The sequence below is a fragment of the Saccharopolyspora sp. NPDC003752 genome, from assembly GCF_053605825.1.
This window is the reverse complement of record NZ_JBSGJZ010000045.1, coordinates 1-57,192: the sequence shown is the minus strand read 5'-3', so window position 1 is coordinate 57,192 and position 57,192 is coordinate 1. Positions and strand designations below refer to the sequence as shown.

Sequence of the window (57,192 nt, the reverse complement as noted above, 5' to 3'; positions counted from 1 at the left end):
GCCATCGTGGAGCGCTGGTCGCACCTTTCGGAGTGGCCGCAGGCCCTGCTGCGGGCCCTGCTGTTCCGGCTCTCGGTGCACGCGCTGCACCCGCGCTCGTCGTCGCAGACCCTGACGGGCCTGGAACGCGCATCCCAGATGGTCCTCGAAGTCCTCTGACCGGTTGCCCTGCCCGGCGCCGGGGTTGTGTGACGATTGGGCGGTGCAGGGAGTGTTGAGCGGCTTCACCGTCGGCGTGACGGCGGAGCGCAAGGCCGCCGAGATCGGGTCGTTGTTCAGCCGCCGCGGTGCTCGCGTGCTCTTCGGGGCGGCGATGCACACGGTGCCGCTGCCCGAGGACGGCGAGCTGGCCGCGGCGACCGGGGAAGTCCTCGCGGCGCCGGTCGACTACGCGGTGGCGGTCACCGGTGTCGGGTTCCGGGGCTGGATCGAGGCGGCGCAGCACACCGGCGTCGGTGACCGGCTGCTGGCGCACCTGCGTTCGGCCGAGGTCCTGGCGCGGGGTGCGAAGGCGCGCGGCGCCGTGCGCGGTGCCGGGTTGGTCGAGTCCTGGACCTCGCCGTCGGAGGAGTCCGCGGAGGTCTTGGAACACCTGCTGGCGCGCGATCTCGCCGGGAAGCGGATCGTGCTCCAGGTGCACGGCGATCCGATGCTGCGGTTCCGCGAAGCGTTGCGGGCGGCGGGTGCCGAGGTGGTGGCGGTGACCGTCTACCGGTGGACGGATCCGGTGGACCTGTCCGCATTGGACCGGTTGATCGACGCGGTGCTGCGGGGCGAGGTGGATGCGCTGCCGTTCACCAGCGCGCCGGCCGCGACCAACCTGCTGGCCCGCGCGGACCGCACCGGGCGCGGCGAGGATTTCCGGGAAGCGTTGCGCGACAAGGTGTTCATCGCCTGCGTCGGGCCGGTCACGGCGGCGCCGATCGACGCGGCGGGTCTGCCGTACGCGATGCCGGACCGCGCCCGCACCGCATCGCTGGTGCGGCTCGTCGCGGACGAACTCCCGAAGCGCTCCGCGCGCTGACAGTCCACAGTGGTCGATTTTGGCGGCGGTCGGTTGCCGGCCCCAGAATCGTGAGAGGCCGGCTGGATTCGTCAGGCGCCCCAGCGGTATCGGCGCATGTCGATGCGGGCTCCGTCGGCGAGGACGCCTTCTGCGCGCAGGAGTTCCAGCTGCCGGCGGCGCAGGTGGTCGGCGACCGTGCCGTTGGAGCGCAGGACCCGGTGCCACGGCAGGTCGCCGCCGTCCTCGGCGAGGATGCGGCCCACCAGGCGCGCCGAGCGGAGGCCGGCGAGTTCGGCGACGTCTCCGTAGGACAGCACCGATCCGGGCGGGATCGACGCCACCACGGCTCGCACCTGTTCCACGGTCTCCTCGTCCACGAGCCCGAAGGTACTCCAGCACGATGTTGCGCAGCATCCCGCACACCGAACTCGCAGAAGCACCGTTTCCGCTGGTAGATGCTCGTGAGCGCTTTGGAGCGCTAGAGCACTCCAAAACGCTCACGAGACCTGATCAGCGGATACGGTGCCTCGGCTCCGGTATCAGCCCTGGAAGCCGGCGACGATCTTGGTGAAGTCCCACGGCTGCTGGTCGATGCCGCCGCAGGAGTCCGAGGGCCCGCCGCCGTTGCACGGGCGGTCCCGGTTGAGCGCCCAGAAGGTGAAGCGGCCGAGGCCCTTCTCCTTGGCGTAGTCGGCCATCTTCTGGAACGCGGCCTGGTCGACGGTCTCGCCGACGTCGGTCTTGCCGTTCATCGACGAGATGCCCGCGTGCGCGTAGGCCTCCGCGTCGCTGTAGCCGAAGGTGCTCTTGAGCACCTCCTTCAGGCCCTCGGTGGACTGGATCGTGTCGGCCGCCATGTCCGAACCGCCGAAGTTGAACGGCATCTGCGTCCAGACGTCGACGTTCGCGCCGATCTCGCCGGCCTTGCCGATCATCCGCTTGCCCACGTCGTTCGGGCCGCTGGCCAGCGTCGGGAAGGTGACCACCGTCTGCACGCCGGGGTTGGCCTCCTTGACGATCTTCAGCGCCTCCAGCACCCGGTCCTGCACGGCCGGGGTCTCGAACTCGCTGGCCTCGATGTCGACGTCGATGGCCTTGAGCCCGAAGGCGTCGATCACCTTCTGGTAGGCGCCGGCCAGCGACTGGGCGTCCTGGCAGAACTCGCCGAGCTTGTTCCCGGCCCAGCCGCCGATGGACGGGACGACGTCGCCGCCGGCGGCGCGGATCTCGTCGATGACGGCCTTGTCGGCGTCGAGCGGGCGGTTGCCGTCCCAGGCCGGGTTGCAGCCGCCGTCGGAGAGGATGAAGGCCAGCGTGAAGTCCTTGATCCCGGTAGCGCTCATCACCTCGCTGGGCTTGGGCGGGTTGCCCCAGCCCATGTAGAGGTAGGGCGACGCGGCGACGGGTGCCGCTGCGCTGGTCGAGGCCGGGGCCGAGGTCTCCGCGCTGAGTGCGGGCGCCGCGCCGATGGTCAGAGCACCGGCGACCGCGGCGCAGCCGAGCAGGGCTGTGCGGACTTTGCTCACGGTTCCTCCTTCGGGGGAGTTGATCGCGCTGGGGGCGCGCTTTCGCAGGTCACAGCCGGGGGAGGCGCTGTGACGACCAGCACACTGCCAGAGAGCGAAATTGGTTCATACCACCAAAAGGTTCTGTTAATTTCTCGTTGAGCTGCGCCTACCAGCGAGCCCTGCGCGACCTTGTCGTTGGCGCGTGATTCCATCGATGCGTGCCATCCCCGACCGCGCCCGTGCTCGTGCGCCGAGCCGAACCCGCTCGGCGGCGGACGGTCTGGGACACCGCCGGGCAGCGGGCGCTGGCGCACCGCGACGGCCTCCTGCGGATCCTGGGCGGGCCCGGGACCGGCAAGAGCACGCTGATCGCGCAGCTGGCCGCCGAGCGCATCCGCGACCGCGGGGTGTCGCCGGAGAACGTCCTGGTGCTGACCGGCAGCCGGCGCGCGGCGGCCTGGATGCGCACCGAGATCACCCGGCTGCTGACCGGTTCCACGGACGACCTGCGGACCGCGCCCGAACCGCTGGTGCGGACCGTCCACTCGTACGCCTTCGCGGTGCTGCGGCTGCAAGCCGTGCGCGAGCAGCTACCGCCCCCGCAGCTGCTCAACGGCCCGGACCAGGACGCGCTGGTGCGCGACCTGCTGGCCGGGGATGTCGAGGGCGGCGCCCGGGACTGGCCCGAGGCGCTGCGCCCGGCGCTGACCGTGCCCGGCTTCGCCGAGGAACTGCGCGATCTGCTGCTGCGGGCCGCTGAGCGCGGCGTGGGACCCGAGCGGCTGGTGAACCTCGGCCGGCAGCACAACCGTCCCGAGTGGATCGCCGCCGGCCGGTTCGCCCGGCAGTACGAGCAGGTCACGCTGCTGCGCGGAGCGGGCGGCGCGCAGGCCCCCGCGCTGGACGCGGCGGAGCTGGTCGGCTCGGCGCTGCTGGCGTTCGACACCGATCCCGGGCTGCTGGCGGCCGAGCAGGACCGCGTGCGCTACGTCCTCGTCGACGACGCGCAGCACCTCGACCCGCAGCAGTACTGGCTGACCCGGCGGCTCGGCGACACGGCCGTCGAATTCGTGTTGGCCGGCGACCCGGACCAGGCGGTGTACTCCTTCCGCGGCGCCGATCCGCGCTGCCTGCTGGACGCCGACCCGGACGGCACGAACACCGAGGTGCTCACCGTCGACCACCGGATGTCCAAGGCCGTCCGGGAGGCCGTGCGGCGGCTGGCCGCGCGGCTGCCCGGCGCGGGCCCGCAGCGCGAACTCGTGGAGCCCGAGAACGGGCGCAGCGGTTCGGTCCAGGTGCGGTTGCTGGCCACGGAGGCCCAGGAGGCCGCGTGGGTGGCCGACCAGCTCCGCCGGGCGCACCTGCTCGACGAGATCGCCTGGTCTGACATGGCCGTCGTGGTCCGCTCGACCGGCCTGTCGCTCCCGGTGCTGCGCCGCGCCCTGCTGGCAGCCGGCGTGCCGATCGCGCTGCCGATCGACGACCTGCCGCTGGCGCAGCGCACCGCGGTCCGCCCGCTGCTGACGCTGCTGCGCTGCGCTGCGCGCCCGCAGGCGCTCGACCCGGACGCTGCCGCTGAGCTGCTCGCCTCGCCGCTCGGCGGCGCCGACCCGCTCGCGCTGCGGCGGCTGCGTCGCGGGCTCCGCCGCCTGGAGCTCGCCGCCGGAGGTAGCCGGGCCAGCGGTGAACTGCTGGTGGAGGTGCTGCAGGACGACGACCGGCTCGCTGCGCTCGAAGACTCCGCCGCCGCACCGGCCCGCCGCCTCGCGGGACTGCTGCGCACCGCCGCCGACTCCGTCGCTGCCGGGCACACCGTCGAGGACACGTTGTGGCGGGTGTGGAAGGCCAGCGGCCTGGAGAAGCGGTGGGTGGCGCAGGCCGAGCGGCACGGCGCGGCCGGTGCGCAGGCCGATCGCGACCTCGATGCCGTGGTGTCGTTGTTCGACGCGGCCGCCCAGTTCGTCGACCGGCTGCCGGGCGCGGACGTCGCCGGTTTCGCGGACTACCTGACCAGCCAGCAGATCGCGGGCAGCTCGCTGGCGCCGACCGCGCCCCGGGACAACGCGGTGTCGGTGCTGACCGCGCACGCCGCGAGCGGCCGGGAATGGGAGGTCGTGGCGATTCCCGGTGTGCAGGAAGGGATTTGGCCCGACCTGCGGCTGCGGGGATCGCTGCTCGGCGTGGAGCGGCTGGTCGACGTGCTGTCCGGAGTGGACGCCGAGCGGGTGTCGGCGACCGCCCCGCTGCTGGCCGAGGAACGGCGGCTGCTGCTGGTCGCGGCGAGCCGGGCGCGGCGGAATCTGCTGGTCAGCGCGGTGCGCGGGGAGGACGAGCAGCCGTCGCGGTTCCTCGACGAGCTGGAGGGCGTGGTCAGCGACCCGGACGCGGTGGAGCGGCCGATCGCCCGCCCGGAGCGCGGCTTGGCGCTCGGCGACCTCGTCGGCGAGCTGCGCCGGGTGGTGTGCGATGCGGAGGCGGATCCGGCGCGGCGGCAGCGGGCGGCGGCGCAGCTCGCGCGGCTGGCCAACGCCGGGGTGCCGGGGGCCAGCCCGGACGCCTGGTACGGGCTCCCGGAGAGCTCCACCGCGGCGCCGCTGGTGACCGGCGACGATCCGGTCAAGGTGTCACCGTCCACTGTGGAAATCCTGGCCAAGTGCCCGCTGCGCTGGCTGGTCGAGCGGCACGGCGGCCAGGACACCGCCGAGCTTGCCGCCGTCACCGGCACGCTCGTGCACGCGCTCGTGCAGGCCGCAGCGGACGGCGCGGACACCGCGCAGCTGCACAAAGCCCTGGACGACGCCTGGGAATCCGTGGACGCCGGCGCACCGTGGTTCTCGCGCAAGGAGCGCACGCGCGTGGAGAAGATGCTCGACGCGTTCGTGACCTGGCTGGTGGAATCGCGGGCCGAACTCACCCAGATCGGCGTGGAGAAGGACCTGGACGTCACGGTCCAGGGCCGGGAGGGCGGGCCGTGGCTGCGGCTGCGCGGCCGCGTGGACCGGCTGGAGGTCGATGCCGGTGGCCGACCCGTGGTGGTCGACGTCAAGACCGGGAAGACACCGGTCAGCAAGGGCGACGCCGAGGAGCACCCGCAGCTGGCGGTGTACCAGCTGGCCGCCGCGCTGGGCGCGTTCGGCGACAACGACGGGCCCGGCGGGGCGCGGCTGCTGTACGTCGCGAAGGCCGACCGGAAGGGCGCGGCCACCGAACGCGTCCAGCCGGCGCTGGACGCCGAGCGGATCGAGGTGTGGCTCGACGTGGTGCACACCGCCGCCGCGTCCAGCCTGGGACCGGCATACGTGGCCAGCGAGAACTCCGACTGCGCGCGGTGCCCGGCGCGCACCTGCTGCCCCGTCCACCCGGCCGGAAGACAGGTCGCGCAGTGATCGGGTACTGCTTCGACTCCCTCTGCGGAGCTCGGCCCGGGGGCCGTGCATGAACGGCCGGCCACCCGAGGCCCAGCCGGTGCCCGCGGCCATCAGTCCACATCGGATCGCGCAGGCGCTCGGGCTGCACCCGCCGACCCCGGAGCAGGCCGCGGTGATCGCCGCGCCCGCAGAACCGGCGCTGGTCGTGGCGGGTGCGGGCGCGGGGAAGACCGAGACGATGGCCGCCCGCGTGGTGTGGCTGGTCGCCAACCGGCTGGTGACGCCGGAACGCGTCCTCGGCCTGACGTTCACCCGCAAGGCCGCGCGGCAGCTCGCCGACCGGGTGCGCGCCCGGCTGCGCCGGCTCGCCGGATCGGGACTGCTCGACGACGTCGATCCGAGCGGGCAGCTGCGCTCCGCGGTGCTCACCGAAGAGCCCACGGTGCTGACCTACCACGCCTACGCGGGGCGGCTCGTCGGCGAGCACGGCCTGCGGGTGCCGGTCGAGCCGGGCGCGCGGCTGCTGACCGAGACCGCGTCCTGGCAGCTCGCGCACAGCGTGGTCGCGACCTGGACCGAGGACATCGACACCGACAAGGTCCCGTCCACGGTCACCGGTTACCTGCTCTCGCTGGCCGGTGAGCTCGCCGAGCACCTGGTGCGCCCGGACGACCTGCGGGCGCACGCCGAGAAGGTCTGCCACGCGGTCGAGAACGCGCCGCGCGCCAAGGGCCAGCGCGCGAACCTGCCGCAGGACCTGGTGAAAGTCGTTGCCGCGCAACGCTTGCGGGTGGCGATGCTGCCGCTGGTCGAGGAGTACGCGCAGCGCAAGCGGCGCGAGGGCGCGATGGACTTCGCCGACCAGATGTCGCTGGCCGCACTGCTCGCCGCCGAGCATCCCGAGGTCGTCGACGGGGAACGTGCCCGCTACGGCGCCGTCCTGCTGGACGAGTACCAGGACACCGGCCACGCGCAACGGGTGCTGCTGCGCTCGCTGTTCGGCCGTGACCGCCCGCTGCCGGTCACGGCCGTCGGCGACCCGGCGCAGGCCATCTACGGCTGGCGTGGCGCGAGCGCGGCGAACCTCCCGCGCTTCACCACCGACTTCCCGCGCGTCGACGACGGCCGCAAGGCCCCGGCGCACCGGTACGGGCTGCTGACGAGCTTCCGCAACCCGGCGGAGGTCCTGCACGTCGCCAACGCGGTCTCGGAACCGCTGCGCAAGACCGGGCTGGAAGTCGACGAACTGCGCGCCAGGGACGGCGCCGAACCCGGCGACATCCGGTTGGTGCTGAGCGAACACGTGCGGGCCGAACGCGACTGGGTCGCCGACCAGATCACCGCGCAGTGGCAGGCGGCGCTGGACGAAACGGGCCGGCCGCCGACCGCGGCGGTGCTGGTGCGACGCCGCGCCGACATGTCCGACATCGCGGCGGCGCTTCGGGAACGCGGCCTGCCGGTGGAGGTCGTCGGGCTCGGCGGGCTGCTCGACGAGCCCGAGGTCCGCGACCTCGTGAGCGCGTTGCGGCTGCTGGTCGACCCGCTCGCCGGAACGGCCGCGATGCGGCTGCTCACCGGCTCGCGCTGGCGGCTGGGAGCGGCCGACATCGCCGCGCTGTGGGACCGCGCGAGGGAGCTCGGGACGCAGGCGTTCGGGGAGCCCGAATCCTCCGACCCGTCCGCTGTGGTCACCGCGGCGTTGCCGGGTGAGAACGCCGAGCAGGCAGGCCTCGTGGACGCGCTCGACGACCCCGGTGATGCGGAGCGCTACTCCGGCGACGGCTACCGGCGCATCCGGCGGCTGGGCGGCGAACTCGCCTCGTTGCGGCGCCGCCTGGACCAGCCGTTGCCGGAGCTCGTCGCCGACGTCGAGCGGACGCTGCTGCTGGACATCGAGAGCATGGCGCGACCGGTCGGCGCGGGCCGCATTCACCTCGACGCGTTCGCCGACTCGGTCACCGATTTCGCGACCGCGAGCCCGTCGGCCACGCTGCACGCGCTGCTGGACTACCTGGAAGCGGCCGAACGAGCCGAGGACGGCCTGGAACCCGGCGAGGTCGAAGTCGCCGAGGACCGGGTCCAGGTGCTCACCGTGCACGCCGCCAAGGGCCTGGAGTGGCAGGTCGTCGCCGTGCCGCACCTCGTCAACGACGTCTTCCCCGGCAAGCGGAAGTCCTCGTCGTGGCTGCGGTCGGCCACCGAACTGCCCGCCGAACTCCGGGGCGACGCCCAGGACCTGCCCCGGCTGGACGTCGAGGGGCTGTTCGGGCTGGACCGCAAGGAGGTCACCGAGGCGCTGGGCATCCACGACGAGGAGTTCGAGGAGCGCCGGCTCGCCGAGGAGCGGCGGCTGCTCTACGTCGCGGTGACGCGCTCGGAGCGGACGTTGCTGCTGTCCGGGCACTGGTGGGGCGAGAACGGCGACCGGCCGAAGGGGCCGTCGGACTTCCTGCGGCAGCTGGCCGAGGTGCTGGGCGAATCCGGGGCCGGGGTCGTCGACCTGTGGACGCCGGAACCCGATGAGGACGCGACGAACCCGCTCGCCGACGCCGTGCGCTGCGCGGAGTGGCCGGTCGATCCGCTGGGGTCGCGCCGCGCAGCGGTGGCCGAAGGCGCGGAGCTCGTGCGGGCCGCGATGTCCACTGCGGATGATTCAGAGCCGGATGACGACGAGGACGACGAGGACGGCTGGGCGCGGGATGTCGACGTGCTGCTGGCCGAGCGCGCCGCGGCCGCGCAGCGGCGGGAGCAGGTGAGGCTGCCGGACCACCTGTCGGTGAGCCAACTCGTCGAACTCGCCAAGGACTCCGACACCCTCGCCCGGCGGCTGCGCCGCCCGCTGCCGTTCCCGCCGAACCCGATGACCCGGCGGGGCACCGCGTTCCACGCCTGGCTGGAGCACCGGTTCACCTCGACCGCGCTGCTGGACTTCGACGAACTGCCCGGCGCCGCCGACGAATCCGCGCCGGTGCACGAGGAGCTCGCCGATCTGCAGCAGGCGTTCCTGGCCGGTTCCTGGGCCGACCGCACGCCGCACCGCGTTGAGGTGCCGTTCGAGACCCAGGTCGAGGGCGTGGTGCTGCGCGGCCGGATGGACGCGGTGTTCGCCGACGCAGACGGCGGCTGGACGGTGCTGGACTGGAAGACCGGCGCGGTGCCGGGCGGCGACCAGATCCCGGCGCTGTCGGTGCAGCTCGCGGCGTACCGGCTGGCCTGGGCGGAGCTCTCCGGCACGCCGCTGTCGAAGGTCCGCGCGGCGTTCCACTACGTCCGCCACGACTACACGCTCCGCCCCGCCGACCTCCTCGACGCCGACGGCCTCCGGAACCTCATCACCTCGGTGCCCTCGGCGCAGTGACCGTTCGGCCTGGTCAGGCCTCGTGAGCACGTTGTGCTGCCATAGCGATCCAACGTGCTCACGAGCACTGACCTGCGGAGATGTCGGCGTCAGCGGGATCACGCCCGGCGCCCCGGATCAGTACACGTTCGGGTGGCGGAGCTTGAGATCGCGGTTCGCGGCGGATGACTATGCCCGCGATGAACACGGACTGGAAGCTCAACACGCCACCGGAATCCGAAGTGAACGTCGACGCCGACGTCCTGGCGATGCGCGCCCCGCTGGTGCGGGTGCACCGGAACGACGAAGGCACCTGGTCCTTCGACGGCCCGGGCCGCAACCCGCGACCGTCGAAGAAGACGATGCTCAGCGCCGTCGTCGGGGCCTGGCCGCACGTCGCCGCACTGTCCGATTTGGACACCGGCGGTGCCGCGGTGTGGTCGTGGAAGCAGCACGGCTGGGCCAGCGAGTTCAAGTGCGAGTGCGGCAGCTGCGACCAGCCGGTCGCCGCCGACATCGACCGCAGCAGCTGGCCGAGCGAACTGCAGCCGCACAGCATCCTCAGCGTCGAGCAGGCCGCCCTGTCCGGCCAGGCGCCGCTGACCGACATCATCTCCACGCCCGGCGGCATCGCGCTGCTGGGCCCGGGCGACCACCGGCGTTCGGCCGACCTGATGACGCCGGTCGCGCTGGCGAACGTGATCCGCCGCTGGCCGCACACGATGCAGGCGCTGCGCGCCCTGAAGGAAGGCCGCGGCATGCGCTGGAACCCGCAGCAGCTCAACTGGCACGAATACGTCCTGGCGTAGGTCAGGACGGGTTCGCGGCGGCCGTCAGCGGAGTCTCGGACGCCTTCTCGCTGTGGACTCGTCCTCGGGAGAAGACGTCTGGGAACCCGCTCAGGCGTTCTCGGTGAGCTGGGGGAGTTCGAGGAGCCGCGAGTAGAGGACCTCCAGCAGCCAGCGGCCGAACATCGACGAACCGAACTCCGCGGTCCGGTCCTCCGGTGTGACCACCAGCTCGGCCGGGCCCTCGAAGCCGGCGTTGACCACGCCCACGCCGTAGTAGTCCAGCTCCAGCATCCGCAACGGCTTGTACTTGGAGCCCTGGGGCAGCACGACCGCGCACGGCGCCAACGTCAGCAACGTCCCGCACGCCCGCAGCGCGTGGCGGGAGCGGGACACCGGCACCAGCAACCCGAGCAGATCGACCGCGGCCACCGGCACCTGGTCGTGCGTGCAGGGCTCGGACCAGGACCGGAACCAGGCCGGGTTGAGCTCCGGCCCCCAGCCGTGAAGACTGCGCCACTCGTGGACGTCGCGCCTGATCCGCGCCACGGCGGCGAACCGCGCACCGAGGACCTCGACGTCCGGGATCAGCCGGCCGTCCCATCCCAGGGCGCGCGCCGCGTGCTGAAGCTGCTGCACCGCTGCATGGTAAGCCGCGGCACCGCCAAGTCCAGACCAGGTCTTCCGGCCTGCAGGAGAGCTCGTCGCCGAACTGCCGGTGCCGCATCGCACCCGGCGCGCGGTCAAGGGTTACTGTTCTGCGCCGTGAGTGGTGAGAACGCGCTTCCGAGTCGCGCGGCAGGAGCCGGAGGGCACGGGTCATGATGCGGCGCAGTCCCAAGCGACTGGCGCACCCCTTCATCGGTGGCCGCACCGACGAGGAGGAGCTGACCAGCAGGCCCGACCACGCGCTGGTGGGCGTGATCCGGATGCCGGGCAGCACGATCAGCCCGGTGCGCTCCATCATCCGCCGGATCATCGGCGCGATGCTCGCGCTGGCCGCCACGGTGCTCATCGTGTACTTCGGCCGGGACGGCTACCGGGACTCCGCGGGCGGCGAGCTGGACCTGCTGGACGCCGTCTACTACGCGACGGTGTCGCTGTCCACCACCGGCTACGGCGACATCACCCCGGTCACCTCGCAGGCCCGGCTGGTGAACGTGCTGGTCATCACGCCGCTGCGGGTGCTGTTCCTGATCGTGCTGGTCGGTACCACACTGGAAGTGCTCACCGAGCGCTCTCGACAGGCTTTCAAGATCCAACGCTGGAGGTCCAGGGTGCGCGACCACGTGGTCGTCATCGGATACGGAACCAAGGGCCGTTCGGCGGTCACCGCACTGCTCGGCGACGGCGCGGAGCCCGGGCGCATCGTGGTCGTCGACACCGACCAGCGATCGCTGGAAACCGCGTCCGCGCAAGGCCTGGTCACCGTCAACGGCTCGGGCACCCGCTCGGACGTGCTGCGCGTGGCGGGGGTGCCGCGGGCGCGGGCCATCGTGGTCGCCCCGGCCCGCGACGACACGGCCGTGCTGGTCACCCTGACCGCGCGGGAGCTCGCGCCGAAGGCGCAGATAGTCGCGGCGGTGCGGGAGGCCGAGAACGTGCACCTGCTGCGCCAGTCCGGCGCGGACTCGGTGGTGGTGTCCAGCGAGACGGCGGGCCGCCTGCTGGGCATGGCGACCTCGACGCCGTCGGTGGTGGAGATGTTCGAGGACCTGCTGACGCCGGACGTGGGCCTGGCGATCGCCGAGCGGGAGGTCGAACCGCAGGAGGTCGGCGGCTCGCCGCGGCACCTCTCGGACATCGTGCTCGGCGTGGTGCGCGACGGACAGCTCTACCGGGTGGACGCCCCGGAAGCCGATGCGATCGAGGCCGGTGACCGGCTGCTCTACGTCAAGAAGGTGACACCCGCGGACGCCTCCTAGGGACCGGGCGCACCGGGCGTGATCCCGGCATTGCCCCGAGTGACGGTCGGCGCCGTTCGGCTTTCTGCCAATATCGGTGTCGTGGGAAGGCAACGAGGTTCGGCGTCGGTGGCGCCGATCCTGCTTGTCCTCGGAACGCTCGGGGTCGCGGTGGCGGCGGTGACGCTGTGGCCGCTGATGACGGAGGCCGGGCAGGCGATGCGGCCGGCGACGGCGACGGTCATCGAGTCGCGCCCGTGCGGCGCTGCCTCGGCGCGGGACCTCGTCGAGGTCCGGATCGACGGCGTGGTGCGGCGAGCGCCGTTCGACGGCTGCGGCCACGCCCCCGGCCAGCAGCTGCCGGTGCAGGTGCCCGCCGACCCGGGCGAGGACTTCGTGGTCCGCCCGGCGCGATCGACCGACTCCGAGCTGAAAGGCCAGGTGCAGCGCGCCAACTGGGTCCTGCTGACCCTCGCCGCGGTCGCCGGCGGCGGCTACGGGCTGATGCTCCGCCGGCCCTGAGCCCCGTCAGTCGACGTCGGAGGCCGACGCCAGCCAGGTGTTGCACTCCGTGATCCGGTTCTTCCGGAACCCCTGCTCCACCCAAGCGGCGTTGGTCGACGTGCTGCCGTGGTCGCGCACGTTGGTGTGCTCGTCGCCGCGATCGGACGAGTCCTCCAGCGCGGGGAAGATGAAGTCGTTGCTGACGCCGCCGTTCTGCAACGCGGCCAGCGTCATGCCCTCGAAGCACGTCGCCTGCAGCTCGGAGCGCCGGGTCAGTTCCAGCCCGGCCGACGTGGAGCTGCCGCCCGCGTCGTAGGACGCGTCGCCGTAGGCGCTGTTGATCCCGGTCATGCCCTGCAGCGCGTGGCCGAATTCGTGCGCGAACTGGCCGAGGTACACGCCTGCCTTGGTGCGCTGCTCGACCTGGGCGTAGTAGCGCGCGGTCATGTAGATCGTGTGGTTGCCGGGGCAGTACATCGCGGTCTGGTTCCACCGCCGCGTCCCGCAGGGCGTTTCGATGTTGTCCCCGGTGGTGATCACGGTGGGCGTCCGGACCGGCAGGTCGGCGTTCTCCAGCGCCGGGGCCCACGCCTCCATCAGGCAAGGCAGTGCGGCCTGGTAGAAGCGGTCCTGCGAGGTGACGTCGGTGTTGAAGCGGGGCAGGTTGCACGAGGTGTTCATCGCGCCGTTGCCCGGGATGTTGAACGGGTGGTCGCCCAGCGCCGAGACCGGTTTGACCTCGTCGTCATCGCCGTTGGTCGACGTGGACGTCTCGGATTCCTCGCTGCTGGTCGTCGTGTCGGTGGAAGTCTCGGTCTCGCTGGAATTCGTCGACGTCGAGCGGCTGCTGGTGCTGCTGTAGTCCGAAGCCCGGCTAGAGGTGATCGATGCGGCCATCGCGCCGACGGTGCCGACGCCGAGCAGCGCCATGCCGACCAGCACCAGCGCGACGATGACACCGGTGTTGCTCTTGCGCTGCGGCGGCCGCATGTGCGGCATCGGCTGCGGCGGGCGTTGCGGTGCCAATCGCACGGTGGTTTGCGGCGGCAGCGGGCGCGCGGCCGGCGGTGGTGCGATCCGGCGGGTCGGCTGGTCGAAGATCGGCGCTCCCTGCTGCGGGCGCAGGGGTTGCGTGCCGGGCGGGGGTAGCGGAGGACGGCGTTGCGGCTGCTGGGGCCGGGGGACCGGACCTTGTGGCGGCCGGGGAGTCTGACCTTGCGGTGGCTGGGGGACCTGGCCTTGCGGCGGCCGGGGGGCCGGGCCTTGCGGCGGCCGGGGACCCGGACGTTGTTGCCCGCCGCGCGGGCCCTGCGGTGGCCAGGGCTGGCGGGGTGGCTGCGGGCCGCGTGGTGGCGGGGGCGGCTGCGTCATGCGGTCTTCCTCGCGGAGTGTCGAATGTGGACTGTTGGTCCAGGTTCGGCTGGCCGCCACCGAGCAGTCATTTCCCCCCGACTTCCTCACCATCAATCCCACCGTTGCGGACCAGAGCTTAGCCACGGGCGGCTATCGTTCGGGCCGTGTTGACCAAACGGGGGCTGGTGGTCGCCCTGACCGGACTGCTGTTGGGCGCACCGAGCACGGCCGCGGCGCAGGAGCAACCGGTCGATGCGCTGCCCGGCACGGTTTCCAGCAGCGTGAACCTCAAGCTGCAGCGCGACGGCCTGGTCTCGGTCACCGAGCGGATCAACGTTCCCGCGGGTCAGCAAGTCGAGCGCACGATGCCGCTGCGGCAGTCCGCGGGGCCCGGGGCGGACCGGGTCTTCACGGTCTCCGACGCCGTGCTCGACGGTGGCGGCGCGATCCAGGCCGAGGCCGACAAGCTGCATCTGACGCTGCAGCCCGGGGTTTCGACGCTGACGTACTCGGTTCGCGGTGCCGTGGCGGACGCCGGTGACAGGCAGGACGTCCGCTGGCAGGTGTCGGGTGGCTGGAACGTGCCGGTGGACCGCGTCGAGGTGTCGCTGCTGTCGCCGAAGGTGCCGCAGGAGATCATGTGCCTGGCGGGCCCGCTGGGCAGCGCGAACCGCTGCGCCCAGTTCGAGATCACCCACACCCAGTCGATGCACGCGGTGACCTACGGCCTGCAGCCCGGCGACCGGATGGACCTCACATTCAAGGTCCCGGCGGGCACGGTGCCGGCGAACGCCGTGACCGAGCAGTACTTCAGCCTGGCGCGGGCGTTCTCGCTGACGCCGGCGACGGCGGCCGGTCTGGCCGCGATCGGCCTGCTGCTGATCGGCGGCCTCGGCCTCGTCTGGTACGCCCGAGGCCGGGACGTGCGCGCGTTCGCGGAGGACGTGGGCCAGGTCGAGGTGCTGATGACCGATTCCCAGGGCGCGGTCGCGTTCGCGTCCCCGGACGGCGTGCTGCCCGGCCAGATCGGCACGGTCATCGACGAGCGGGTGGACCCGGTCGACGTGACGGCGACGATCATCGACCTGGCGGTCCGCAACTACCTGTGGATCGAGGAACTCCCCGGCCAGGACTGGCGAATCGTCCGGCTGAACCCGGCCGACGACTCGCTGCGGCCGTTCGAGCGAGCGGTCTACGACCTGCTCGTGGGGCAGGAGCAAGAGGTGCGGCTATCCCAACTGCGCGACCTCGACGCGAGCCGGGTTCGCGCGGCGCTGTACGCGGAGGTCGTGGAGAAGGAGTGGTTCGCACGGCGTCCGGACGTCGACCGAAACCGCTTCTGGTGGACGGGTCTCGGCGTGATCATCGGCGGAGCGGCGCTGACGGCGGTACTGGCGCTGACGACGTCAGCGGCACTGCTGGGGATCGCCGTGCTGATCGGCGGCATCGCGATGATGTTCAGCGCACGCCTGATGCCGGCGCGAACGCGACGAGGCAGCGCGCTCGTGGTGCAGGTCAGGGGCCTGCGCGGCTACTTGCACGAGGCCGCGGCGGAGTCGCTGCCGGAGCAGGACCGCGAGACGGTGTTCTCCCGATCGCTGCCGTACGCGGTGGTCCTGGAAGAAACGGACCGCTGGCTAGCGGAGTTCGCGGAACTGAACCCGGGAGCGGACGGAACATCGGGCCTCTACTGGTACGAAACCCCGAACCTCCAGAACTTCCACCAAACCTTCCCAACCCTCGTGGAAACCCTGAACAAAAAAATCAACCGCTGACACCGGCCGGCTTCTGCCGACATGTCCGGTACGGATGGGTGCGAGGGCAGTAGTCGGCGGGGAAGCGGAGAAGATCGTCAGCCAAGCGGCTGCCGGAATGATCAACAGGTCGAGCAGTCGAATTAGGCGTTCCGGGCTCGGCTTGAACGTCTCGCGCGATCGCTGTCCGCAATCGCTCGGTGTCGGACCGTGACAACGCCGTGACCTGCGGCTGAACGGGTGGTGCCGGAGCTGCGTCAGGTTTGTCGGGAACCGTTACGGATGCCCCTGCGTCAGGTTAAAGTGTTCACCGTTACCTGGGGAGATCGCAGAGTCCAGAGGGGTCTGGGATGACAAGCGCAGACGCAAGTGGGTTCGCTGCAGCCAAAGAAGGGCTGAAGGCGATCAGCGGCCAGACGCAGTGGATCAATCAGCAGGTCGGCGCGGGCAAGCTGTCGCTAGACCCGGAGGTGGCCGAAAAAGCTGCCAAACGCTGCGACGAGGAGAAGGACGAGCTGCAGAAGCTCCTGCGGTATACGGACCAGATGACCCGTTTGCAGGGCCTGGGGAACTATCCGGACGGTCAGCAGCTGGCCCAGCGGTTCGTTCAGAAGGCAGCGGATAGCAGCGCCGGTGCAGCTGTTCTCATCCGGCAGCTCATGGACGAGCTCCAGAAGCAGGCGGACGCGTTTCGCGCCGCGGCGAAGGACTACCGTGCAACCGACGAGCAGATCTCCGCGGACTTCCAGCGAGGTATTCAGTGAGCACTCTCTCCCGAACCGTTGTCGTCACGGCTGCCGGAGTTGCGCTTCTCAGCCTGACCGCTTGTTCTGGCGGATCGCCGGGTCGGACGGGCGATGGCGAGCCAACGACCTCAGCTGCAGAGGCTCCTGGGCTTGAGAGTTTCGATGTCTGCAACTTCTTCACCCCGAGCGATCTCTCAGCTGCGGGAGTTGCAGGTCCGGGCGAGCCGGACAACAACCTGAAGTCCGAGCCTGGGTGCAACTACAACGGCGCGAAGATGGACCTCACTCTGTACAAGGTCCCGGACACGACTTTCGACAAGTACACAACGCAAGGCAATTTCGCTGAGATCGAACCTTTCGAGATCAGCGGCCGGAAGGCGGCGACCGGAGTCACGGCGGGCTCTCAGGGGCAAGGGATCTGTTCGACGTTCCTCGACGCTGGGAAGGGCACGATCACTGTCACTGTGACAGGTGAGGATCGGGACTCCGTCGATGCGTGCGGCGAGTCTCGGAAGGTCGCTGAGCAGATCTCGCCAAGACTTCCGAAGTGATGAGACAGGGGGAGTGATGGGACTTCTCAGTACCCTCGACAACGCGGGTTCTCGGGTCTTCGGCTGGGAGAGCGCTGCGGAAGAGGAGCGCAAGAAGCACGGCGAACAGGCCAACCGCGTTGCCCAGCAGCAGCAGAGCCAGCTGGCGCAGCAGAACTCCGGCCTCAACGTCAGCAGCTACGACTCGCCGGCGATCACGCAGTGCCTCAACTGGTCGGGCTTCAGCCACGCGCAGATCTACAAGACCAACCAGGAGTCGATCGACCAGGGCAAGGTCGGTGAGGTCGCCGAGGCGTGGAAGAAGCTCGCCACGGGCCTGCGCGAGCGCGGGAACAACTACGCCACGGACCTCGCCAAGATCGTCGACGGGGGCTGGGAAGGCGAGGCCGCGAACAACGCTCGTGAGGTCGGCAAGCCTGCTTCCGACTGGATGAAGGCCAGTGCCGATGCCTTCGAGATGACCGGGAACAACCTGCACGCCGCAGGTGAGGCCGCCGGTCAGGCCAGCAAGATGGTCGAGAAGCCCCAGGGCTTCAGCTGGGGTGAGGCCGCTTCCGCTTCGATCCCGTTCGGGGTCGCCGGCGGTGGCATCAACGCGCTCAGCCAGATGGAGGAGCAGGAGCAGGCGGAGAAGGCCGCGCAGGAGACGATGGCGCGCGTCTACAGCCCCACGCTCACCCAGGTCGACGCCAAGATGCCGCAGTACAAGGGGCCGGACGGCAACACCAAGGAGCCGCCGCCCGTGCCGCCGCCGCCCCCCACGGAGTGGGGCGGTGGAGGTCCCGGCAATCCCGGTGGTGGACCCGGCGGCGGAATGCCGGGTGGCGGGACCGGAAAGCTTCCCGGCGGTGGCATCGGCACCGGTATCCCCGGTGGTGGCATTCCCGGCGACGGGCGCCCCGTCGGTGCGTACGACCCCAATAATCTCACCGGTGTCCCCGGTGGCGGCTACACCACGCCTTCCGGAACCGGCAGCCAGTGGGCCGATCAGCCCGGGCTTCCCGGCGGTGGCGGAACCGGGCTGCCCGGCGGTGGCGCCGGTGGTGGTCTCCCCGGCGGCGGCGCGGGCGGTGTCGGCATGGTCGGTGGCATGGGTGCCGGTGGTGCAGGCGCCGGTGGCATGGCCGCCGGTGGCCGGGCCGGTGTCGGTGGACTCGGCGCCGGGGCTGGGGCCGGCGCGGGTGCGGGCGGAGCAGGTGCTCGAGGTGCCGGTGCCGGACGAGGCGCGATGGGCGGCATGGGGGGTGCCGGTCAGCGCGGCCAGGGCACCGAGGACCAGGAGCACGAGCGCCCGTCCTGGCTCGAGGAGCAGGACGACATCTGGATGAACGACATGCCGAAGACCGCCCCGCCGGTGCTCGGCGAATGATCCGGTGCTGACCGGTGGTGCCGGCTTGGCGCCACCGGCCGGTCACGCTTGCAGCGGGCGAATTCACAAGGGGAGAAACGACAGTGGGCGTGTTGGGGCGGTGGCAGCTTCAGCCGGTGCACTTGGACATCGTGCTCAAGTACCTGAAGATCGACGGTTTGACCTTGCCGTTGAGCAGCCGTTCTTTCGGGTACACCGCCGATCAGTTCAGCCAGATCGCGATCGGTGAGCTGGACCGGATGGCCGCCGCCGGCGTCGTGATCAACGACGAGGTCGCACCGCCGCTGGTCACCGCGCTCAAGACGCTGGCCAACCCGTTCTTGTGGGTCGACTCGCTGTGGTTCCCGCAGGTCGGCTCCGATCACTGCTGGCGGGCGCTCGCGGTGTTCACCGAAGGCAACCGGGTCGTGCTCGGCGTGCAGACACCGAGCGAAGATCCGCAGCGCGGCGGCATGCTGACCGTCGAGGTTCACGAGAAAGCCCCGCTGCCGCAGGTCCTGCTGGCCACGTTGCCGCCCACCAAGCCGGGCGGTCAGGGGCCGGTGCGGGTCCCGCAGAGCTCGCTGGTGCAGCAGCCGCAGCCCGACGACTACGACCAGATGAGCATGATGCAGTCGGCCACCCCGAACCGCGGCAGCAGCGGCGACCAGCAGGTCTCGCTCTACGAGGCGATCGGGAAGGCGCCGCACGCGCGCATCGGTCAGATCTCGGCGAGCACCCGCGACCAGTACGGCCGCCGGAAGCGTTCCCAGGTGGTGTCCTGGTTCGACAACGAGCCGGACGGCCGCTACCTGAACCGGGTCGAGCGCGGCAGCGGCGGCGAGCAGGTCTTCGCGATCTTGCCGGCCGACGCGCGCACGATCGGCGCCGAGATCGATTCCCTCATCGCCCAGGTCCGCTGACCGCGCCCGAACAGGCGGGTACCGCTCGACCGCGGCTGGATGCTGCGCGCCGGGACTTCGCCACCTACGCCGGGTGATCACGACACGCCGAAGAGTGGCGAAGGGGGCACCCACGGCTTGACAGTCCGCACGTAGGCTGCATGGCATGGTCGAACCCCAGCTGCATCGCGTTACTTTGCCCAATGGGCTGCGCGTGGTGTTGGCACCGGACTCGGCGGCGGGCCAAGCGTCGTCGGGCCAGGCCCCTGTGGTCGGTGTCAGCGTGCACTACGACGTGGGCTTCCGCTCGGAACCGGAAGGGCGCACCGGTTTCGCCCACCTCTTCGAGCATTTGATGTTCCAAGGCAGCGAGAGCTTGGAGAAGCTCGCGCACTTCCGGCACGTGCAGGGCTCCGGCGGCACCTTCAACGGTTCGACGCACCAGGACTACACCGACTACTACCAGGTGCTGCCGTCGGCGGCGCTGGAGCGGGCGTTGTTCCTCGAAGCGGACCGGATGCGGGCACCGAAGATCACCGAGGAGAACCTGCGCAACCAGGTGGACGTGGTCAAGGAGGAGATCCGCCTCAACGTCCTCAACCGCCCCTACGGCGGCTTCCCGTGGATCTTGCTGCCGCCGGTGCTGTACTCGACCTTCGCCAACGCCCACAACGGCTACGGCGACTTCACCGACCTGGAACAGGCGACCGTCGACGACTGCGCCGCGTTCTTCGACACCTACTACGCGCCGGGCAACGCGGTGCTGACCGTCAGCGGTGACCTCGACGTCGAGCGCACCATCGATCTGATCAACAAGCACTTCGGCGATGTGCCGGCGCGCGACGTCGCGCCGCGGCCGTCGTTCGGCGAGCCGTTCCCGTCGGGCGAGCTGCGCGGCAAGCACATCGACCCGCACGCGCCGCTGCCCGCCGTCGCGCTGGGCTACCGCCTGCCCGACCCGGTCGGCGAGCTCGACGCCTACCTGGCGAACGTGGTGCTCGCGGCGATCTTGTCCGACGGCGACGCCGCCCGCCTGCAGCAGCGCCTGGTCTACCAGGACTCGCTGGTGGTGGACGTGCACGCCGGCTGCGGCCTGATGGGCTCCCCGCTGGACGCCCGCGACCCGGACACCTTCACCGTGACCGCGATCCACACGCCGGAGGTCGGCCTCGACCGGGTGATCGGAGCGGTCGACGAGGAGCTGGAGAAGCTGGCCGCCGACGGCCCCACCGAGGACGAGCTGTCCCGCGTCACGGCGCGCTGGGCCGCCAGCCTGTACCGAGGGCACGACCGGGTGGTCACCCGGACCCTCGACCTGGGCAGCGCCGAGTTGCTGCACGGCCGCGCGGAGCTGATCTCCGAGCTGCCGAAGCGGATCGGCGAGGTCCGCGCGGAGGACGTCGCGGCGGCCGCGAAGTCGTTGCGGTCGGACGCGCGAGCGGTGCTGGAGATCGAACCCGCAGGTGACGAGAACGCGACAGGAGGTGCGGCATGACCCGCGCAACGCACCGCAGCGCCGAGGAGATCGGCCGCACCGAGCTCGGCCCGCGCCCGCTGCCGCCGCTCGGTGAGCCCCGCACCGGCCGCGCGCCGGCCGTCGTGGACACCGTGCTGGACAACGGCCTGCGGGTGATCGCGGCCCGGCACGGCGTGGTCCCGATGGTCGAACTGCGCCTGCGGATCCCGTTCGCCGGCGAGGACCAGAAGCACCCGGCCCGCGCCGAGCTGCTGGCCGAGACGCTGCTGACCGGCACGGAGCGCCGCAACCGGGTGCAGGTGGACACCGACCTGGCCGCGGTGGGCGCCGACCTGAGCTCGGTCGTCGACCCGGAGCGGCTCAGCATCACCGGTGATGCGCTGGCCACCGGGCTGGACACCCTGCTCGACGTGCTCGCCGACGCGCTGACCGGCGCGGTGTACCGCGACGAGGAGGTCGAGGGGGAGCGCGCCCGGCTGGTCGAGCGGATCGCCGTCGCGCGATCGCAGCCGCGGGTGATCGCCCGCGAGGAGCTGCAGCGACACCGCTACGGCGACCACCCGTTCGTCCGCGAGGTGCCGGCGGCCGAGGACGTCGCCGAGGTCACCGCCGAGGAGGTCCGGACCCTGCACCGCGAGTCGGTGCTGCCGCGCGGTTCGGTGCTGGTGCTGGTCGGCGACATCGACCCGGATCAGGCGGTGGCGGCCGTCGCGCGCAACCTGGCGGACTGGCAGTCCGAGGACAGCGCGCGCGAGCTCCCGTCGCTGCCCGTGGTCCGCGGCGGTGACGTGCGGCTGGTGCACCGGCCCGGCGCGGTGCAGTCGCAGCTGCGCTTCTCCGCGCAGGCGCTGCCACGCACGGACCCGCAGTACCCGGCGCTGCAGGTCGCGAACCTGGTCTTCGGCGGCTACTTCTCCTCGCGGTTGGTGGAGAACATCCGCGAGGACAAGGGTTACACCTACGGCGCGCACTCGTCGTTCGAGTTCACCCGGGGCAACGGCACGGTCCTCGTCGACGCCGACACCGCCAGCGAGGTCACCGCGGCCGCGCTGCTGGAGACCCGGTACGAGCTGGCGAGGCTGGCGCTGGTGCCGCCGACCGAGTCGGAGGTGGAGTCGGCCCGGCAGTACGCCATCGGCAGCCTGCTCACCTCCACCGCGTCGCAGGCCGGCATGGCGTCCACGCTCGCCGCGCTGGCCACGGCGGGGCTGACGCAGGACTGGCTGGTCGCGCACCCCGAGCGGTTGCGGGCGGTCACTGCGGAGCAAGTTGCCGAGGCGGCCCGGTTGTTCGCGCCCACCTCCTTCACCGGAGTCGTCGTCGGCGACGCGGACAAGCTCGCCGACCAGCTGCGGCTGCTCGGGGGAGTGGTGCTGCCATGACGCGGTTAGACGGTGAGGCGGGCAGATGACTACCGAGGTGTTGGCCGGGGCGGGTTTCCAGCTGGATTCCGCGCCCCTGCTCTCCAGGTCCACAGTGGACCGCAGGGAGACGCTGCGGGACGCCCCGGACGGCGGTGCCCAGCTGTGGGCGACCGGACGGGTCGTGCTGGTGGACGCCAAGGGGCGCACCCAGATCGGCCAGGATTCACGGCTCGTGGTGCATCCCGCGACGGACTTCGGCGCAGGCCCGGTCCCCAACGCCGTCCTGCTCGGCGTCGAGGACGAGATCGGCTACTGGGCGTTGCGCAGCGAGCACGACGGAGCCCAGGACGACTGGCGGGACCTGCGCACCGGCGGTGGTCTGCTCAACGACACCGACGCCGGCCTGTTCACCACCGCTGTCGGCCTCCTCGGCTGGCACGACAACGCCCGCTACTGCGCGGTCTGCGGCGCGGCGACGACGCGGGTCCGCGCGGGGTGGGCCCGGCGTTGCACGGGCTGCGATCGCGAGGAGTACCCGCGCACCGACCCGGCCGTCATCTGCCTGGTGCACGACGGCGCGGACCGGGTCCTGCTGGCCCGCCAGCCGATCTGGCCGCCGGAGCGGTACTCGGTGCTCGCCGGTTTCGTCGAGGCCGGTGAGTCGCTGGAGGCCTGCGTCTCGCGCGAGATCGCGGAGGAGGTCGGGGTGGATGTCTCGGACGTCCGCTACCTCGGCAGCCAGCCGTGGCCGTTCCCGCGGTCGCTGATGCTGGGCTTCGCCGCGATCGCGGACCCGTCGGCGCCGCTGATCCCGGCGGACGGGGAGATCGAGGACGCCCGCTGGGTGCACCGCGACACGGTCCGGGCGGCCCTGGAGTCCGAGGGCGGAGCGGTCGACGGCCTGCGCCTGCCGCCGGGCGTGTCCATCGCCTACCGCATGATCAAGGGCTGGGCCACCTGGCAGGACTGACGCGAGGAGTCGGCCGGGACCTTCCCGGCCGGCTCCGCACGTCCGCGTGAGCCGCCTTCCGCCGCAGTTCAGCGCGGCTGCGCGCCCGGTTTTCGGCGGCGGATCACGCCCGACACGCGGTTGCGGGTGCCGGGGTGTGGCCCCGAGCGGGGGAGCAGGTCTGCGAAGATGCCGGGCATGACCGAGCAGCCGCGACTCCTGGAAGGTTTGGATCCGGAGCAGCGGCAGGCGGTCGTCGCACCACGCGGCCCCGTGTGCGTCCTGGCGGGCGCGGGCACCGGGAAGACGCGCACGATCACCCATCGCATCGCCTACCTCGTGCAGCGCGGCCTCGTCGCACCGCAGCAGGTGCTCGCGGTGACCTTCACCGCCCGAGCGGCGGGGGAGATGCGCACCCGGCTGCGCGCGCTCGGCGCGGCCGGCGTGCAGGCGCAGACCTTCCACGCCGCGGCCTTCCGGCAACTGCGCTACTTCTGGCCGCGGGTGCACGAGACGCAGATGTGGCAGCTGGCGGACAACAAGTTCCGGCTGGTCATGCAGGCGGCGAACAAGCTCGGGCTGTCCACCGAGCGGGAGGACGTCCGGGACCTGGCCGGCGAGATCGAGTGGGCCAAGTCGTCGCTGATCGGGCCCGAGCAGTACCCGGCCGCCGCGGCCGCCGCCGGGCGGGAGGTGCCGATCCTGCCGGAGCAGCTCAGCAAGGCCTTCGCGACCTACGAGCAGGTCAAGAACAGGGCGCAGATGCTGGACTTCGACGACCTGTTGCTGCACATCGCGGCGATCCTGGAGGACCAGCCGGAGATCGCCGAGGAGTTCCGCGGCCGGTACCGGTCGTTCGTCGTGGACGAGTACCAGGACGTCAACCCGCTGCAGCAGCGGGTGCTCGACTCGTGGGTGGGCAACCGCGACGACCTCACGGTGGTGGGAGACGCGAACCAGACGATCTACTCGTTCGCCGGTGCGTCACCGAAGTGGCTGATCGGCTTCCCGCGCAAGTACCCGGAGGCGACGGTGGTGCGCCTGGAGCGGGACTACCGGTCGACGCCGCAGGTGGTGGGCCTGGCCAACCAGGTCATCGGCGCGGCGCGGGAACGGCCGGCCGGCACCCGGCTGAAGCTGGTCGGACAACGCCCGGACGGGCCCCGGCCGGATTTCGCCGAGTACGACGACGAGACCGACGAGGCCGAGGCGATCGCGCGCAAGATCGCTCAGCTGGCCAAGCGAGGCATCGCGCTGTCGGAGATCGCGGTGCTGTTCCGGGTCAACGCGCAGTCGGAGGTCTACGAGAAGGCGCTGTCCGACGCCGAGATCCCCTACCAGGTGCGCGGTGGCGAACGGTTCTTCGCGCGGGCGGAGGTGCGGCAGGCGATGGCCACGCTGCGCACCGCGATCGCGCACGGCGCCGGTGAAGAGGATCTGCCCGCGACCGTCCGTTCGGTGCTCCGCGAAGTCGGCCTGACCGATGAGCCTCCTGCCGGCGGCGCCGCGCGTGAGCGATGGGAGTCGCTGATCGCGCTGGTGGAGCTCGCGGAGGAGCTGACCGCCGCGGAGCCCGATGCGGGGCTGGCCCGCTACGTCGCGGAACTCGACGCGCGTGCCGAGTCCCAGCATCCGCCGACCGTCGAGGGCGTCACCCTGGCCTCGCTGCACGCGGCGAAGGGCCTCGAATGGGACGCGGTGTTCCTGGTGGGTCTGGTCGAGGGAACCCTGCCGATCATGCACGCCGACACCGACGCGGCCGTGGAGGAGGAACGCCGCCTGCTCTACGTCGGGGTCACCCGCGCCCGCGAGCACCTCTCCCTGTCATGGGCGCTGGCGCGTGCAGGTGGCCGCCGCTACCGCCGGCGCAGCCGCTTCCTGTACAGCCTGGTGCCGGACGAACATCCGGCGGCGTTGCCCAACAAGGTCAAGCAGCGCGAGCTGCTGTCGCGACCCGCGAAGGCCGCGAAGCCGCATTGCCGCATCTGCAACGTCGTCCTGACGGGCACGATGGACATCAAGCTCGGTCGCTGCGCGGACTGCCCGTCTGATGTGGACGAAGATCTGCTGTCGCAGTTGAAGGCGTGGCGCAGCGAGCGGGCCCGGCAGCTGAAGGTGCCCGCGTACGTGGTGTTCACCGACGCGACGCTGACCGCGATCGCCGAGCAGCGGCCGCTGGACGAGACCGCATTGGTCGGCATTTCCGGGATCGGGGCTTCGAAGCTGCAGAAGTTCGGCTCCGACGTCCTCGCACTGACCCAGGGTGACCGCCGCGACATGCGCTGAAACGCCTGGTCGTAAGGGTTTTTCAGGCGATCGAGCGGATTCTTCGAAAAATACGTTGCGACCGGCACGGTGGTGCCAATAACCTGCAAGAGCGCGAGCCGTGGTTGGGAGAAACCGCGGCCCTGATCCCCGAAGGGAGGTGGCCTTGGTGTCCACGATTCTGATGTCGAGCACCCCGCGCCACCTCATGGCCGGGGCCATCGCGCTGTCCCGCGGCACTTTCGCGCCAATCCCAGCTGTTGCCGAGTATGAAGCTGGCAATGGTCGTGAGTTCAAGCCGCGTTGGTTCCGTGCGGTTCCGCAGACCGTTGTCGACCCATGCCGGTCCGTTCGTAGGCGATTCTTCGATCCACTGATCTAGGAACGTCTCTCAGGCTTCTCGAAGGCCGCGGACCCGCGAACGGGTCCGCGGCCTTCTTGTCGTTCCCGTTTTCCCTTCATCCACAACCTGCCGCCGATCGACTACTGGAGGAAGTTTCATGTTGACCGCGAGTGTGCCGATATCCAGCTCGGGCGAGGGCTTGCTGGCAGACGAGGACACCGTGGCCGGCCTGTTCGGCAGCCCCACGACGCTCGAAAGCCGACTGCCCTGCCGCCAGGACCCCGACCTGTGGTTCGCCGAGAACCCGCGGGAGCTGGACCAGGCCAAGTCGCTGTGCGCCGACTGCCCGATCAAGGCCGAGTGCCTGGCCGGCGCGCTGTCCCGCGGCGAGCCGTGGGGCGTCTGGGGTGGCGAGATCTTCGAGCGCGGCGCGGTGGTGGCCCGCAAGCGTCCGCGCGGCCGTCCGCGCAAGCACCCGCTGCCCGCCGACACCCCGGCCGCGGGCCGGCCCGCGCGGCGAGGTCAGGAGCGAGCGGCATGACGTACCACCGAACCATCGACCCCATCACCGGAAACCGGATCAAGAGCGAGGTAAGGATGTTCATGCCCGAGGACCTGTCCCGGATACGAAGTAACGAGCTGATCGACGAAGCGCACCGACAACGGCTGGCCCGGGAGATCTCGGCCGGCCGCTGGTGGCGCTGGCTCGCCGACTACGCCGGTCGCCGCGCGCAGGAGGCGTCCCGATGTCCGTGAGCCGCCCGGAATCGGCTCGGTAGGACTCGATGGCGGTGTTGAACCACCTTGCACCGCAACGGGTTCCAGGAGCCGTCCCATGCGGGCTTCCCGACCGCGTCCGCCGGCCGGGAAGCCCGCGGACCCGGCGACCGGAATCCCTTGCGCAGGACGAGACTCGATGCGCTCGAGCGCTCGCGCACTTTGACAACACAGAGCACCGGCCGGGGCATTGCCAGTATCGTGATGCCTCGTGACCGGACACTCGCACGACAACATCGACTGGGACGAACACCTGCAGCGGCTCCGGGACGGCGATGAGCTGAACGCGCCGGAGATCGCCGAACTCGTCGCGAAGCTGCTGCGCCCGACCGATCGCACCGTGATCGAGATCGGCGCCGGAGCGGGCGGAACGGCGGCGGCGTTCGCGGCGGAGCTGGCGGATTCCGGTGGAGCGCTCACCATCGTGGACACGGCGCCGCAACTGCTCGCGGCGGCGGAAGCCCGCGTCAAGGAGGTCTCCGACCGGGTCGAGGTCCACGCCGTCCAGGCGGACGCCGCCGACGACTCGCTCGCGGAGGCCACCGAGAAGGCCGGGGCTCCCGCGCAGGCCGACGTGGTCTTCGCGGCGTTCGTCGTGCACCACCTGCCCGACCAACTGGCCGGCGTGCGCCGATTGGCGAACCTGGTGCGCCCGGGCGGGCGGCTGGCGATCGTCGAGTTCGGGCTCGACACGAAGGTGCTGCCGCCGGACGTCGGCCTCGCCGAGCCGGGGCTGGAAGCCCGGTTGACCGCCGCCCGCCAGGACTGGTTCCGGCAGATGCGGGCGGAGATGACCGGCACGGTCCGGATGCCGGTGGGGTGGGGCAAGGCGCTGTCCGAGGCCGGCCTGGCCGACGTGCGGTCGTGGAGCTACCTCGTGGACCGCCCGGCTCCGGTGTCCGGAGTCGCCCTGCAGGCGGTGCTCCGCCGGTTGCAGTTCCTCCGCAGGGACGCGGAGAACCGCGTCGGGCCGGAGGACCTGGCGGCGCTGGACGAGCTGCTCGACGAATCCGGCGAGCACTACGCCGGAAACCGCGACGACGTGTACTACCTGACGGCGAACACGGTCCACGTCGGCACCAGGCCGGCGAGCTGAGGCCCGTCCGGGCCGCGGTCCGCCGGTGGGCTATCAGTCGGAGAAGCCCGGCTGCCACCGGGCGATGATGTCGCGGGCGCCGACCTCGGCGTCGAGCTGGCAGAGGATCCCGGTGGCACCCAGCGTGACCCGGTGGATCAGCAGGTAGTCCGGCGGGAGGTTCAGCGACCGCCCCGTCCGGAAGTCCGGACTGCGCAGGTCGCCGACCCGCTCGGCCTGGCGCTGCAACCAGCGCCGGGTGAAGTGGAACTTCGGCGTGCGGATCGGGTCCACGAACGGCGCCAGGTAGGCCAGCACGTCCTCGGCCTGGATCTCCCGGTCGCCCTGCACGAACCGCTCCGCGCGCAGCAGTTCCAGCAGCTCGGCGGACTTGTCCTCCAGGGCGAGCCGGACCATGCGGCCGAACGTCGCGGGCACGCCGTTGGGCAGCCGGGAGACCGCGCCGAAATCGATCACGCAGAGCCTGCCGTCCGGCATCAGCATGAAGTTGCCGGGATGCGGGTCGGCGTGCAGCAGGCCGGCCCGGGCGGGCGCGGAGTAGTGGAACTCGGCGAGCAGCCGCCCCGCCGCGTCGCGCTCCTCCCGTTCCCCGTCGGCGATGATCTGGGCGTACGGCTTGCCCGTCACCCACTCCGTGACGACCACCTTCGGGGCGCTGGCGATCACGGCCGGGACCAGGACGGCATCGTCGTCCCGGAACGCCTTGGCGAACGCCCGCTGGTTGTCGGCCTCGGTGCGGTAGTCGAGCTCCTCGACCATCCGGTCCTGGAGTTCCGCGAGCAGCGGCTTGACCTCGGCGCCGGGGGCCAGCGACTGGAAGAGGCGGGAGAAGCGGATCAGCTGGCGCAGGTCGGAGCGCAGCGCCTCGTCCGCGCCCGGGTACTGGACCTTGACCGCGACCTCGCGGCCGTCGTGCCAGGTCGCCCGGTGCACCTGCCCGATGCTCGCCGCCGCGGCGGGGGCGTCGTCGAACTCGGCGAACCGCTTCCGCCAGGCGGAGCCCAGCTGCTCGGTGAGCACCCGGTGCACGCTGCTCGCGGGCATCGGCGGCGCGGCGGATTGCAGCTTCGTCAGCGCCTCGCGGTACGGGCCGGCCATCTCGTCCGGCACGGCGGCCTCGAACACGCTCAGCGCCTGGCCGAACTTCATCGCGCCGCCCTTGAGCTGGCCGAGGACCGCGAACACCTGCTCCGCGGTCTTGGCCGACACCTCGGCGCTGATCTCTGCCGGATTCTGCCCGGTGAGCCGCTTCCCCCACCCGGCGGCCAGGCGGCCGGCGACACCGAGCGGCAGGCTGGCGAGCTTCGCGGTGCGGTGTGCCGCCCGGCGGGGAATGTCGGCCACGAATTCTCCTTGGTGCGCGCAGGAAAACCCTCTCGATGTCCGAAGACGTTTTCGAAATCGAGAAACCCACTCACATGCTAGAGGTTCCCTGCGGCGCCTTGGGGCGTGATCGACGTGTTGGCCGTCAGGTTTGCGCCACCGGTCGCATTCGCGATTCCGCCGGACAAGGGCGAACGAGTCGGCTCGTCAGCCCTCCGGGCCGAGCTGAGCACGGATCTATCCCCCTGGCGCTCCGGCGCGGCGGGTGCGATGTCGAACGCCGGAGCGATGCGTCGGAGATGCGGGCGGGTGGGCGGCCCGAGCGGCGGCCCACCCGTGCCCGGTCACGCCTTGCCGAGGATGCGGGTCATCTTGGTGCCGCAGACCGGGCAGGTGCCCTTCGCCATTCGGCGACCGTTGGTCTCCGAGACCTCACCGGAAAAGTCGCGCTTCTCCCGGCACTTCACGCAGTAGCCGTTGTACGTCTCGGCCACGGCTCCCCTCCTTCATGTCGTGATCCAGCGTCGTTGCTGGCTCTTCTGCCCACCTCCGGGCGGCTGGGGGAACGGTACATGTGGGCCATTCGACATGCATGCATTACGAGCATCGCATGTTCGACTTAATGGAGTAATCCCTCGGGGGATCACGATGCGTAGGCGCTGAGGTCCGGCTCACAGCGCGGGCCGTTTGTCAGGCGCACTCGCTAAGGTCCACTCCCGTGGCTGAACCCCAGGTCGAGGTGCGCCGCAGCAAGCGCCGCCGACAGACGGTGAGCGCCTATCGCGACGGTGACAAGATCGTGGTGCTTCTCCCGGCGCGGATGAGCCGCGCGGAGGAAAAGCGCTGGGTGGCGGACATGCTCAGCCGCCTCCAACGCAGTGAGACGCGTCGGCGCTCGCCCGCGCGGGAATCAGACGAAGCACTGCTCCAGCGGTGCCGCGAGCTGTCCGCGAAGCACCTCGAAGGCAGGGCGCAACCGCAGGGCGTTCGGTGGGTGCCACCGATGCGCACGAGGTGGGCTTCCTGCACGCCCAGCGATGCCACCATTCGGGTGAGTCAGCGCCTCCGAGATGTACCCGGATGGGTGCTCGATTACGTGCTCGTGCACGAGCTCGCACACCTGCTGGTGCCCGGCCACGGGGCCGACTTCTGGAAGTGGGTCCGCCGCTACCCGAAGACCGAGCGGGCCATCGGCTACCTGGAGGGGGTGTCCGCGGCCGCCCAGCTCGGCATCGGGCTGGACGACGACGCGGAAGAGGCCGAAGCCCGCACATGACGAGGGGCACCTCCGGGAGTCCGGAAGTGCCCCGTCCGCTCGGTCAGTTCTCGTCGCGCTTCGGCGAGTCGTCGCCCTCGTCGTCGGCCTTCGCCGCCTCGTCGGCCTCGGCGCGGCGGATCGCGGCGATCGGGTCGTCCAGGTCCGCGGAGCCCGAGCCCCAGCGGTCGGCGAAGTCCAGCGGCTCGTCCAGGTCCGAGCTGTCCGGCAGCAGGTCGGGGTGGTCCCAGACCCGGTCCCGGCTCTCGACGCCGTGCCGCTCGGTCATCAGCCGCCACAGGTTCGCGGCGTCCCGCATCCGGCGGGGCCGCAGCTCCAGGCCGATGAGCGTGGCGAAGGTCTGCTCCGCCGGCCCGCCGGTCGCGCGCCGCCGCCGGACGGTTTCGCCCAGCGCACCGGCGCCCGGCAGCCGATCGCCGACGGCGTCGGCGACGACCACGTCGACCCAGCCCTCGACCAGCGCGAGCAGCGTCTCCAGCCGGTTCAGCGCGACCTGCTGCTCGGGAGTGGTCTTGGGCTCGAGCATCCCGGAGCCCATCAGCTCCTGCATCGAGCTCGGGTTGGTCGGATCGACCTTGCCGGCCAGGTCCTCCAGCGCCGAGGTGTCGATGTGGATGCCGCGGGCGTACTCCTCCACGGTCGCCAGGAGCCGCTGGCCGAGCCACGGGACGTGACTGAACAGCCGGTGGTGCGCGGCCTCGCGGGCGGCGAGGAACACGGTCGCCTCGCTGATGGGCCGGTCCAGGCCCTCGATGAAGCGCTCGATGTTCGCGGGCAGCAGCGCCGCGGTACCGGCCGGGGCGAGCGGCAGGCCGACGTCGGTGGAGGTCAGCACCTCGCCGCCGAGCTGGGCGAGGCCGTTGCCGAGCTGCGAGCCGAAGGTCATCCCGCCCATCTGGCCGAGCATCGACAGCAGCGGGCCCGCGGCCTGCTTCGCCTCCTCCGGCAGCGCCTCCAGCCAGGCGCTGGACATCCGCTGCGCGACCGGGTCGCACAGCCGCTGCCAGGTGGGCAGGGTCTTCTCCACCCAGTCCACCGACGACCAGGTCTGCACCGACCGGACGCCGGCGGGCAGCGAGGTGGTTGCGTCCAGCCACAGCTCGGCCAGCCGGATCGCGTCCTCGATCGCCTTGACCTGGTCCTGGCTCGGGCGCTCGGTGCGCTGGTTGTTGTGCAGCTGCTGCACCGCGAGTTGCTTGGCGAGCTCGTAGTTCACCGGCCCGGAGCCGCCGCTGCCGGAGTGGCTGAGCGCCTGCCCGAGTTGGGTCAACATCTGGCCGAGCTGGCCGATGTCGAAGTTCGGCATGCCGCCCGGTCCGGGCATGCCGCCGAAGCCGAAACCGGGAAGGTCCCCGGAGCCACCGGCGCCGCCCTCAGAGCGGCCTTGCGACGAGTCGCCCTTGTCGGGATCGTCGGGGTCCTGCGAGCTGAACCCGAACGGCAAGTTGGTCATAGTTCCACGGTACGCGGCCTTCGCCACCTCACAGAAGGTGTCCGGAGCTCGCTGGACGCGAACACGTACGCTGTCACCTCGTGAACCGCCGTACGTGGACGCTGCTGACAAGTGTCGTACTGGTAGTCGCCTTCGGTCTGCTCGGCGCGTTCGTCCGGGTGCCGTACGTGGCGCTCGGGCCGGGTCCGACCTACGACACCCTCGGGATGGACGGGAACGTCCCCGTGATCGGCATCGACGGGCAGCAGACCTTCCCGACCGGCGGGCACCTGAACATGACGACGGTGTCGGTGACCGATCAGCTGTCCCTGTTCGGCGCGTTGGGGCTGTGGGTGAGCGGCCGGTACGCGCTGGCGCCGCGCGAGCTGTACTTCCCGCCGGACAAGTCCGAGCAGGAGATCGAGCAGGAGAACACCAAGGCCTTCAGCGACTCGCAGACCACCGCCGAGACCGCGGCCCTGCGCTACCTCGGCTACCCGATGAAGGTCCTGGTCGGCGAGATCGTCAAGGGCAGCCCGGCGGACGGCGTCCTGGAGCCCGGCGATCACCTGCTGGCCGCCAACGGCAAGCCGGTCACCGATCCGGCCTCGTTGAAGGCGGCGCTGGTCGGCACCAAGCCCGGCGACCGGGTGGAGATCCGGTTCCGCCACACCGATCAGCCCGAGCAGGTCGCGAGCGTGCAGCTGGGCCCGAACCCGGGCACCGACCCGCAGGGCTTCCTGGGCGTGGCCGCGATCGAGCGGCCGGACGTCAACTTCGACATCAAGATCAGCCTGGCCGATGTGGGCGGACCGTCCGCGGGGCTGATGTTCACCCTGGCGATCATCGACAAGCTGACGCCGGGTGAGCTCAACGGCGGTCAGTTCATCGCGGGCACCGGCGAGATCAGCCCGACCGGCGAGGTGGGCCCGATCGGCGGCATCCCGTTCAAGATGGTCAAGGCCCGCGAAGCGGGCGCGACGACCTTCCTCGTTCCGGCCGACAACTGCGCCGAGGCCAAGACGCAGGCGCCGGAGGGGCTGCAGCTCGCCAAGGTCGCGAACCTCGACGACGCGACCAAGGCCCTCGACGCCCTGCGCGGCGGGCAGGTCCCCGCCAGCTGCTGATCCGCGACGGCGTTCGCGGTGGAGATCGGCACGCCGACCTCCACCGCGAACCGGTCAGTCCGCGAAGGTGGCGTGGAGCGCGGTGAGCAGGTTCGGGGCCAGCGACGGGTCCTGGATGAGCTCGCCACCGGTCTCCGGATCGGACACGCGCAGGCGCATCACGCACGCCTCGCCACCGTCCCGCAGCACCGCCGCGACCAGCCGCGCCTCTTGGCGGTCCGGGTGTTCGGCGGCGATCTGCCGGTCCCGCTCGCTGTCGCCGGGCAGCTCCGCCTCCGCCTCCGGCGGCAGCACCACGATCTCCTGCACCACCGCGCAGCCGGCCACCTGCTCCGGCCACGCGATGCCGCTCAACGCCTCGGCGAGGTCTTCGGCGGGCAGCGCTTCCTGCGCGATCGGGGTCAGCGCCGAGGCCGGGTCGAGCTGGTCGGCCAGCCCGGGTTCGGCGGCCAGCAACTGGCCGGTGGGCACGAGGGCGAACACCTGGGTGGGCTGGTCCCAGCCCGCGGCGTGGACGAACTCCTCGATCTCGCGAGCGGCCGACGGCAGCGCCGCGGCCAGGTCCTCGGGGGTTTCCGGTGGCATGCCGCCATGGTCGCACCGCCAGGCCGGGCGGCCGCCGCCGGCCGATCCGATGACCTGCGAAAGATGTCCGCTTAATCCAGTTCGCGAAGCCGCTTCCAGGAACTTCACGAAGGGGTCGTAGAGTTGAACATCACGAGGGCGGCCGAACCACCGGTACCGTCCAGGCCTGCTGATCGTCACCAGGAGCGTGCGTTGTGGCCATGCGGCCCCCGGTAGGAATGCCGAAACTGTCCCGGAGAAGCCGGATCCTGCTGATCCTCGGCGGCATCGTGCTGGTCGCCCTGATCGCCGGATCGCGAATGCTGGGCACCTACGTGGACTGGCTGTGGTTCGGTGAGGTCAACTACCGGCAGGTCTTCACCACCCAGCTGCTGTCCCGCGCCGGGCTGGGGGTGGCTGCGGCGGTCTTCCTCGGCGGCGTGCTTGCCCTGAACCTGTGGCTGGCCTTCCGCAACCGGCCGGTGTTCGTACCGGTCAGCGGTCCCGACGACCCGTTGGCCCGGTACCGCACCGTGGCCACCGAGCGCTCCCGGCTCTTCGGGCTCGGGCTGCCGATCGTGGTGGGCGTGATCGGCGGGCTCGCCGCGCAGGCCGACTGGCAGACCCTCCAGCTTTTCCTCAACAGCGTGCCGTTCGGGCAGGTCGACCCCGAGTTCGGCAAGGACATCAGCTTCTACACCTTCGAGCTGCCGTTCTGGCGGTTCCTGTTGTCCTGGGCGTTCATCGCGATCACCGTGTCCTTCATCGGCGCGCTGATCACGCACTACATCTTCGGCGGCATCCGGCTGGCCGGCCGCTCCGGGCAGCTGTCCATGCCGGCGCGGGTCCAGCTGGCCGTGCTGGCGGGCCTGTTCGTGCTGTTGAAGGCGGTCGACTACTTCCTGGACCGCTACGACCTGCTGCTGTCGCAGCGCAACCCGCTGTTCACCGGTGCCAGCTACACCGACCTGAACGCGGTGATGCCGGCGAAGCTGATCCTGATGTGCATCGCGGTGTTCTGCGCGATCGCGTTCTTCGCGGTGATCTTCCTGAAGAACCTGCAGATCCCGGCCCTGGCCACGGTGCTGCTGGTGCTCTCCAGCGTGGTGGTCGGCGCGGTGTGGCCGGCGCTGATGGAGCAGTTCTCGGTGCGCCCCAACGCGAACGAGCGGGAGGCGCAGTCGATCGAGCGCAACCTCGAGGCGACGAAGTCGGCCTTCAACATCGGCGAGCCCAACGTCCAGTTCGTCGACTACCCGGGCCGCACCCAGCTGCAGCCGGCCGAGGTCGCCGCGGACAAGGGCACCATCCCGAACATCCGGTTGCTCGACCCGAACGTGCTGGCCCCGACGTTCACCCAGCTGACCCAGCAGTACAACTTCTACGGGTTCACCGACAAGCTGGACGTCGACCGGTACCGGGACGCCAACGGCCAGCTGCGCGACTACCTGGTCGCGCTGCGCGAGATCAACACCGACGGCCTGGCCGTGAACCAGCAGAACTGGATCAACCGGCACACCGTCTACACGCACGGCAACGGCTTCGTCGCCGCGCCGGCCGACCGGGTCGACTCCACGTTCAAGGAAGGCGCCACCCAGGGTGGCTACCCGGTGTTCCAGATCAGCGACGTGGCCAACAACGGCCAGGGCGCGATCCCGGTCGAGCAGCCGCGCGTGTACTACGGCGAGCTGGTGGGCCGCAACGACTACGCGATCGTCGGTGGCAACCCGGGCGAGGCGCCCCGCGAGTACGACACCGACCAGCAGCAGTACACCTACACCGGCACGGGCGGTGTCCCGGTCGGCAACCTGTTCCAGCGCTTGGTGTTCGCCGCCTACTACGGCGAGCGGAACTTCTTGTTCAGCGGCGCGATCGGCGATGACTCGAAGATCATCTACGAGCGGAACCCGCGGGAGCGGGTGCAGAAGGTCGCGCCGTGGCTGAAGCTCGACGGCGACCCGTACCCGGCCGTGGTCGGCGGCAAGATCAAGTGGATCGTCGACGGCTACACCACGCTGAACAACTACCCGTACGCGGAGCTGACCGAGCTCGGCGAGGCCACCAACGACACCCTCACCGGCGTCGAGCGGCAGCCCAACCAGCAGATCAACTACATCCGCAACTCGGTGAAGGCGACCGTCGACGCCTACGACGGCTCCGTGGACCTCTACTCGGTCGACGAGAAGGACCCGGTGCTCAAGGCGTGGGAAGGCGTCTTCCCCGGCGTGGTCAAGCCGGCCAGCGAGATCACCCCTGAGCTGCGCGACCACTTCCGGTACCCGGAGGACATCTTCAAGGTGCAGCGCTCGCTGCTCACCCAGTACCACGTCGACAACCCGGGCGACTTCTTCTCGAACCAGACCTTCTGGCAGGTGCCGTCCGACCCGACCGGCCGCGGCAGCGCCGCCAGCGCCGAGGGACAGCAGCCCCCGTACTACGTGCTCGCGCAGGTCGGTGAGCAGGGCGAGCCGCAGTTCCAGCTGACCAGTGCCCTCACCGCGCTGCGCCGCGAGAACCTGGCGGCGTGGGTGTCGGCGTCGTCCGAACCGGACAACTACGGCAAGCTCACGGTGCTGCGGCTGCCGACCAACAACTCGACACCGGGTCCGAACCAGGTCCAGAACCAGATGGAGTCGACCCCGGCGGTCACCGAGAACCGGACGCTGTTCAACAACCCGAACGTCACCGCGATCTTCGGCAACCTGCTGACCCTCCCGGTCGCCGGCGGCCTGCTGTACGTCGAACCGATCTACATCCAGCGCAACGAGCAGAACTCCTATCCGCAACTGGCCCGGGTGCTGGTGTCCTTCGGCGGCAAGGTCGGCTTCTCCGAGACCCTGTCCGGGGCGCTGGAGCAGGTGTTCGGCTCGGGCGCCGGGCAGGCCACCAACCCGGGTCAGAACGGCCAGCAGCCGCCGCCGGCCCAGAACCAGCAGCCCCCGCAGCAGACCCCCGGCAGCCCCCAGCTGTCCCAGGCGGTCACCGACATCCGGGCGGCCCTGGAGCACGTCCGCAAGGCCCAGCAGTCCGGCAACTTCGCCGATCTCGGCTCGGCTTACCAGCAGCTCGACGACGCGATCAAGCGCTTCGAGCAGGCGCAGGGCACCGGCGGCTGATCGGCAACGGCGCCCAGGGGCGGGGATCGCGCAGGCGGTCCCCGCCCCGTCGTCTTTCCGGCGTCCGATCGAGTGCAAATGACGTGCGTCACTTCTGCGGCCAGGGGATTTGCACTACGGTTCATCACCCCGTAAAGTTGGTGACACAACGACGCGGGGTGGAGCAGCTCGGTAGCTCGCTGGGCTCATAACCCAGAGGTCGCAGGTTCGAATCCTGTCCCCGCTACCATTCGAATGGTCAGAAGCCCTCCGACTTCGTCGGGGGGCTTTTTTCCGTCGTTTTAATTCCCATACGGGGGCCGAGCCCCCGTAGACCCCCACGGTGCGGTGGTCGCTTCTCGTCGGCTCCTTGCTCGGGGAGCGTTCCCGGCCTGGATTCCGGACCAGCCTTTTGGTTCTGGGGTGAGCTGGGTGTGGAGACTTGCGTTGGGTTCTTGCGTTGGGCGGGGCTCGGTGCTTGGGGATGTTCGGTGGTCGTTCGGTGGGCGTTGGTCCCTCTGGTGTCGCTTTGCTGGGGGGCTTTGGGTTTTGGCTGGTGAGGTGGGGGTTTTGGGGTTTGGGGACCCCCCTTGTTCGGGGCTTTTTCGGGGTGTGTAAAGTACTCCGTACAACAGAAAAACGCACACGGCGCGGGGTGGAGCAGCTCGGTAGCTCGCTGGGCTCATAACCCAGAGGTCGCAGGTTCGAATCCTGTCCCCGCTACTATTCGAACGGAAAGCCCCCGACTTCGGTCGGGGGCTTTCCGTTTTGTCAGGTCGTTCTCCTACGAGAGGCCTTTGGCCCATTGGCGGGCGCACGCCGGGGAGCAGACCCGCCCATCTCCTCGGACCGTGTTCGTCGGGCGCATCGCTCGGCCGCAGACGATGCAGGCGTCGGCTTCGCCCTCTCTCTGCATGGGCACCAGTGCCTTGGCTCGCTTCGCTTGCTCGGTGACCTTGTTGGTCACCCTGGTCTTGCTCTCGTTGACCTTGGTACGCAACCAACTGCGATGCACGCTCCGCACCTCCTGAACCGGTCCCTCATCGGCCGCCGACTGGTCGGCCAAGTGCAGGGTGCGTGTCACCTGTCGTAGTTGGGCAGCTCCAGGGCGTGATAGCACCTCATTGCGCCAGGAAGACCCCCCATCCAGGCGAACCCAGGTAATGCTCGTCGCAATGAGTGCGGACGCTCGGCCGCCCGCGTGTGCGCCCCGTGTCCGGGGCCGCCGCCGCGCCAGTCGTCCGGAGCGCGCGCCAATGGCGCAACCGTTCGTCCACTTGGACCAGTCCACTGCAACCACTGTGGACAGAACTGGGGACCACTGTGGACAGCGAAGCGGTGGCATGGCACCGTGGCAGATGTGACCGAGCTGAATGCGACATCCGCTGCCCTGTTGGGACTACTGCACGAAGGTCCGAAGACCGGTGGCCAGCTGGTTGCGGCCGCCACCGAGCGCTTCGGAGGATTCTTCAGCGTGACCCGCAGCCAGGTTTACCGCGAGCTGCCCGCGCTGACCGACGCCGGCCTGCTGCGCCTCGGCAAGCAGGGTCCGCGCTCCAGCCAGCAGTACGCGATCACGGCCGCCGGCAAGCGCGCCTTCAAGTCGTGGCTGAACACCGAGCCGGGGCCGGACAACGTCCGCAGCCCGCTGATCCTCCGCCTGGTCTACTCGGGTTCCCTGACCCCGAAGCAGCGCTCCGGGCTGGTCGAGGCGGCTCGTGCCCAGTACGCGGTGAAGATGGACGAGGCGAAGAACGCCGCCAAGGCCGCGACCGACCCGTACGAGAAGGCCGCAGCGGACTTCACCGTGTCCTACAACCGAGCGATCATCAAGCTGCTGGACTCGATTCCGGACTGAACCACCCCGGAACGAACAGTCGTGAGCGGTGGCGGTCGCCACAACGGCCAAAACCGTTCATGACCGGAAACGGGCCGTCCTCGTGGGCGGCCCGTGCCCGGTGAAGTACGCTGAGCACTGTGAATCCCGACGTCGCTGCCTCGCTCAAGGAACTGTCCAACACCCTCGAAGGCATCGAGAGCGTGATGGATCTGGACGCCCTGCGCGCCAATATCGCCGAGCTCGAGGCCGAGGCCGCCAAGCCGGATCTGTGGGACGACGTCGAGCACGCGCAGCGGGTCAGCAGCCAGCTGGTGCACCGGCAGGCCGAACTGCGCAAGATCACCGAGCTGCGGCAGCGCGTCGAAGACCTCGAAGTGCTCTACGAGCTCAGCGAGGACGAAGGCGACCCGGCCGGGCTGTCCGAGGCCGACGACGAGCGGGACCGCCTCCGGAAGGACCTCGAAGCCCTCGAGGTGCGCACCCTGCTCTCCGGCGAGTACGACCCGCGCGAGGCGATGGTGACCATCCGTGCCGAGGCCGGCGGCGTCGACGCGGCCGACTTCGCCGAGATGCTGATGCGCATGTACCTGCGCTGGGCCGAGCGGCACTCCTACCCGGCCGAGGTCTACGACACGTCCTATGCCGAAGAGGCGGGCCTGAAGTCGGCGACGTTCCGGGTCAACGCCCCCTACGCCTACGGCACGCTCTCCGTCGAGCAGGGCACGCACCGGCTGGTGCGCATCTCGCCGTTCGACAACCAGGGGCGGCGGCAGACCTCCTTCGCCGGCGTCGAGGTGCTGCCGGTCGTGGAGGAGACCGACCACGTCGACATCCCGGAGAAGGACATCCGCGTCGACGTCTTCCGCTCCTCCGGGCCCGGCGGGCAGAGCGTGAACACCACCGACTCCGCCGTGCGCATCACGCACATCCCGACCGGCATCGTGGTGTCCTGCCAGAACGAGAAGTCGCAGCTGCAGAACAAGGCCGCCGCGATGCGCGTGCTCCAGTCCAAGCTGCTGGCCCGCAAGAAGGAAGAGGAGCGCGCCGAGCTGGACGCCCTCAAGGACAGCGGGTCGAGCTGGGGCAACCAGATGCGGTCCTACGTGCTGCACCCGTACCAGATGGTCAAGGACCTGCGCACCGAGCACGAGGTCGGCAACCCCGACGCGGTGCTCGACGGCGACATCGACGGGTTCCTGGAGGCCGGCATCCGCTGGCGGCGCCAGCAGCAGAGCGTGGCCTGACCTGCACCGCGCGCCGAGGCCCTGACCGGCGACGAAGTCGCAGGTGATCGACGGTTCCGCCGCCGGTCCGGGTGAGTGATGTCCCCCTAACGGTCGCAGGTAAACTCACGCCCCGTGATCCGCCTTGAGCACGTGTCCAAGACGTACAAGACGTCGACCAGGCCCGCTCTCGACGATGTCTCGGTGGGCATCGAAAAGGGCGAGTTCGTGTTCCTCATCGGGCCCTCCGGGTCCGGCAAGTCGACGTTCATGCGACTGCTGCTGCGCGAGGACGTGCCCACCCGCGGTCAGGTCTTCGTCGCCGACTGGAACGTCGCCAAACTGCCGCGGCGCCGCGTCCCGCGGCTGCGTCAGCGCATCGGCTGCGTGTTCCAGGACTTCCGGCTGCTGAACAACAAGACCGTCGCGGAGAACGTCGCCTTCGCGCTGGAAGTGATCGGCAAGCCCCGCAACGACATCCGCCGCGTGGTGCCGCAGGTGCTGCAGCTGGTGGGGCTCGAGGGCAAGGCCGACCGGATGCCCCACGAACTCTCCGGTGGTGAGCAGCAGCGCGTGGCGATCGCGCGGGCGTTCGTCAACCGGCCGCTGGTGCTGCTCTGCGACGAGCCCACCGGGAACCTCGACCCCGATACCAGCCAGGACATCATGCTGCTGCTGGAGCGGATCAACCGCACCGGCACCACGGTCGTCATGGCCACCCACGACCACTCCATCGTCGACTCGATGCGACGCCGAGTCGTCGAGCTCAGCCTCGGCCGGGTCATCCGCGACGATGCCCGCGGCGTCTACGGCGTCGGCCGCTAGCTCCCCCCGAGAGCACCTGAGGACAACACCCCCGACCGGCAGGAAAGCTGACACAAGATGCGCGCGAGCTTCGTATTCAGCGAGGTCGTCAACGGCCTTCGGCGCAACGTGACGATGACCATCGCGATGATCCTGACGACCGCCATCTCGGTCGGCCTGCTCGGCGGTGGTCTCCTCGTGGTCCGGATGATCGACAAGATGCAGGAGACCTACCAGGACCGCGTCGAGGTCGTGGTGTTCATGACCGATGACGTCAGCGCCAACGACAAGGACTGCACCCAGCAGCCGTGCGCGAACATCATGGCCGACCTCAAGCGCGTCCCGGGCGTCGAGTCGGTGAAGTTCGAGGACCGGCAGAAGGCGTTCGAGAACTTCAACAAGGTCTTCGAGTCGCAGCCCGAACTGCGCGATGTGGCCCGCGCCGAGGCGATGCCCGCCTCGCTGCGCGTGAAGCTGTCCGATCAGGAGCGCTTCCCGGCGCTGCAGCAGCAGTTCAGCGGGCGGCCCGGCGTGGACAGCGTCGTCGACCAGGCCGAGTACCTGAACCGGCTGTTCGACGTGCTCAACGGGGTCCGCAACGCGACGTTCTCGATCGCGTTGGTGCAGGCGCTCGCCGCGCTGCTGCTGATCTCCAACACCATCCAGCTGTCCGCGTTCACCCGGCGCACCGAGACCGGCATCATGCGCCTCGTCGGCGCCACCCGCTGGTACACGCAGCTGCCGTTCCTCCTTGAGGCCGTGGTCTCCGGCCTCATCGGCGCGGTCCTGGCGATCGGCGGCCTGCTGATCTCCAAGGCCGCCTTCATCGACCGGGTCATGTCGCCGGTGTTCGGCACGGGCATCATCCCCAACGTCGAGTGGGGCGACATCGCGCTGATCTCGCCGATCCTGCTCCTCGTCGCGGCGGCCGTCTCGGCCATCACCGGCTACGTGACGCTCCGCCTGTACGTCCGGCTGTAGCGGGATTACCGGTGCCGCGGCCTGCGTTGCAGGCTGCGGCACCGAAAGTCACGTGACACGAAAGCTAGAGTTGTTCGTATGGTGAAGGAACGCGGCCGCAAGGTCATCGCGCAGAACCGCAAGGCGCGGCACGACTGGGCGGTGCTGGACACCTACGAAACGGGCATCGTGCTGACCGGCACCGAGGTCAAGAGCCTGCGGCAGGGCAAGGCGCAGCTCGTCGACGGCTTCGCCACCGTCGACGACGGCGAGGTCTGGCTGCGCAACGTGCACATCCCGGAGTACACCGAGGGCACGTGGACCAACCACGAGCCGCGCCGGTCCCGCAAGCTGCTGCTGCACAAGCACGAGATCCTCCGGCTGATCGGCAAGATCAAGGAGAGCGGGCTGAGCCTGATCCCGATGACGCTGTACTTCAGCGACGGGAAGGCGAAGGTCGAGCTCGCCCTCGCACGAGGCAAGAAGGCCCACGACAAGCGGCAGGACCTGGCCAAGCGCGACGCGGACCGCGAGATGCAGAAGGCGATCGGCCGGGCTCGCAAGGGCATGCGGTAGTGCCGCCGCGCAGCGACGCGGATGTGCCCGCCTGGGTGGCCGAGTTGGGGCTGCCCGGGCTGGTCGACATCCACACGCACTTCCTGCCGGAACGGGTCCTGAACAAGGTCTGGGCCTACTTCGACGCGGCCCGCACGAATTACGGCTTCGAGTGGCCGATCCACTACCGGTACGCCGAGGAGGCCCGGATCCAGGCGCTCCGCGATCTCGGGGTGACGACCTTCGCGCCGCTGGTCTACGCGCACCGGCCGGACATGGCGGCCTGGCTCACCGACTGGGCGATCGACTTCGCCGGGCGCACGCCCGACGCGGTGCCGACAGCGACGATCTTCCCGGAACCCGACGTCGCGGACTACCTGGCCAAAGCGCTCGACGCTGGGGCGCGGTGCGTGAAGGTGCACGTCCAGGTCGGAGCCTTCGACCCGCGCGACGAGTTGCTCGATCCGGCATGGGGACTGCTCGCCGAGGCGGGCGTGCCGGCCGTGGTGCACTGCGGCGACGGCCCGCGGAAGGGCGAGCACACCGGGCTCGACGTGTTCGAAGGCGTGCTGCGGCGCCACCCGCGGCTGCTCGCGGTGCTGGCGCACGCGGGCATGCCCGACTACGAGGTGGCGCTGGACCTCGTGGACCGCTATCCGGGCGTGCACCTCGACACCACGATGATCGGAACCGCATTCACCGAACGGATCGCGCCGTTGCCCGCGGACTGGCCGGCCAGGCTGGCCGCCCACCCCGACCGGATCGTGCTGGGCACCGACTTCCCGAACATCCCGTACCCGTACGCCGAACAGCTCGCGGCCATCGCGAGCTGGGCCGAAGCCGACGACCGCCTCGGCCCGGACTTCCTGCGCGCCGTGCTGCACGGCACGCCGTCCCGGCTGCTCGGGCTCGGGACTTGATCGTTTAAGGGATATGGGAATGATCGGCGGGACGCGAGGCGTTATGCTGGTGTACACCGGTTCGAAAGACGAGCCGGCTGCAAGGGGGTGAACGGTTTCGACTCCGTACGTTGATCCAAGGGAAGCGTGCCGGTGTAGGCGGGAGGCCACCGTGAGCGTCGCCGCAATCGAATAAGCGCCGACAAGAGTCAGCGCGAGTTCGCCCTCGCCGCCTGAGCGAGGAGCGACTCTGTCGGACCGGGATTGCCTCCGACCCGGGATCCGGCATCAGCTAGGAGGCTCTAACCGCCAGGTCCGGTCGCGGGACCTGGTGGGACATCAAACAGCGACTGGGCTTGTCACACCGGCTAGTTCGCGGGACCGGTGAAGCCGAGCAGAGACACAGCGGACTGCGCACGGAGAAGTCTTGGTGAGGCGACGGAGGACCCGGGTTCGATTCCCGGCACCTCCACTTCGGTGGGAGGCGAGTGCTCGCTTGGAGCGCTCGCCTCTCCTCGTTTTCGGATCATTTTGGGGGGCAGAGCCCCCCCAAGCCCCCCACGGTGCGATGGGCGCCTTTCGAGGGCTCCTTGCGGGAGGAGCGTTCCCGGCCTGGTCACCGACCAGCGCCTTGTCTTGGTCGTTCCGTGGGGTCGCGCTTGCGGAGCGTTCCTGGGTTGGTCGGGACCAGTGCTTTGTCTTGGTCGTTCCATGGGGTCGTGCGCTTGCGGGGTGCTTCAGGTCTGGTCAAAAGGGTCAGCGCCCTGGCTTGGTCGTTTGATGGGGTCGCGCCTGCGGCCCTCCGTTGTGGTGGGGCGTTCTTCGTTGGTTCCTGTCCGCGCTTTGCGTCGGTCGTCTTGAGGTGCTTACGAGTGCTTGAGTGGGGTGCTTGTACATGGGCGTTTGTGGCCCGATGGCTCCGTCACGCGGCTTCTTCGTCGGTCCATTCCTTGAACGCTTGGCCAGTCGCTCCTTCGTCTGCGTCGTGATGATCCCGGCAACGTCATCGCCGAGTGGCTTCAGAGCGTGCCTTCGCACCTCGTCGTGATCTTCGGGCGCGGGGCAGCTGAAGAGCGTTCCTGCACTTGGCTGTGGCAGAGCGTTCCAGTCGTGGCGCTTGAGTTCGGCAGCCGGGCCTGACGGCGAATCGTGGACGTCGCACGACGCGAGCCAGTCCGCCAGGTCAACCCGCGCGAGATCTGTGACCGCTCCTCGGACGTGGGCGTTAGAGCGCTTGCTTCGTGGTTTGTAGTGCTTCGCCCAGGCGTCTTCGATCTTCGCCCGCTTCTCCTTCCGGTCCTGCGTGTGAGCTCGTGAGTGCGTTGGGTTGAAGATGCTCTGTTCATCGGACTCGGTTGCCATCATGTGGTGGATATAGGAAGCGGCGGAAGGGTTTTTGGGTGTTTTACCTCTTGGTAGCAGGGTGCTGGCAGCGACGATCAGCCCTCGTGTCAGCTGAATCGCCGCGTCATGGGCGGACGATGCCGCGGGTTGGGTTTGTGGCCACACGGTCAGCTCGCGGCCGCCTGAGACAGGTCTGCGGGCTGGCGTCCAGCGTTGTTCGGAGGCGGGGCTCCGCTCGGTCGTCAGGCCAAGTCCCGTCGGACAGTTCAGAGCCGCGGATCGCAGGCGTTCTCGAGTGGAGGCATCGAGTCTTCGGACCTGCCTGTTTTGTGCCTACATCGCGATGAATCACGCATAGCTGGCAAGGGTGAGCGATCTCGGGAGTTTCAGCCGTCGCGGCATGGCCTATTCGTCCGATGCGTCATTTCCTGCGCCAGAGGAGTGTGATGGTTGCTAGGCCTGCTATTGCTGGGAGGGTTCCTAGGATTGCGTGTAGGGGTGGGATTACCTTTGCGTACTCGCCTCCTGTGAGGGTTAGGTTCGTCAGGGCCGTTGTGGCTCCCAGGGCGAACATTGTTGTTGATGTTGGTCGTGACCAGCGGGTTTGCTTTTTCACTCCGTGGATCGTCCACAGCCAGGCTGCTGTTCCCAGGGCCCCGATTCCGGCTAGGTAGCCCGCTATTGCGTTTCGGTCCATCGCGATCAGTTCTTCCGGCCAGTTCGGGTAGGCCTCTCGTACGTGGGCGCTCAGGGTGTCCGCCGTTGCGATGTCGAGCAGGGGCGCCAGCGTTGCGATCGCCATCAGCGCTAGTCCGGCGTACATGAACCGGATTGCTTTTCTGGGCGCTTCGGTGGTCTGCACGGTTCCTCTTCCGGTTGTTCGGGAACAGCTTGATTCTTACGATGTAAGTTTTGTGTTCGCCACGGTAGACTTACGACGTAAGAAGTGCAACCGCTTTGGAGGGCGTCATGTCGGCCAGTCGCACTCGTGGTCAGCGCGCCGGGCTGACGCGTCGCGCCGTGCTCGAAGCGGCCATGGCGCTGGCCGACCGCGAGGGTCTGAAGGCGTTGTCGATGCGCCGGCTGGGTGCCGAACTCGATGTGGAGGCGATGACCCTCTACCACCACGTGTCCAGCAAGGATGCCCTGCTGGACGGCTTGGTCGAGCAGCTTCTCGCCGAGGCTGTTCCGCCGCGGATCGAGAGCGGGTCGTGGCAGGCCGGGCTCCGTGCCTACGCGCACTCCCTGCTGGCTGCTCTGCTCGCGCACCCGAACGCGATCCCTCTGGTCGTGTCGCGGCCCGCGGTGACCGAGAGGAACCTGCGGATCATGGAGGACGCGCTCGGGTCGTTGCGCGCCGCGGGCTTCCCGCTGGACGTCGGTCTGGACGTGCTGCACTCGTTGTCCGGATTCGTCGTCGGGCACGTCGTGACGACCATGCGTCCCGAAGGTGGGCGGTTGGAGGCGTTCGAGCAGGTGCGGCAGTTGTCCGATGTGGATAGTGAAGAGTTCCCGCTGCTGGCCGAGGCCGCCGCCCGCGTCGAGCGCCGACCCGGGGCGAACTCCCGCTTCGACTTCGCGCTCGACGCCATGTTGGCCGGGTTCGAGGCCGTTCGGACCGCGTAGGTCGGGACATCCGGTCTGTCCGGGGCCGGGCTTGGGAACGGCTCCGCTACTGGGGGCGGTGGTCGTCGTTTGCCAGTTCTGGAGTGCCGAAGCGGGCTGTGCAGTGCCAGACGCGCTTCAGTGCTTGCTCGTCGTAGCTTCCCGTTCGGGATGCGTCTCCGATGACCTTCGGGGTCAGTCCCTCCTGGTCCATCAGTGACAGGCCGAGCTCCACGTACTGGCGTCCTCGGTACTCCGGATTGCGGCGCAACTCCGCTGCCCCCAGGCGGAATCCGGGGTGGAATTCGAGTCGGCACCCCAGCCGGTTCGCCGCGTGCTCGACGATCGTGTCGCGATAGCAGGGATCGAGGACCAGGGCTTCGACGTCTTCGGCCAGGGTCACCGGGCCGTGGATCTGGGCCTCGATGTAGTCGTCCAACGCGTCCTTGGCGTCGCCGGTCGCCATGGCGATCAACGACGACGCCTTGGCCGCCACCCCGAAGTCGGTCGGTTCGAAAACGCTGTCCGGGTAGCAGAACGTCACCCGCTCCATGGTCTCCGGCCGCAGTCGAAGGTGTGCGGAGCCGAAGCGGGGGGAGCCGCCCACCAGCCGGCGGCGGTAGTTCAACGATCCGTACTTGGGTCGTTCCGGTGGAGGCGAGTGGTCGTACGCGCCTGCGAAGATGCGGCTCTCCCACTCCCACCGATCGCCACCCGGATGCGCCGTCAGCCCGCCGTTGCTGGTGCCGGTCTCGAACTGGCTCCGGTAGACGCCATCCCGTGCCATCGCTTCCAGGATCGGCACCCCGGCCAGCAGTCGATCCGGGTGGAAGTGCAGTGTCACGCGCAGCGACGGGTCGACGGCGCCACCGCCGCTGCGCGAGGCCACCCGCTCGATCGCACGCTGCTGGGCGCGGGACAGCCGCGGCGACCGGTTCATGGTGATCAGTTTCTCGTGAGGAGCTCCGCTGCCGCCAGGGTGTCGGATCAGTTCGAGGTGGATCGAAGCGCCGATATGGCCGCCGTCAGGCGACCTCGCCGCCGACTCCCGAGCGTCCCTGGGGGACGCCGACCAGGTGGACGGTCACGTCTCCCCGGATCTGGTCGCCGAAGACCTCCGTCGCCGCTTTGGTAATCGACGTGATCAGTACCGCCGGGTCGAGGCGGGTCAGGCCCGCTTCGCGCATGTTCAGGGTGACCTGCACCGCCTCCCGCGTCGCCGGCACTCCGCCGGAACCCCAGCGGTGGCGGGGGATTCCGAACAGTTCCACGACCACCAGCGGCCGGAAGTTCTCCCCGTAGACCTCGGTCGCCGCATTGGTCAGGGCTTCGATGAGCTTGCGCTCGGTGTTCCCGTCGAGCATCTCTTCGTGCAGTTTCACGGTGAAGTGCGGCATGGTCGGCCCCTTCGGTCGTCGTAGCATCGATGGAGGAGAAGGTTTGCTTTGAAAGCAAAGCTTCTTTGTGAACAAATGTATTGGTTGGACGTGGTCAATGTCAACGAAGGACCGTGATCCGGGCGTCGATGATGCGATCCGGGCGCTGCTGCTGCTCATGCCGCGGCTGGTCGGGCGCGCCAAGAAGCTGCGGATCCCCGACGAGCTCCAGTCGCTCGCGCTTGCGCCGCGGCACCTCTCGCTGCTGTCCTACCTGCTCTTCGACGGGCCGATGACGGTGAACGAGCTGGCCACCAGGCTGGAAGTGGCGCCGACGACGGTGAGCCTGATGGTCGGCGAGCTGAGCCGCAAAGGCGTCCTGGAGCGGCGGGAGGACGAAGCGGACCGGCGACGCCGGATCGTCAGCATCACCGACGAGATGCTGCCCGCGATCGACGGCTGGCTGGCCCGCGGCGCCGACGCGTGGCGCAACGCGCTCGCGCCGCTGACGCCCGAGCAGCGGCGGATGTTCATCGACACCCTGCACGCCTACGAGCTCGGCGTCGCCGGCGAGTCCTGAGCCGGGCCCGGGCCGTGAGTGCTTTTTGTCGCTATGGCATCAAAAAGTACTCACGGGACCCGCCTGGTCGAGGGTCTGTCCAGGCGGAAGCCATTGGCGGGGTGGAAGATCTGCCGGAAGGCTGACGACCGGCCGCGGCTCGGGCGACCAGGCTGAACGGCATGAAGACGAAGATCGCGAGTTTGCTCGGTGCCGTCGCCGTGCTCGGCGGGGTGGTGGCGGGTTCGGCGTCGGCGCAGCCGCCACCGGCGAGCGGGGATTCCGTCGCCTGGCGGGACTGCTTCGACGGTCTGCGGTGCGGCGAGATCGCCGTTCCCGCGGATTGGTCGCAGCCCGGGGGAGCGCAGATCGAGATCGGGTTGGGGAAGCTTCCCGCCCGCGATCAGGCGACCAAGCTCGGCACGCTGGTGGTCAACCCCGGCGGGCCGAACCCGGTGCTCTTCGCCTTGCCTGCCGTGCAACGCCAGCTCGACGAGTTGACCAACTGGTTCGATGTGGTGCTCTTCGATCCCCGGGGCATGGGGGAGAGCAGCGGTGTGACGTGCCCGGAGCCGATGCCGTTCGCGGCGGAGTTGCCGCCCCCGGACCGCGAGGCTTACCGGGAGTACGCGCTGGCCGATCGCCGCTTCGCCGAGGCCTGCGAACCCGCGATGGGCCCGCTGCGCGGCAACCTCAACTCCTGGCAGGTGGCCCACGATCTGGACGCCATCCGCGTGGCGTTGGGCGAGCCCGAGCTCAACTACTTCGGCAACTCCTACGGCACCATGTACGGCCAGGCGTACGCGGAGCTGTTCGGCGGGCACGTCGGGCGGATGTACCTGGACAGCGTGGGCGAGCACATCAGCCGCGAGCTGTACGACTGGGTCGCGCCCAAGGCTGCGACGCTCGAGAACAACCTGCAGCGGTTCGCCGATTGGTGCCAGGCGGAATCCAGCTGCGCGCTGGCGGGCCGGGATGTCCTGTCCACATGGGACAACCTGCTCGCCGAGGCCGAGCGGGAGCCGATCCCCGCTCCCGGGGCCGGCCCGGACGTCGTCGTCGGTGCCGAGCGGATCGTCGCGTCGACCGGGGAGAAGGTGCGTCGGGAGGACAACTGGTCCGCGTTGGCGACCGCCCTGGCCGCTGCGGACTCCGGCGATGCGACCGCGTTCGCACCGCCAACGGCGCCGCCTCCGCAACCGGACGTGCCCGGAGCGGCGTTGATGGGGATCACGACGTGCGCGGATCTCGCCTACCGCACCGGCTACGACGAGATGAAGCGCGCCGAGGCCAGGCTTCGCGCCGAGGTGGCACCGCGGTTGGGCTGGGCCATGCTCTGGACGACTGCCGGCAGGTGCGCCGGGCTGCCGCGCACCGGGAGCTTCCCGCCGCACCCGCTTCAGCCGGCACCGGGCTTGCCACCGGTCCTGATCGCCAACGGCAGCAACGATGGTGGCGCCCCGCCAGAACACGGCCGGCTCGTGGCATCGCAGCTGCCTGGTGCCCGGTACCTCCCCGTGGAAGGGAACCACGCGCTCTACCTGAGCGGGAACCGGTGCGTACGGGACCACGTGCACCGCTACCTGACCGCTGGTGAGCTGCCGCCTCCAGACGCGCACTGCTCGGCCGCTTGATCGGCTACAAACGTCCGATGAGTGTGCGCATGTCGGGGGCGGGGCTGCCGGCCTCGCCCCCATGGCGTTCGTGGCGTCGCCTCGGCCCGACGACGCGGGACACCGTGCTGGCCGGCGTGGCTGCCGTGGTTGTGGCCGCCGCGGCGATGTGGCAGGGCACGGCGCCGGTGTTCGCGGTTGCTGGTTTCAGCCTCGCTGTGGCGGCACCGCTGGCATTGCGCCGCAGGCTGCCGCTGTCCGTCGCCGTCGTCGCAGCTGTAGTCGTGCTGGCCGGATCGTCGTTGCCGGGTTGGTCCGGGAAGTCCGTGGCGATGATCGCGTTCTGCTCGGCCGCCTACAACCGTCCGCAGCGCGTTGCGCCGGTGTTCGCGGCGTCCGTGTGTTGGCTGTTGATGTACGCGTCGGTGCGGCCCGCCGGGCAGTTCGGCACTGAGTTGTTCGCCGAGGCAGTGATCACCGGGATCGCTCCGGTGGCGGTCGGCTACGCGATGCGGTTGCACGGGGAACGCGCCGAGCAGGCGGCCCGGCTGCATCGAGCGGAAGCGAGCCGGGCGTTGGCAGAGGAGCGCGGCCGGATCGCCCGCGAGGTGCACGACGCGGTGGGGCACCACCTGACGGCCATCCGGATGCAGGTCGGTTCCGCGGTCTACGCACTGCGCGACCTCCCGCCCGCCGCGGGGACGGCTTTCGACACGGTCGATTCCCTCGCCGCAGCCGCTTTGAGGGAGGTTCGCGAGTTGTTGGAGACGCTGCGTGACGACAACAACCCCGGTGGCTCCGCCCTGGACGATGTCGACGCGTTGGCCGATCGGTTGTCCACATCGGAGTGCCCGATCACCGTTGTCCGGCACGGCAAGGTCACCGCACTGCCGCCGCTGGTCGAGCACGGTGGCTACCGGCTGGCCCAGGAGGCGCTGACCAACGCCGTCCGGCATGCCCGCGCAGACGGGATCAGGGTGGAGATCGGGTACGCGGCCGAGGAGGTCACGATCGCGGTCGAGGACGATGGCCCGTCGCGTGACCTCGCAGCCGAGGGACACGGCATTCGCGGCATGCGGGAACGCGCGCACCTGCTCGGTGGCAGCCTGCTGATCACGCTCCGGCGGCCGCACGGTTGGCTGGTTCGGGCGACCCTACCGACGGAGCGGGCGACGTGGTGACGATTCGGGTGCTGATCGCCGATGACCAGGCGGCGGTGCGGTCCGCGCTGCGGCTCGTCCTCGACACAACGCCGGGTGTGCGGGTGGTCGCCGAGGCCGCCGATGGCGCCGAGGCGATCCGGCAGGCGCGATCCCGCCGACCTGACGTCGCCGTTGTCGACATCCGGATGCCCAGGCTGGACGGGATCGCCGTCATCCGGACGCTCACCGCGCCGGATGCCGCGCACGTTCCGGCGGTCATCGCGCTGACGACCTTCGACCTGGACGAGTACCTCTTCGAGGCGTTGCGGGTCGGCGCCACCGGATTCCTGCTCAAGGACAACAATCCGCAGCTACTCGTCGACGCCGTGCGCGCTGCCGCCCGCGGCCAGGGCCTGATCGATCCGCAGGTCACCGGGCGGCTGGTCCGCCGCTTCGCACGGCTTTCACCGCAGCCCGCCGGCTCGGATCTCGCCCGGCTGACCGCACGGGAACGCGAAGTGCTGCTGCAGGTCGCGCGCGGGTTGAGCAACGGCGAGATCGCCCGGGCGTTGTGGATCGAGGAGGGCACGGTCAAAACGCACGTCGCGCGGATCCTCGCCAAGCTCGGTCTGCGGACCAGGGTGCACGCGGTCATCTACGCGCATGAGCACGGGTTGACGCTGTCGGTCGACCCGTGAGCCTTCTGGGTCGGCATCGAGCTCGTTGGAAACTCGTTTTGCGTGGCGGTGCCGGTTGCGTAGGTGGGCCAAGCGGCTGTGCCGCTTCGAAAGCCCGCCCTACCGCACCTGACGCCACATCTGAACAGCCTCTGTGGCCCCGCTATGCCGGGAGGGCCGCCCAGGGGTCCACCGGGACGACCCTGGTGCTCCGGCCCTCGTCGTCGAGGATCCGGCCGTGGACCTTGGTCGTGCGCAGGACCAGCTTCCGGTCCACCACCTTGGCGTCGGGGTGGTCGTGGGCGATCCGGATCAGCAGTTCGTCCAGGTGGCTCAGCGAGCGCAGGCCCACGATCAGGCCCAGGTTCGCCGGGCTCGCGACCGCCGCGCAGTGCCGGGTTTCCGGCCAGCCGCCGAGGGACTTGCCGATGCGCTGCACCTCCGTGTCCGGAACCGCCAGCCACAGCAGCGCCATCGCGTGCCAGCCCGCCAGCGGTCGGGCCACGTCGCAGCGGAACGCGATGTCGCCGTGGCGGCGGAGCCGGTCGAGGCGGCGCTTCACCGCCTGCGGCGAGGTGTTCAGCTCTGCCGCCAGGCTCGCGTAGCTGCGCCTGCCGTCGTCGCCGAGCGCCAGGAACAGGGCCCGGTCGGCGGCGCCGAACGGCCGGATCTCGCGCGGCCTCGGCCCGACCGCTTCGCGGACCTGCTCGGCCTGGCTCCGGTTCATCACGCCGAGCCGCCAGATGATGCCGCCGAAGGTGCTGCCGAAGACGTGGCTGCGGAGCTTGGTGACCTCCGCCGGCACCGGCAGGGTCCGCAGCAGCACGTTGGAGATCGCGCCCAGCGTCGGCGCCATGACGAGCGCGAAGACCTGGTACTCGCCGGTGGTCACGCCGACGGTGATCACGTGCGGCAGTTCGGCGAGCTGCTCGGCGACCCGCAGCTCGGTGCCGGGCGCGCAGGCGAACTCGATGGTCGCGCCCTTCGCCGAGCTGTTGCCCAGCGCCACGGTGATCCAGGCGGCGCCGGCGTCGGTGAGCCGCTGCCAGCGGCGCGCCAGCGTGATCGGCGCCAGCTCCAGCACCTCCGCCAGCGCGGTCCAGCTCGCTCGCGGGTTGATCTGCAGGGCGTCCACCAGCGCGAGATCCACTTCGTCCAGCACCGGGCGACCTCCTCGCGCGTGACGGCCGGATGACGGCCGCGTCGTTTTCCGACATTCAAACCGCACCTCGCGGAGATATCCATCGTTCTGCGGTTGTTGTGACGAGGTTTCCCCACGCTGCATCGCATGGTGAGCGGCGAGCAGCGGTCCGAACTGGTCCTGGCGGGTGCGCGGGTGATCGACCCGGAGACCGGCCTGGACGAGGTGCGCGACGTCGGCATCAGCGGCGGCCGGATCGCGGCCGTCTCGGCGTCCCGGCTGGCCGGCGATGCGGTCGTCGACGTCTCCGGCCGCGTGCTCGCGCCGGGCTTCATCGACATGCACAGCCACGCGCAGACGGTCACCGGGCTGCGGCTGCAGGCCCTCGACGGCGTGACCACGGCGCTGGAGCTGGAAGCCGGTGCGCTGCCGGTCCGGACCGCCTACGCCGAGGCGACCGCCGAAGGGCGGCCGATCAACTTCGGCTACTCCGCGGGCTGGGCGCTGGCCCGGATGCGGCTGCTCGACGACGCCGCGCTGGGCACGTCGTTCGACATGTTCTCGAAGCACCAGGGCGCGCCGAACTGGCGTCGGCCCGCCGGTGCCCGCGATGTGGCGCGGGTGCTGGACCTGCTGGAGGAGCAGATCCACGACGGCGCCCTCGGCATCGGGGTGCTCGTCGGCTACGCGCCCGACTCGGGCCGCGACGAGTACTTCGCGGTGGCCTCGCTGGCCGCGCGGCTCGGCGTGCCGACGTTCACCCACACCCGCTTCATCTCCACGGAGGAGCCCGGGACCTCGCTGGAAGGCGCGCTGGAGGTGATCGCGGCGGCGGCCGGGACCGGCGCGCACATGCACATGTGCCACATCAACAGCACGTCGAACCGGATGATCGACGACATCGCGGGCGCGGTGGACCGCGCCAGGGGATACGGCCTGCAGGTCACCACCGAGGCGTATCCGTACGGCTCGGCGTCGACGGTGATCGGTGCGGCGTTCCTGGCACCCGAGCTGCTGCACCGGCTCGGGATGGTGCCGAAGAACATCCTCTGCCTGGCCACGGGGGAGCGCGTCGCGGACGCCACGCGGCTGGCGGAGCTGCGGGAAGCCGATCCCGGCGCGCTGATCCTCTTCGACTGGCTCGACGAAACCGATCCGGCGGATCTGGCGACGCTGCAGCGCTCGTTGCTGTTCGCCGACACCGCGATCGCTTCGGACGCGGTGCCGCTGGCGGGGCAGGCCGGCGACGCCTGGCCGGTCGCCGACGACGTCCTCACGCATCCGCGCAGCGTCGGCTGCTACGCGCGGACCTTCGGCTGGCTGGTCCGCGAGCTCGGCGTGCTGTCGCTGGCCGAAGCCGTCCGGCGCTGCACCCTGCTGCCAGCGCAGATCCTCGAAGCCGCGGCGCCCGCGATGAGGCGCAAGGGCCGGATCCAGGTCGGCGCCGACGCCGACATCGTGGTGTTCGACCCCGGCGCGATCGCCAGCGGCGCCACCGCAACCCAGGTCCGGCCCTCCACCGGGATCGACCACGTGCTCGTGGGCGGCACCTTCGTGGTCCGCGACGAGCAGATCCAACTCGACCGCCTGCCCGGCGAACCGATCTTCGGTCGCCACCGCAACCGCACGGAGCAACCATGACCAACACCGCCGTGGCACCCGACGCCCTGTACCGGCGGGTGGGCTGGCGGATCCTGCCGCTGCTCATCCTCTGCTACACGTTCGCGTACCTGGACCGCGTCAACATCGGGTTCGCCAAGCTGCAGATGCAGTCCGACGTCGGGATCAGCGAGTCGGTCTACGGGCTGGCCGCCGGGATCTTCTTCCTCGGCTACGTGATCTTCGAGGTGCCCAGCAACCTGCTGCTGGCGAAGATCGGCACCCGCAAGACGATCTTCCGCATCATGGTCCTCTGGGGGCTCACCTCGGCGGCGATGATGTTCGTCAGCGACGCGACGTCGTTCTACGTCCTGCGCTTCCTGCTCGGCGTGTTCGAGGCCGGCTTCGCGCCCGGCATCATCTTCTACCTCACCTACTGGTACCCGCCGGCGCGGATGGCGGCGGCGATGGGGCTGCTGATGCTGCCCGGCCCGATCGGCTCGATGCTCGGCGGTCCGGTCTCCTCGTGGCTGATCACCCACTTCGAGGGCGTCGCCGGATTGCACGGCTGGCAGTGGATGTTCCTGCTGGAAGGCCTGCCGTGCGTGGTGCTCGCGGTCGTCGTCTGGCTGACGCTGGTCGACACCCCGGACCAGGCGAAGTGGCTCAGCGCCGAGGAGAAGGAGCTGCTGCGCCGGGACCTCGCGGTGGACCGGGGCAAGGGCAAGCACGACTTCCGGGAGGTGCTGCGCGACCCGCGCGTCTACGCCCTGGCGATCGGCTACTTCTGCCTGATCAGCGGCCTGTACGCGGTGAGCTTCTGGCTGCCGACGATCCTCAAGGAGAACGGGCTCACCGACACCGTCACGATCGGCCTCTACTCGGCGCTGCCGTACGCGTTCGCGATCGTGCTGATGATCGTGCTGGGGCGGCGTTCGGACCGCACCGGCGAGCGCCGGCTGCACAGCTCGATCACCGCGCTGATCAGCGCGATCGCGCTCGCTGTCGCGGCCTTCACGGCCAGCAGCTTCGCCGTCTCGCTGATCGCCATCATCGTCGCCACCGCGTGCATGTGGGCGTCGTACACGGTGTTCTGGGCGATGCCGTCGACCTACCTGAAGGGCACGGCGGCGGCCGGCGGGATCGCGCTGATCAACAGCATCGGCCTGCTCGGCGGGTTCATCAGCCCGACGCTGATCGGCTTCGTCAAGGACGCCACCGGGAGCACGGTGGTGGGCCTGCTCTCGATGGTCGCACTGCTGCTGATCGGCAGCGTCGCGATCTACGCCAACCGGCTCCCGGCGAGCTGAGGCCGGAGCTGCCGTCGCCGGGCGAGGAGGCGGGCGGCCAGGACGACGAGCTGGCACAGCGGGGAGGGGAAGCCGAGGGCCAGGCCGATCGCGATGTCGGTCAGCGGCGCGGCCACCGTCGCGGCGAAGACGCGGTTCGAGGCGGTCGGCAGCTTCTCCTTCGCCGCCCAACCGGTGCGACGCCAGGGCTTGGCGACGGACAGCCACGCCTGGAAGGCGATCGCCGAGGCCATCAGCGCGGTGCCGACCAGCAGCGCCGGTGGCGGGGCCAGCCCCGCCCGGGCGGCTTCGACCGAGGCTTCCAGCGCGTCGGAGAGGAGGAAGATCCCGGCGTAGAGCTGGACGATGGTGATCGCGAACTTCGCCAGCACCCACCAGTTCCGGAAGAAACCCCAGGGCGTGGACGCCGCGAGCATGAAGCCGGTGAACGCCGCGGCGTTGGCGAACGGCGCGAGCAGCTGCGTGTCCACGACGTGCGCCATCGAGGTCGCGCCGATCCGGACCGCGGGGTCGTCGCTGGTGGTGCTCGTCGCCAGCAGGGTGAAAAGCACCAGTGCCTGGGCCATCCAGCCCACGGAGGTGATCACGTGCAGCCAGACGACGGCCTGCCGCCACCGCTGCGAGTTTCGCTTCGACACCGCACCAGACTGCGGATCGCCCCACCTGCGGACATCCGGCGGCACCCCGGGAATCTCCCCGATCCGGCCCCTAGGGCTCGCTACTCGGTGGCCAGGCGCCGTAGCGGCGCGGGCCCACGACGGTCGCGTTGTGCTCTTCGACGTCCGCGCCGGTGAAGGCATCCGAGCGAATCTGCTGCCACAGCAGCGTTTCCACGCTCGACCACAGTACGCCAGGTCCCGGTCAGTGCTCGGCCCGCAGCGCGGCGAGCAGGCCGATGGCGGCCACCACCGCGACGGCGATCGCGTAGGCGTTGGCGGTCACGCCCAGGCCGACCCACGTCACGGCGATGCCCGCCGCCACCGCCGGGAGGCTGAAGGCCGAGTAGTTGACCGTGTACACCGTCGCGAACAGGGCCGCGCGGCTGTCCGGCGCAGCTAGCCGGGACACGCTGCCGAACGCGCCGAGGAACGCGGCGCCGAAGCCGAATCCGGTGATCACCGTGCTGCCGAAGAACAACGGCGCCGAGGTCGTGGCCAGCGCGGCGAGGGTGCCGGCCAGGCCCACCAGCAGCGTCGGCACGCCGGCGATGATCGCGGTGCGCGGGGCGACGCTGCGGAAGGCGACCGATCCGATCGCGCTCGTGCCCATCAGGCAGCAGACCACGAAGCCGCCCACCAGGTGGTTGGTGATGCCCAGCAGCTCGATGGCCAGGGACGGGCCCAGCGACATGTAGAAGCCGGTCATCGACCAGGTGGTGATCAGGATCGGCACCACGGTGAGGAACCGGCCGCGGGCGTCGGCGGGCACGCCGATCCTGGGCCGCAGCGAAGCCAGCGCACCGGGCCGTCGCGGCGACGTCTCGGGCATCAGCGCGATGCCGACGGCGGCCACCGCGCACGCCGCGAGGAGCAGCACGTAGACCAGCGTCGTCGGGGCGGGCGCGTACTCGACGAGCAGGCCCGAACCGATCGCGCCCGCGCCGAGGCCGATGCCCGGGGTGGCGGTGTTGATCAGCGGGGCGAGCTTCGGGCGGAGATCGACCAGGCAGGCGCTGGTCGCGCCGGTCGCCAAACCCGTTGCGAGGCCTTGCAAGATGCGTGCCGCGAGGAGCCAGCCGCTGCTGTCGGCGGTGATGAACGCGAGCATGGCGACGGCCTGGGTGGCGAGCGCGGCGAGCAGCGCCGGGCGGCGACCGATGTGGTCGGACAGGGCGCCGACGGTGACGAGCGCAGCGAGGAGCGCGATCGCGTAGACCGCGAAGACCACCGTGAGCGTGATCGCGGAGAAGTGCCATTCGGCCTGGTAGACGGAGTAGAGCGGGGACGGGGCCGCGGCGGCGCACATGAAGGCGAGCAGCGTGGCGGCGAGGGTCCAGAACGCGGCGTTGCGTGACAGACGCCCGGGCTGGGGCTTGTCGGTCGCCGGGGCCTGCGGGGCCGGCGGGGCAGAGGTCACCAGTTCTCCTAAGCGAGGATCGACGTTCTGGGAGACGTCGCCCGGCGCCGGACAATTCCTGCCGCGGCCCGCAATTCCACCCAGTGGGCGCGAAAACGGTCAATTCTAGGGAAAATCGGACATCTTCGCCGAGGTTTGGCCTGTCCGGTGGTTTCCGATTCCGCGTGAAAGGTCGTTCCAGAATGGTTCCGCCCGGTTCATCCGAAGATGCCCGGTGCCCGACACCGGTGGCGGTTTCGCGCGAAACCGCCAACTCGCCCCCCACCCAGATGCGGATTAGTGAAAGTAATAGCACAACACTAAAAACAA

51 protein-coding genes, 2 tRNA genes and 1 other RNA gene (1 of these 54 only partly in view) are annotated in these 57,192 nt (G+C 70.1%); 38 read left to right on the top strand and 16 right to left on the bottom strand.

What is annotated here, in order from left to right:
* Together ACWEV3_RS36900 and ACWEV3_RS36895 are read left to right on the top strand one after the other, a co-directional pair.
* Window positions 1–159 carry the final stretch of a TIGR02569 family protein gene (locus ACWEV3_RS36900; protein ID WP_132483250.1) on the top strand. It extends 639 nt beyond the left edge of the window, so only the last 159 of its 798 coding nucleotides appear in the window; its start codon lies beyond the left edge, outside the window; the stop codon is at window positions 157–159.
* Window positions 160–202: 43 nt separating this feature from the next.
* The gene (locus ACWEV3_RS36895; protein WP_452618335.1) at window positions 203–1,024 is read left to right on the top strand and encodes a uroporphyrinogen-III synthase; all 822 of its coding nucleotides are present in this window, start codon (window positions 203–205) and stop codon (window positions 1,022–1,024) included.
* A gap of 71 nt (window positions 1,025–1,095) precedes the next feature.
* On the opposite strand, the gene ACWEV3_RS36890 is transcribed toward ACWEV3_RS36895, so the two are convergent.
* Entirely contained in the window at window positions 1,096–1,383 is a 288-nt protein-coding gene (locus ACWEV3_RS36890; RefSeq protein ID WP_132483254.1) for an MGMT family protein, read from the bottom strand.
* 162 nt (window positions 1,384–1,545) lie between these two features.
* Window positions 1,546–2,532 carry a chitinase gene (locus ACWEV3_RS36885; RefSeq protein ID WP_452618334.1) on the bottom strand — a complete coding sequence of 329 codons (987 nt, stop codon included), beginning with the start codon at window positions 2,530–2,532 and terminating at the stop codon, window positions 1,546–1,548.
* A gap of 200 nt (window positions 2,533–2,732) precedes the next feature.
* Between ACWEV3_RS36885 and ACWEV3_RS36880 the strand changes: the two genes are divergently transcribed.
* From ACWEV3_RS36880 to ACWEV3_RS36870, 3 genes are all read left to right on the top strand, one after another.
* Complete coding sequence (locus tag ACWEV3_RS36880) at window positions 2,733–5,903, top strand: ATP-dependent helicase (RefSeq protein ID WP_452618333.1); 3,171 nt, start codon at window positions 2,733–2,735, stop codon at window positions 5,901–5,903.
* A 49-nt stretch (window positions 5,904–5,952) separates the two neighbouring features.
* The gene (locus ACWEV3_RS36875) at window positions 5,953–9,243 is read left to right on the top strand and encodes an ATP-dependent helicase (RefSeq protein ID WP_452618332.1); all 3,291 of its coding nucleotides are present in this window, start codon (window positions 5,953–5,955) and stop codon (window positions 9,241–9,243) included.
* A gap of 179 nt (window positions 9,244–9,422) precedes the next feature.
* The gene (locus ACWEV3_RS36870; RefSeq protein WP_452618331.1) at window positions 9,423–10,031 is read left to right on the top strand and encodes a hypothetical protein; all 609 of its coding nucleotides are present in this window, start codon (window positions 9,423–9,425) and stop codon (window positions 10,029–10,031) included.
* 90 nt (window positions 10,032–10,121) lie between these two features.
* On the opposite strand, the gene ACWEV3_RS36865 is transcribed toward ACWEV3_RS36870, so the two are convergent.
* Window positions 10,122–10,649: a hypothetical protein gene (locus ACWEV3_RS36865; RefSeq protein ID WP_452618330.1), complete on the bottom strand. Its 528-nt coding sequence runs from the start codon at window positions 10,647–10,649 to the stop codon at window positions 10,122–10,124.
* A gap of 290 nt (window positions 10,650–10,939) precedes the next feature.
* On the opposite strand from ACWEV3_RS36865, the gene ACWEV3_RS36860 reads away from it, so the two are divergent.
* Window positions 10,940–11,935 carry a potassium channel family protein gene (locus ACWEV3_RS36860; protein ID WP_452618341.1) on the top strand — a complete coding sequence of 332 codons (996 nt, stop codon included), beginning with the start codon at window positions 10,940–10,942 and terminating at the stop codon, window positions 11,933–11,935.
* A gap of 81 nt (window positions 11,936–12,016) precedes the next feature.
* Window positions 12,017–12,436 (top strand): hypothetical protein, encoded by a 420-nt coding sequence (locus ACWEV3_RS36855; protein ID WP_452618329.1) that lies wholly within the window; start codon window positions 12,017–12,019, stop codon window positions 12,434–12,436.
* A 6-nt stretch (window positions 12,437–12,442) separates the two neighbouring features.
* On the opposite strand, the gene ACWEV3_RS36850 is transcribed toward ACWEV3_RS36855, so the two are convergent.
* On the bottom strand, window positions 12,443–13,450 hold the full coding sequence (locus tag ACWEV3_RS36850; protein ID WP_452618328.1) for a neutral zinc metallopeptidase: 1,008 nt from the start codon (window positions 13,448–13,450) through the stop codon (window positions 12,443–12,445).
* A gap of 485 nt (window positions 13,451–13,935) precedes the next feature.
* Between ACWEV3_RS36850 and ACWEV3_RS36845 the strand changes: the two genes are divergently transcribed.
* The 12 genes from ACWEV3_RS36845 to ACWEV3_RS36790 all read left to right on the top strand — a co-directional run bounded on the left by ACWEV3_RS36845 (window position 13,936) and on the right by ACWEV3_RS36790 (window position 27,343).
* The gene (locus tag ACWEV3_RS36845) at window positions 13,936–15,546 is read left to right on the top strand and encodes a DUF2207 domain-containing protein (RefSeq protein ID WP_452618327.1); all 1,611 of its coding nucleotides are present in this window, start codon (window positions 13,936–13,938) and stop codon (window positions 15,544–15,546) included.
* A gap of 329 nt (window positions 15,547–15,875) precedes the next feature.
* Window positions 15,876–16,289, top strand: coding sequence for a hypothetical protein (locus tag ACWEV3_RS36840; RefSeq protein WP_452618326.1), 414 nt, complete (start codon window positions 15,876–15,878; stop codon window positions 16,287–16,289).
* Window positions 16,286–16,822: a DUF3558 family protein gene (locus tag ACWEV3_RS36835; RefSeq protein ID WP_452618325.1), complete on the top strand. Its 537-nt coding sequence runs from the start codon at window positions 16,286–16,288 to the stop codon at window positions 16,820–16,822. The genes ACWEV3_RS36840 and ACWEV3_RS36835 overlap by 4 nt, the downstream gene beginning before the upstream one ends.
* Window positions 16,823–16,838: 16 nt before the next feature.
* Complete coding sequence (locus ACWEV3_RS36830) at window positions 16,839–18,191, top strand: PPE domain-containing protein (protein WP_452618324.1); 1,353 nt, start codon at window positions 16,839–16,841, stop codon at window positions 18,189–18,191.
* A gap of 116 nt (window positions 18,192–18,307) precedes the next feature.
* A complete protein-coding gene (locus ACWEV3_RS36825; protein WP_452618323.1) occupies window positions 18,308–19,093 on the top strand; it encodes an ESX secretion-associated protein EspG in 786 nt (261 codons plus the stop codon).
* Window positions 19,094–19,238: 145 nt separating this feature from the next.
* On the top strand, window positions 19,239–20,567 hold the full coding sequence (locus tag ACWEV3_RS36820) for a M16 family metallopeptidase (RefSeq protein ID WP_358576988.1): 1,329 nt from the start codon (window positions 19,239–19,241) through the stop codon (window positions 20,565–20,567).
* Window positions 20,564–21,931, top strand: coding sequence for a M16 family metallopeptidase (locus tag ACWEV3_RS36815; RefSeq protein ID WP_452618322.1), 1,368 nt, complete (start codon window positions 20,564–20,566; stop codon window positions 21,929–21,931). Before ACWEV3_RS36820 ends, ACWEV3_RS36815 begins: the two co-directional genes overlap by 4 nt.
* Before the next feature lie 25 nt (window positions 21,932–21,956).
* A complete protein-coding gene (gene nudC, locus ACWEV3_RS36810) occupies window positions 21,957–22,883 on the top strand; it encodes an NAD(+) diphosphatase (protein ID WP_452618321.1) in 927 nt (308 codons plus the stop codon).
* 177 nt (window positions 22,884–23,060) lie between these two features.
* Complete coding sequence (locus tag ACWEV3_RS36805) at window positions 23,061–25,148, top strand: ATP-dependent DNA helicase UvrD2 (RefSeq protein WP_452618320.1); 2,088 nt, start codon at window positions 23,061–23,063, stop codon at window positions 25,146–25,148.
* 479 nt (window positions 25,149–25,627) lie between these two features.
* The gene (locus ACWEV3_RS36800) at window positions 25,628–26,011 is read left to right on the top strand and encodes a WhiB family transcriptional regulator (RefSeq protein WP_132483284.1); all 384 of its coding nucleotides are present in this window, start codon (window positions 25,628–25,630) and stop codon (window positions 26,009–26,011) included.
* Window positions 26,008–26,226: a hypothetical protein gene (locus tag ACWEV3_RS36795; RefSeq protein ID WP_452618319.1), complete on the top strand. Its 219-nt coding sequence runs from the start codon at window positions 26,008–26,010 to the stop codon at window positions 26,224–26,226. Before ACWEV3_RS36800 ends, ACWEV3_RS36795 begins: the two co-directional genes overlap by 4 nt.
* Before the next feature lie 232 nt (window positions 26,227–26,458).
* Complete coding sequence (locus ACWEV3_RS36790) at window positions 26,459–27,343, top strand: class I SAM-dependent methyltransferase (protein ID WP_452618318.1); 885 nt, start codon at window positions 26,459–26,461, stop codon at window positions 27,341–27,343.
* A gap of 33 nt (window positions 27,344–27,376) precedes the next feature.
* Here the strand turns inward: ACWEV3_RS36790 and ACWEV3_RS36785 are convergent, their stop codons facing one another.
* Both ACWEV3_RS36785 and ACWEV3_RS36780 read right to left on the bottom strand, forming a co-directional pair.
* Window positions 27,377–28,687 carry an ABC1 kinase family protein gene (locus ACWEV3_RS36785; RefSeq protein ID WP_452618317.1) on the bottom strand — a complete coding sequence of 437 codons (1,311 nt, stop codon included), beginning with the start codon at window positions 28,685–28,687 and terminating at the stop codon, window positions 27,377–27,379.
* A 323-nt stretch (window positions 28,688–29,010) separates the two neighbouring features.
* Window positions 29,011–29,160 (bottom strand): DUF5679 domain-containing protein, encoded by a 150-nt coding sequence (locus ACWEV3_RS36780; protein WP_010693945.1) that lies wholly within the window; start codon window positions 29,158–29,160, stop codon window positions 29,011–29,013.
* Window positions 29,161–29,384: 224 nt separating this feature from the next.
* On the opposite strand from ACWEV3_RS36780, the gene ACWEV3_RS36775 reads away from it, so the two are divergent.
* Complete coding sequence (locus ACWEV3_RS36775; protein WP_452618316.1) at window positions 29,385–29,942, top strand: M48 metallopeptidase family protein; 558 nt, start codon at window positions 29,385–29,387, stop codon at window positions 29,940–29,942.
* Between the two features lie 43 nt (window positions 29,943–29,985).
* Here ACWEV3_RS36775 and ACWEV3_RS36770 read toward each other — a convergent pair whose 3' ends face one another.
* Window positions 29,986–31,395, bottom strand: coding sequence for a zinc-dependent metalloprotease (locus ACWEV3_RS36770; RefSeq protein ID WP_452618315.1), 1,410 nt, complete (start codon window positions 31,393–31,395; stop codon window positions 29,986–29,988).
* Window positions 31,396–31,475: 80 nt separating this feature from the next.
* Between ACWEV3_RS36770 and ACWEV3_RS36765 the strand changes: the two genes are divergently transcribed.
* A complete protein-coding gene (locus ACWEV3_RS36765; RefSeq protein WP_452618314.1) occupies window positions 31,476–32,501 on the top strand; it encodes a YlbL family protein in 1,026 nt (341 codons plus the stop codon).
* A gap of 54 nt (window positions 32,502–32,555) precedes the next feature.
* Here the strand turns inward: ACWEV3_RS36765 and ACWEV3_RS36760 are convergent, their stop codons facing one another.
* The gene (locus ACWEV3_RS36760) at window positions 32,556–33,086 is read right to left on the bottom strand and encodes a PPA1309 family protein (RefSeq protein WP_452618313.1); all 531 of its coding nucleotides are present in this window, start codon (window positions 33,084–33,086) and stop codon (window positions 32,556–32,558) included.
* Window positions 33,087–33,286: 200 nt separating this feature from the next.
* Here ACWEV3_RS36760 and ACWEV3_RS36755 point away from each other — a divergent pair, with 200 nt between their 5' ends.
* The 3 genes from ACWEV3_RS36755 to ACWEV3_RS36745 all read left to right on the top strand — a co-directional run bounded on the left by ACWEV3_RS36755 (window position 33,287) and on the right by ACWEV3_RS36745 (window position 36,883).
* On the top strand, window positions 33,287–36,181 hold the full coding sequence (locus ACWEV3_RS36755) for a UPF0182 family protein (RefSeq protein ID WP_452618340.1): 2,895 nt from the start codon (window positions 33,287–33,289) through the stop codon (window positions 36,179–36,181).
* Window positions 36,182–36,333: 152 nt separating this feature from the next.
* Window positions 36,334–36,410 (top strand) — tRNA-Met (locus tag ACWEV3_RS36750).
* 399 nt (window positions 36,411–36,809) lie between these two features.
* A tRNA-Met gene (locus tag ACWEV3_RS36745) sits at window positions 36,810–36,883 on the top strand.
* Window positions 36,884–36,944: 61 nt separating this feature from the next.
* On the opposite strand, the gene ACWEV3_RS36740 is transcribed toward ACWEV3_RS36745, so the two are convergent.
* The gene (locus tag ACWEV3_RS36740; protein WP_452618312.1) at window positions 36,945–37,244 is read right to left on the bottom strand and encodes a hypothetical protein; all 300 of its coding nucleotides are present in this window, start codon (window positions 37,242–37,244) and stop codon (window positions 36,945–36,947) included.
* A gap of 276 nt (window positions 37,245–37,520) precedes the next feature.
* Here ACWEV3_RS36740 and ACWEV3_RS36735 point away from each other — a divergent pair, with 276 nt between their 5' ends.
* From ACWEV3_RS36735 to ssrA, 7 genes are all read left to right on the top strand, one after another.
* Window positions 37,521–38,018, top strand: a complete 498-nt coding sequence (locus ACWEV3_RS36735; RefSeq protein ID WP_165968011.1) for a PadR family transcriptional regulator — start codon at window positions 37,521–37,523, stop codon at window positions 38,016–38,018.
* Between the two features lie 119 nt (window positions 38,019–38,137).
* Window positions 38,138–39,244, top strand: a complete 1,107-nt coding sequence (prfB, locus tag ACWEV3_RS36730; protein WP_358577017.1) for a peptide chain release factor 2 — start codon at window positions 38,138–38,140, stop codon at window positions 39,242–39,244.
* 114 nt (window positions 39,245–39,358) lie between these two features.
* A complete protein-coding gene (ftsE, locus tag ACWEV3_RS36725; RefSeq protein WP_093262250.1) occupies window positions 39,359–40,048 on the top strand; it encodes a cell division ATP-binding protein FtsE in 690 nt (229 codons plus the stop codon).
* A 57-nt stretch (window positions 40,049–40,105) separates the two neighbouring features.
* A complete protein-coding gene (gene ftsX / locus ACWEV3_RS36720; RefSeq protein ID WP_452618311.1) occupies window positions 40,106–41,008 on the top strand; it encodes a permease-like cell division protein FtsX in 903 nt (300 codons plus the stop codon).
* 78 nt (window positions 41,009–41,086) lie between these two features.
* The gene (smpB, locus tag ACWEV3_RS36715; protein WP_132482298.1) at window positions 41,087–41,563 is read left to right on the top strand and encodes an SsrA-binding protein SmpB; all 477 of its coding nucleotides are present in this window, start codon (window positions 41,087–41,089) and stop codon (window positions 41,561–41,563) included.
* Window positions 41,563–42,462 (top strand): amidohydrolase family protein, encoded by a 900-nt coding sequence (locus ACWEV3_RS36710; protein ID WP_452618310.1) that lies wholly within the window; start codon window positions 41,563–41,565, stop codon window positions 42,460–42,462. The genes smpB and ACWEV3_RS36710 overlap by 1 nt, the downstream gene beginning before the upstream one ends.
* A gap of 83 nt (window positions 42,463–42,545) precedes the next feature.
* Window positions 42,546–42,916, top strand: a transfer-messenger RNA (tmRNA) gene (ssrA, locus tag ACWEV3_RS36705).
* Between the two features lie 1,290 nt (window positions 42,917–44,206).
* On the opposite strand, the gene ACWEV3_RS36700 is transcribed toward ssrA, so the two are convergent.
* A complete protein-coding gene (locus ACWEV3_RS36700; RefSeq protein WP_452618309.1) occupies window positions 44,207–44,647 on the bottom strand; it encodes a hypothetical protein in 441 nt (146 codons plus the stop codon).
* A gap of 107 nt (window positions 44,648–44,754) precedes the next feature.
* Between ACWEV3_RS36700 and ACWEV3_RS36695 the strand changes: the two genes are divergently transcribed.
* On the top strand, window positions 44,755–45,411 hold the full coding sequence (locus tag ACWEV3_RS36695) for a TetR/AcrR family transcriptional regulator C-terminal domain-containing protein (RefSeq protein WP_452618308.1): 657 nt from the start codon (window positions 44,755–44,757) through the stop codon (window positions 45,409–45,411).
* Between the two features lie 46 nt (window positions 45,412–45,457).
* Here the strand turns inward: ACWEV3_RS36695 and ACWEV3_RS36690 are convergent, their stop codons facing one another.
* The gene (locus ACWEV3_RS36690) at window positions 45,458–46,330 is read right to left on the bottom strand and encodes a DUF3626 domain-containing protein (protein ID WP_452618307.1); all 873 of its coding nucleotides are present in this window, start codon (window positions 46,328–46,330) and stop codon (window positions 45,458–45,460) included.
* Window positions 46,331–46,415: 85 nt separating this feature from the next.
* Window positions 46,416–46,814: a tautomerase family protein gene (locus tag ACWEV3_RS36685; RefSeq protein WP_452618306.1), complete on the bottom strand. Its 399-nt coding sequence runs from the start codon at window positions 46,812–46,814 to the stop codon at window positions 46,416–46,418.
* Window positions 46,815–46,884: 70 nt separating this feature from the next.
* Between ACWEV3_RS36685 and ACWEV3_RS36680 the strand changes: the two genes are divergently transcribed.
* From ACWEV3_RS36680 to ACWEV3_RS36665, 4 genes are all read left to right on the top strand, one after another.
* Window positions 46,885–47,346 (top strand): MarR family winged helix-turn-helix transcriptional regulator, encoded by a 462-nt coding sequence (locus ACWEV3_RS36680; protein WP_452618305.1) that lies wholly within the window; start codon window positions 46,885–46,887, stop codon window positions 47,344–47,346.
* A 161-nt stretch (window positions 47,347–47,507) separates the two neighbouring features.
* The gene (locus ACWEV3_RS36675) at window positions 47,508–48,959 is read left to right on the top strand and encodes an alpha/beta fold hydrolase (protein ID WP_452618304.1); all 1,452 of its coding nucleotides are present in this window, start codon (window positions 47,508–47,510) and stop codon (window positions 48,957–48,959) included.
* Window positions 48,960–48,976: 17 nt separating this feature from the next.
* The gene (locus ACWEV3_RS36670) at window positions 48,977–50,119 is read left to right on the top strand and encodes a sensor histidine kinase (RefSeq protein WP_452618303.1); all 1,143 of its coding nucleotides are present in this window, start codon (window positions 48,977–48,979) and stop codon (window positions 50,117–50,119) included.
* On the top strand, window positions 50,116–50,778 hold the full coding sequence (locus tag ACWEV3_RS36665) for a response regulator (RefSeq protein WP_452618339.1): 663 nt from the start codon (window positions 50,116–50,118) through the stop codon (window positions 50,776–50,778). The genes ACWEV3_RS36670 and ACWEV3_RS36665 overlap by 4 nt, the downstream gene beginning before the upstream one ends.
* Before the next feature lie 142 nt (window positions 50,779–50,920).
* On the opposite strand, the gene ACWEV3_RS36660 is transcribed toward ACWEV3_RS36665, so the two are convergent.
* The gene (locus tag ACWEV3_RS36660; RefSeq protein WP_452618302.1) at window positions 50,921–51,919 is read right to left on the bottom strand and encodes an Lrp/AsnC family transcriptional regulator; all 999 of its coding nucleotides are present in this window, start codon (window positions 51,917–51,919) and stop codon (window positions 50,921–50,923) included.
* A 126-nt stretch (window positions 51,920–52,045) separates the two neighbouring features.
* Here ACWEV3_RS36660 and ACWEV3_RS36655 point away from each other — a divergent pair, with 126 nt between their 5' ends.
* Window positions 52,046–53,539, top strand: coding sequence for an amidohydrolase family protein (locus ACWEV3_RS36655; RefSeq protein ID WP_452618301.1), 1,494 nt, complete (start codon window positions 52,046–52,048; stop codon window positions 53,537–53,539).
* Window positions 53,536–54,807: an MFS transporter gene (locus tag ACWEV3_RS36650; protein ID WP_452618300.1), complete on the top strand. Its 1,272-nt coding sequence runs from the start codon at window positions 53,536–53,538 to the stop codon at window positions 54,805–54,807. Before ACWEV3_RS36655 ends, ACWEV3_RS36650 begins: the two co-directional genes overlap by 4 nt.
* Here the strand turns inward: ACWEV3_RS36650 and ACWEV3_RS36645 are convergent.
* From ACWEV3_RS36645 to ACWEV3_RS36635, 3 genes are all read right to left on the bottom strand, one after another.
* Window positions 54,780–55,445, bottom strand: coding sequence for a hypothetical protein (locus tag ACWEV3_RS36645; protein WP_452618299.1), 666 nt, complete (start codon window positions 55,443–55,445; stop codon window positions 54,780–54,782). The genes ACWEV3_RS36650 and ACWEV3_RS36645 overlap by 28 nt on opposite strands.
* Window positions 55,446–55,515: 70 nt before the next feature.
* Entirely contained in the window at window positions 55,516–55,641 is a 126-nt protein-coding gene (locus tag ACWEV3_RS36640) for a hypothetical protein (protein WP_452618298.1), read from the bottom strand.
* Window positions 55,642–55,668: 27 nt separating this feature from the next.
* Complete coding sequence (locus tag ACWEV3_RS36635; protein ID WP_452618297.1) at window positions 55,669–56,883, bottom strand: MFS transporter; 1,215 nt, start codon at window positions 56,881–56,883, stop codon at window positions 55,669–55,671.
* Window positions 56,884–57,192 lie beyond the last annotated feature (309 nt).

Excerpts from the sequence above, each read along its gene's own strand:
- ACWEV3_RS36875 (WP_452618332.1), top strand. The coding sequence starts at position 5,953 with ATGAACGGCCGGCCACCCGAGGCCCAGCCGGTGCCCGCGGCCATCAGT.
- ACWEV3_RS36870 (WP_452618331.1), top strand. The coding sequence starts at position 9,423 with ATGAACACGGACTGGAAGCTCAACACGCCACCGGAATCCGAAGTGAAC.
- ACWEV3_RS36860 (WP_452618341.1), top strand. The coding sequence starts at position 10,940 with ATGCCGGGCAGCACGATCAGCCCGGTGCGCTCCATCATCCGCCGGATC.
- ACWEV3_RS36840 (WP_452618326.1), top strand. The coding sequence starts at position 15,876 with ATGACAAGCGCAGACGCAAGTGGGTTCGCTGCAGCCAAAGAAGGGCTG.
- ACWEV3_RS36830 (WP_452618324.1), top strand. The coding sequence starts at position 16,839 with ATGGGACTTCTCAGTACCCTCGACAACGCGGGTTCTCGGGTCTTCGGC.
- ACWEV3_RS36820 (WP_358576988.1), top strand. The coding sequence starts at position 19,239 with ATGGTCGAACCCCAGCTGCATCGCGTTACTTTGCCCAATGGGCTGCGC.
- ACWEV3_RS36815 (WP_452618322.1), top strand. The coding sequence starts at position 20,564 with ATGACCCGCGCAACGCACCGCAGCGCCGAGGAGATCGGCCGCACCGAG.
- nudC (WP_452618321.1), top strand. The coding sequence starts at position 21,957 with ATGACTACCGAGGTGTTGGCCGGGGCGGGTTTCCAGCTGGATTCCGCG.
- ACWEV3_RS36805 (WP_452618320.1), top strand. The coding sequence starts at position 23,061 with ATGACCGAGCAGCCGCGACTCCTGGAAGGTTTGGATCCGGAGCAGCGG.
- ACWEV3_RS36800 (WP_132483284.1), top strand. The coding sequence starts at position 25,628 with ATGTTGACCGCGAGTGTGCCGATATCCAGCTCGGGCGAGGGCTTGCTG.
- ACWEV3_RS36795 (WP_452618319.1), top strand. The coding sequence starts at position 26,008 with ATGACGTACCACCGAACCATCGACCCCATCACCGGAAACCGGATCAAG.
- ACWEV3_RS36770 (WP_452618315.1), bottom strand. The coding sequence starts at position 31,395 with ATGACCAACTTGCCGTTCGGGTTCAGCTCGCAGGACCCCGACGATCCC.
- ACWEV3_RS36760 (WP_452618313.1), bottom strand. The coding sequence starts at position 33,086 with ATGCCACCGGAAACCCCCGAGGACCTGGCCGCGGCGCTGCCGTCGGCC.
- ACWEV3_RS36755 (WP_452618340.1), top strand. The coding sequence starts at position 33,287 with ATGCGGCCCCCGGTAGGAATGCCGAAACTGTCCCGGAGAAGCCGGATC.
- ftsX (WP_452618311.1), top strand. The coding sequence starts at position 40,106 with ATGCGCGCGAGCTTCGTATTCAGCGAGGTCGTCAACGGCCTTCGGCGC.
- smpB (WP_132482298.1), top strand. The coding sequence starts at position 41,087 with ATGGTGAAGGAACGCGGCCGCAAGGTCATCGCGCAGAACCGCAAGGCG.
- ACWEV3_RS36695 (WP_452618308.1), top strand. The coding sequence starts at position 44,755 with ATGTCGGCCAGTCGCACTCGTGGTCAGCGCGCCGGGCTGACGCGTCGC.
- ACWEV3_RS36690 (WP_452618307.1), bottom strand. The coding sequence starts at position 46,330 with ATGAACCGGTCGCCGCGGCTGTCCCGCGCCCAGCAGCGTGCGATCGAG.
- ACWEV3_RS36685 (WP_452618306.1), bottom strand. The coding sequence starts at position 46,814 with ATGCTACGACGACCGAAGGGGCCGACCATGCCGCACTTCACCGTGAAA.
- ACWEV3_RS36680 (WP_452618305.1), top strand. The coding sequence starts at position 46,885 with ATGTCAACGAAGGACCGTGATCCGGGCGTCGATGATGCGATCCGGGCG.
- ACWEV3_RS36675 (WP_452618304.1), top strand. The coding sequence starts at position 47,508 with ATGAAGACGAAGATCGCGAGTTTGCTCGGTGCCGTCGCCGTGCTCGGC.
- ACWEV3_RS36670 (WP_452618303.1), top strand. The coding sequence starts at position 48,977 with ATGAGTGTGCGCATGTCGGGGGCGGGGCTGCCGGCCTCGCCCCCATGG.
- ACWEV3_RS36655 (WP_452618301.1), top strand. The coding sequence starts at position 52,046 with ATGGTGAGCGGCGAGCAGCGGTCCGAACTGGTCCTGGCGGGTGCGCGG.
- ACWEV3_RS36650 (WP_452618300.1), top strand. The coding sequence starts at position 53,536 with ATGACCAACACCGCCGTGGCACCCGACGCCCTGTACCGGCGGGTGGGC.